This is a genomic window from uncultured Roseobacter sp., assembly GCF_947493125.1.
Classification (GTDB): Bacteria; Pseudomonadota; Alphaproteobacteria; order Rhodobacterales; family Rhodobacteraceae; genus Roseobacter.
Window position 1 is genome coordinate 57672 of the sequence record NZ_CANLQB010000012.1, and the last position, 57671, is coordinate 115342.

Below are 57671 nucleotides of genomic sequence, written 5' to 3' on the forward strand. Positions count from 1 at the left end.
GCCGCTGTTTCTACTTATTGCCTTCGCGCCAGGGCCGATAATGGTCGGGGCCGCGATGTTCTTGTTCTACCTCACTGGCATTGTCTGGAACACGGTCTCGATCTCCTACCGTCAGCGCGTTGTGCCGGATGAGATTCGCGGTCGAGTGAATAGCGTCTATCGACTGTTCGCATGGGGTATGATGCCGCTCGGCCTTGTCGCATCGGGCGCTATCGTAAATGTGGCGACGGATGTGCTCGGACGCCCCGCCGCCCTGACTACGCCGTTCTTCGTTGCTGCTGCCGGAATTTTCGTTGTGGCCGGTTTGTCGTGGCGACCACTGAGTAAAGGGTTTCAATAAGAAGCGTGGACCGGCAAAGCTGACTTTTTTGCATTGTAAAGCATCAAGCGAAATGGGCTCGCAGAGGATATCGTGGCAAGAGCAGAATCAGGCTTTACGACTGATCACGCATACATGAAGACGGCCCAAACCTGCCGGCGGCCTCCCCTAACGGTCGCTGCGAAGCGCCCTTTAGGGGAGGCATTCGCTGCAAGCGAAGTATTTGGTGTCATGCGAATCGCATAGCTTACAGATCGATTTCGCAGATTCCAGTCGCTTAGTTGCGATCAGACCATCTCGACGGGGACACCGGGGAGAAGGGTGCCAAAGGCTTCCGCCGCGGTGACGTCATACGGTAAGATGAACCCGCGTCGCGACTGTGGCGAGGTCGCAGCGTTCAGGTCGGCCAGCTGTTGCCAATGGGCCACCGCAGCGCGGTTGGGAGCGCAGAATTCCGGACCGGCATCCCGTGGCAGCCAGCAGCGCATCACCTGCGACCGGATCTTGGCGATCTCTTCGGCATCGGTGATCTCCACACCCAATTCCGTGTCCCACCGCATGCTGCGGCCGTTGATGTTGGCCGAGCTGATGATCGCCCGCCTGTTGTCGAAAACCGACACTTTGGAATGGATGAAGATGATCGGCGCGCCATGGAGAGCGGCGCGACTGTCGTCCTGCGTCTCTTCCAGTTTTGCGGGGGAGCCGATAAAAAGCCGTTCCGCAAAGGCCTTTTGCAATTCGTTCAGGCATTTGGCCTGCAGATATTCCCCATAACGATGATCCAGACCCTCGTCGCCGAGAAACGCCACCTCTTCCGGGGCAGCCGGCAACACGACCACCAGTCCCAGATCCGGCGCCTCCGAGGCCCGCTTGACCAGCGCGTCGCTGATGATCGGGTCCCGGAAAAACTGGCTTTCGAGATAGATCAGGTTCGTCGCCTTGGCGATGCATCTGAGGTGGCAGTCCAGAATGCCGGTCTCAGAGACGACGGGCGAAAGATAAATTCCCTCCGAGCTGCGCTTTACCGACAGTGTGCGCAATAGCTCAGGTGGTGGGCGCAGGCCTACCTCGCCCGCGCATTCTGCCTGGAAACGGTCCAGGTGCCGGCGCGCGGCGACGGCTCGGCGCGGGCAGCGCAGGAGCAAATGGACATCATGCCAGGTCTGCTCCGGACGTCCAGTGTGGCGGGTGCTGTCGATCCGACGCTCGTTCATATCGAGCCCGCCGATATAGAGGAATTGGTCATCGATCACCGCTACCTTCTGGTGATGCGTGACCGGGATCATCTGCGGGACGCCCGTCTTGTCGGGCAGCAGTCGCCCGTCATCCTCTTTCACCAGCTCGGCGAACCGCGGCATCGATCTGAGTTGATCGGCGCGCATCTCCGGGGGCAGCTCATTGAGCTTCTCGCAGGTCTCGCCCAACTGCGTCATGATCTTGGGCCATAGTACCATACGGGGCCCCCAGCCGACGCGCGCGGGATGGTCGGCGATCTGGATATCAATATGCGACGGGTTGTCCGACATCTCCGCGACCCCTGCGAGGACGCGAAAGGATTTCCAACTGAGATGATGCATGTCCGGTCGCACCACCGGGTCAAAATCGGTGATTGCGATCTTGACCCGCACGCCCTGGTTCAGTTTGTGCAGCAAAAGGTCGATCCACGTCTCGCCGATCTCTCGTGCAGCATCCGATATCAGGGGCGTCCGGGCATCGAATATCCGGAACCCCATATCGATGCGGTGCTTTGCCATCAAGACAGCGGTTTCAAACGCCGGGTAGGCCTGCTCTGCAGTGATCAGCAGCTCGAGCTTTTCCGAGGTTTTCAGCACAGTCTCTCAACCTTACGTCGTCTCAGGCCACGCGGGCCCGCACCTTTGAGCCACGCGACCCTGTCTCGCGCAGCGCTTTGACGGTTTCGTTGACCTGACCTAGCCAGACCAAAAGCGGGATTGCGATGATACCCCCCAGCGGACCCCAAAGCCAGATCCAGAAAATTAGCGATACGAAGACCAAAAGCGGATTGACGGACATATGCTTGCCCACAAGGCTGGGGGTGACGAACTGACCCTCTGTCATGTTCATCAGCATGTAGATCAGGGCAGGCGCAAAACTCATCGCACCGTCGAAGGCGACAAGCCCACCCATCAAAAGGCAGGCCGCGAAGCTGATCGGCCCCAGATAGAGAATGAAGTTGGCCAGAAATGCACCGAGACCCCAGTAAATTGCATTCGGCATTCCCAAGGTGGAGAGCATCAGGACGACGAGCAGGCCGAACACCGCATTGATCGCGGTGGTGGTCAGGAAATAGCGCGAGACATCCACTTCGGGGCGGCATAGAACCTCTTTGGAAAAGACGCTCGTGTTGCGGTCCATGAACGCATAAAGATCGCTCCGGGTGAGAAGAAAAAAATAGAGAACCCCGACGAAGACCATGATTTGCGCTGCAATCGACGGCAAATATCCCAGGACATCGGAAATCCCGGGAACGGGGACGCCCGCGCCGCCATCGGCGGCGGTCCCGGCCTGATCGCCGGCGCTCAGCGTCTCGATGACGCGCTGCTGCACTTCCTTGACGCTTTCCACCGTCAATTTGAGCCCGCTCAGGGCATATTGCAATTCGGCCCAAAGTAGGGGCACACGATGGATGAAATCGAATATGACCGGATAAAGCGAAAGGACGGCGAGGATGAGCGCCGCAACCACGATCACCATGACAAGCAGCGCGCTCGCAACGCGGGGTGCCCTGAGACGGTCGAGAAAATCGACCAGGGGCGCGAAGACCACACCGGCTACCAGTGCACATGTGAGCGGCAGAAAAACCGGCGTACCGGTTTCCAAAAGCCAGACCAGCGCGCATGCGCCCAGACATGCGACTGCGACGCGGAAAAGATAGAGCGTACGGCGACCCTCTATGAGGACGAAATCGGACATAACGAGCCCCCGCGCGAGAAGACGCACCGGCCCGACCACCTGCGGACCGGTGCAGAACTCTGTCACTGCACTCAGGCGTTGACGCTGCCGGTTCCTTTGGGGCCTGCGAAGAACCAGATGATGAAACCGATGACCGGCAGCACCAGAATAAGCAATGTCCAGAGCAGTTTCGCGCCGGTCGATACGTGGCTCTGCCAGGTCTTAACCAGCGCGTAGATGTTAGCGATCAGAACGATAAGTCCGAGAATTCCATATTCCATGTCGGTATCTCCTTTACATGTTTATTAGATGCCCAACGCTTGCCGCGCGCTGCAGTTCCGCGAAAAACCTTTTGATCTTTTTTGGAACAACCCGCGCATCTTGCGGTTCTGTCTGCAGACACAATAAAGGAGTAATGATATGAAAACGGGTACTATTATCGCTGCTGTGGCTGTCGTAGCGGCAGTTGCGTTCGGTGTTTACATGATTGATATCGACCAGACCGAAGAGGCCAGACTCCCGGATGTCGATGTTTCTGTCGAGGGCGGCAACCTGCCTGAGTTCGAAGCCGAGACCGGCGACGTGGACGTCGGCACCAAAGAGGTGACCGTGACCGTTCCCACGGTGGACGTCGAAAGCCCTGAGGAAGAAGATCGCGTGGCAGAAAGCAACTAAGCTTCCATCACATCGCGCGAGTGGATCAGACGCCGCGTCCCTGCAACAGGGGCGCGGTTTTTTCTGTCGCTCGATAAAATGCGCCGACCCGGGAACCAAATGCCGTGCTGGGCTGTTTGCCGTGAGTTGTCCGGTTCATTTTACCTCTTCCGGTGCAATTTTTGCGGCGGAGCTTTTCCTGAGGCTCCGCCGCATTTCATTAGATCAGGCGCGGGTCTGCGAGGCTAAACTGCGCCGCTTACCACTCTCACATGCGCCCACCATAGGTCATCGCCAACATCGGGATCTTAGGTGGGCCGTGACCCGGCCCAGGAGTGTATGTCGGGCAGCGTCGAAAGCTTTCCCAATCGCAAAAATGCGGCGAAGAGCGATGTCGCTTTCGAGCTTTCATGACCGTGGTGGCACCCGTTACACCCAAGTCTTTGTGGCAGAGGATGATTGCCGCCGGGCGCTTCCGCGATCAGATTGAGTCGCGTTGCCCACGACAGCTGGAACAAACGCGGGGATTGTGCACCCTGCCAAAAGCCGGCGCCGCTTGGCTAATCGACCGGAACTGTGCAGATGCATGCCTAAACCCGCCTTATGCATTGCCACCCACAACCGGCAGGTCGGTCAGTCGTCGACCGCAGACCCGTCGGACCCTGCGGCAGCCCCCTGCCCCTGATCAGCGGCATCGACGCGCGCCATTTCTCTTTTCAGAAGCGCGATATTGCGTCTGTGTGCCTTGAAGAACACGTCGAAGACATCTCCCAACACAGGCACTCCGCCGATGACGAAATCCACGGCGGCATTGGCCCCCATCTGCGCCAGCACACGACGGCGCGCACCCATCTTCGCCCCCTGATAGATCATATATCCGCTTGGTACGGCAGTCGCGAGGTCGCCCAGTCCCGGCACCAGACCGAGAACGCTATCCCAGCCAAACCGAATGCCCAGACCCGGTATGCGAAATCGGCTGTCGAGCATATCCGCCATCCTGTCCAGACGGTCCAGGCGCGCCGCATGCGGCGCCGGGCTAGCGTCGGATGACGATGTGGAGTGCATGCACGATCCCCGGAATATAGCCCAGAAGGGTGAGAATGATGTTGATCCAGAAATGCTTGGTCAGGCCGACCTCGAGCGCAATGCCCAGCGGCGGAAGCAGAATAGCAACAATGATGCGGATGATATCACCCATTTTGAAGGTCTCCTGTCTGATCGGACGACGTCCGGGCTGAATCGGCTGAAGGCGTCTCCCCTGACGTGGTGTGATCCGGGCCGTCGTCCTCGGCCGGCCTCTTGTCCCGGATCCTCAATCTGCCCACTTCGTCTTGAATCTCATAAGCGGGCGGTGTCACAATCGATTTCCCCGGCACTCCATCAAGACTGGTAGGTTTCGATCTTCGACGCATTGCCCCCTTCGATTTGTCATGGTCTCCGTTGGGCTTTGACGCTTGACTGGCCAAATGCCTCCCACAGTTCAGTTTCGGCTCAGATAGGCCGACACGCTCTCGACGCTGTCGTCCGCCGCTTTCGGCACGATTCGAAAGGCCGCGTTTACCGCACAGAAAACCGCGAAGGCCAGCAAGCCGACGCAAAGTGCCATCACCAGAATACGGCCGTAGACTTGATCTCGCAGCCAGTCGAAAGCAGCCCCTAGGCCACCCGCCTGGCTCGGATCGGCCAGCAATGCCGCATAAACGATCAAGAGCCCGACGATGGCCATCACAGCCGCCTGAGCCAGCACACCGATTTTCAGGATACTATTCCAGTTTCTGGTAAAGTGATTGGCCATCAGATTGTCACGATAGCTTTCGCTGATCGCCTTGTGGCCATAATAGCCCGCCGCGCCCAGCGTCAGGACCCCCGCGATACCGACCAGCCAGAGACCCAAAGGCTGCGACATCACCGAGGCCAGCATACCGCCCGAGGCACCCGAGCCGGCAGAAGTCAGGTCCAGAGCCGTCAGCGCCAGCACGCCGATACCCGCATGCACGGCCCCCGTAACCAGCATGCCGGCGCGGGCGATGAGCCCCTTTGCACTGGTGCCATAGGCTTCGAGATCCCAGACACAGTCAATCAGGCGCCAGATGGCATAGGCCAACATGCCCGCCGCGATCAGCACCACCACGAACATGCCCTTACCGCGCAGCGTCTCCATGACGGATTTGGTGCCTTCGGCCTGCCCGCCCGAGGCAATCGACCAGAGCGAAAACACCGCGACCACCAGATAGACCAGCGCCCGGCCGGCATAGCCTGCGCGCATGATCGGTATCGCCCATCGGAAATCACCAGGATCGACCTTTTCGAGGATCTTGGCCCGGGTGGAATTGCTGTCGATGGACAGACTGTCGGCGATGGACATGTATAGCCTCCCTGCAGAAAAAGAGTGGTAGCCCCGAATAAGGCCGCTTAGTCGATGATTGAAGCCGTGGATCAACGCGCGAAGGCAGGTTGAGTTCCCAGCATTACGGCCGGTCCGCGGACATTCAGCAGTGTGTCAGCCCCCAGTAGCTCCTGCGTCGCAATCAGCGCGGCCAGTCCAGCGCGTGCTGTGTGGGAAGCCGGAACGCCGCTCTGAGGACAGCAAGGCTCGAAAGACCATCGCCTGCTTTCAGTTCAGACAGTTCCTCGAAACGCTGGCGCGCCGACCGTCATCAAGGCCCGGCGCCAGAACTTGCAGGGTGATTTTATCGTGGTGCTCCAGCGAGGCATCGTAGTCATGGAAAGTTTCCGAAAAATGCTGATCGACTGCCGAAGATCCCGCGAGGGCGGCAGCTTGGCGGGGCGGATTAGCCGCCGGGGGCCGACCAATTCCGCAGTATTGCACCGTAACACCAGAAGAAAGGCGCGGGCGTCCTCTCTCACGCTATGCCGCCGCTTTTCGACAACCGTGATATTTGGCTTGCCCATCGCGTGATGCAGGTCCGTAACCTCGCCCTGACGCAGGCCTAAGCGATCCGGCAGTACGCTAGGAACATCTGTTCTTTCACCTGATCCAGGCGTTCCCATGAAAAAGGTTTGCGGAGTGGAATTCTTTCATGCGTGCTTCGAGGATTGTATCAGCGGCGATGGCGACCGCGCTGATTGGCCCGAGCATAGCACCCTTCGGCATGGCGCGCTTGACATCGGAAGCATCGTTCAAGATCCCGAGCAACGCCTTTCCATCTTGCGTGTCAGTCGTGACATCAACCCAGACATCTGCGCCATCGTCCGCGGGATCAGCTTGGCCTCCTCGTTGTTCTGCGCGTCCTGTATCTCGAACAGAGTGTCGACTTCGAGTGCAGAGGTTTGGGGGTCCGCTCTACCGTTCTTAAGACCGACGAAGGTACCGAAAAACGTGCCCAGCGTCTCGTTCCGCACTCCGCACTCCAGCCCGGATGCGGCGTGGCCCTGCTATCCGGAAGAGCATGATCCAAACGATACCAGAACACCTTCCAACTCGCCGGAAAGGTGCCGGCTGCCGTACCCGCCATCGACCGGCTGAACGTGTTGCCACCGTTTATGGCCGCCTTGGGGCCCGAACGACCGCCCATACTCTTGGAAGCTTCGAGACCCTAGCTCCCCGTGTTGGCCAGTGCCAGTTTGGTCACCACTCCCTTGAAAGACATCCACCTCCTCTAGCCCTACGTGTCGGTTTTGCCTCGAGGACACATCATCCCCCTTTGTATGTCTACACATAGCATCTCAATGCCCGTTGGTGGCCTACAGTTCGCTCGCGTGTCGCGCTATCGTTTGTGGCCCTGGTCCAGGGCACCTTAGCAGAGCCAGCACTTAGTCACCGACACCTTCCACGCGCCCCTCAACGACCTAAGCATGATGAGGCCTGTCCGGCCGAACCTGCCCTCTCAATATTTCCGCCGAGCATCCAACGGGGTGAGCTCGGACGGTCGGAGGTCATGCGGGTGGAACAGTGTATTGTGGAGGTCATGCAGCAGTTGGGTTTAGAAATCTGCCGGCATTTTCGGAACCAAAGACGCCGAAAGCTGTTTTGCGGATGTGTACAACAGGATTTTGACTTCTCTTGCGACAATTGCTGTCGCTCTTCTCCCAAAATTAGCCGCTGCTGCGGATTGCGATCACTCACGCATGGTGTGCGTGAGCGATCTGAACGCCGGGCTTGACGGTCCATCGCACGCGATCGACCGCGAAACGCCCCGTGCTACTATGGAGACGCTGGTCTATCTGGCCCGGCTCAACGACTGGGAGAGTGCGGCGCACCTCCTTGACCTGTCGGACTTTTCCGAAGCCGAACAGGGCGCGACCGGCGCTGAGCTGGCACAGAAACTCGAAACTGTGATCAGCCGCAAGGCCGTCATCGACTGGGACCGGCTGGTGGATCGGCCCGACGGTCTTGACGCGCGTGCCTCTTCGGATCAGGCGATGGCGGGCGAGCCGCGCAAATCGCTGCTGCTCTGGACGCTAGATCTCGCGGACCACCCCGCCGCCATTCGCCTCACTCGCATCAAACCCGACGGCGGCGCGCCAGTGTGGGTGTTTTCACAGCAGACCGCGGGGGACATTCCCGCGCTCTATCAACGATACGGACCCTCCCGGCTGGAGGAGATGATGCCGGTAGCGCTCACCCATCAGACCGGCTTCGGCCTGATGTGGTGGGAGGTCATCGGGCTGCCGATCCTGCTGGGGCTTGCGCTTCTCGCCGCGCGGCTCGTATGGAAAGCCGTCGACTTCGCCCGCCGCAAAAGCACCCATCCGCTCACATCTAGCATACTTAAAGCCATTCGCGGTCCGGCGGCGACGGCGGCCGCGACCGGGTTGTCATTGCTGGTGGGCGCCAGCCTCTTCGTCTTTTCGGGGCAGATCAGCACTGTTCTGACACCGCTTGCCTGGCTGGGGCTGCTTGCCTCGGCGCTCTGGCTCACCGTGAATGCAGTCGAAGTGGTGCTCGACCGACTGACCGACTTTGATGACACAGATCTCACACAATTTCAGGAAGAGCACATGCGCACAACGGCAACCCGCGTTGCCGCTGCCCGCCGTGCCTTTGTGGTCTCGGTGGTGCTGATCGGCGGCGGGCTCTTCTTGACGCAGACCAACATCTTCCAAAACCTCGGCTTCACCCTGCTCGGCACCGCCGGAGCCCTTACGCTGGTTTTAGGTTTCGCTGCGCGCCGGGTGCTGGGCAACATCATGGCATCCCTGCAGATCGCGCTCAACCAATCCGCCAAGATCGGCGACCGCATCGTCTACAATGACTATCTCTGTCACGTGGAGCGCATCAATTTTACCTATGTGCAATTGCGCGATTGGGATGGCACGCGGCTGGTCGTACCGGTCGAAGAATTCGTCTCCACGCCTTTCGAGAACTGGACAATGAAAGAGCCCGAGATGCTGCGCATCATCAAAATCAAATTCGCCCATGACGCGGATGTCGCGCGTTTGCGCCAGGTGTTTGACGATGTGGTGGCGGAATTGGATTCCGAGCAGCTGGGGGATCTCGACAAGGTCAAGGTCCATGTCGCCGACCAGGATGTTTTCGGCAAGGACGTGTGGTTCGCCCTGCCCTGCATCGACCCTAACACCTCCTGGGATATGGCGTGTCAGGCGCGCGAGAAGATCATAGCCCGCAGCGCGTGGATTGCTGCTGAGGAGGACATCGAGGTCTTTCCCCAAGTCAACCCCGCCGAAGCCGCTTGATCAGCTTTAGAAGCAGCCAAAACCAAGAACTGACGTTGAAGTCCAATTTCTGATGTATCGTTTGTTCCAACCAATTCTGTATTTTCATCAGATTTGTCTTGAAGGTTTCGGCAGGCGCGTGAGATGCCAGCACTTGCGCGGCGTGGTGTTTTGGGAGCCATTCGAAACTGGTGCTGCTCACCACTTTATGGTTCCCAAGGTTCAAAGAGAGCAACACTCCGATGCTGAAGATCTGAGAGCTCTTGTTTGAATGTCATTCGACCGGTTCCCTTCTCAGTTATGCATCACTTGCAAAAATGCATGCCAATCGCAGATCAACAGAAGCCAATTGGTTGGGAACTGCAATCCGGCACCGTTGTTATCTGCCGGAGCGCCCGTCCTTGCTCCCGTTCAATGAGGAAACAAAACGCTTGGGAGTAAGCGCGTGGGCCGAGTCGGAGTAATATGCTGTTCAACCTTTAGGCTACTCAATACCACGACTGCTATGACCCTCAATAAGGCGGCATCCATTGGGGTAATGGCTTGTACAGCAAGGCTTGCGAAGCCCGTGATCCAGCCGGTTGCAGGTTCAGCCAATAAGATTTTGGTCCGACGACGATCCGTGTTGAACACCGTCTGCGTGCCGAATCTCCTCCCCAGCAACACTGGCAACGCGACACGGTCCGAGACCGATGGAACTTACAAACAAAGATCAGATGATGTCAGGCCCACCGGACGATCTACCATATCAAATCGGCTGACCTTGCGGTTGGCGAAAATGACCCAATCGACCAGAACGAGGGAGAAGAAATCCAATGTCTGAACCCCTATCGACACCGTGGCCGAAGGCGCCGCTCATTTACCAGATCTACCCTCGTTCATTTCAGGATAGCGACGACGATGGCATCGGCGACATTTCAGGTGCGTTGTCACGCCTGCCTGCGCTCCGAGACCTCTCGCTGGATGGCATCTGGTTGTCGCCTTTCATGCCCTCGCCATGGATCGACGGCGGCTATGACGTATCCGATTTCACGTCCGTGCATCCAACACTCGGAACGTTTAAGGACCTCAAACGCTTCGTTGATGCCTGCCATGACGACAATATACGGGTCTTGGCAGATCTCGTGTTGAACCACACGAGCCACAAACACCCCTGGTTTGAGAGATCCGCGCAGCGTCTCGATGGGTACGACGACTACTATGTCTGGCGAGACGCCAAACCTGATGGCTCTGTTCCCACAAACTGGATTGGACGCTTCGGCAAGCCGGCATGGACCTGGCATCACCGACGTCAACAGTACTACCTGCACAATTACATGTCTGAACAACCTTCGCTCAACCTCCGCTGCCCGCAGGTCCAGGATGAGATTGAGGCCATCATCCACTTCTGGCGGGAGTTCGGTTTCGATGGTTTTCGATTAGATGCCGTCACAGCATATCTTTGCGACCCTGAGTTTCGCGACAATCCGCCGGCAACTGCCGAGGTCCGAAGGCGCATGGACGGTGAGCAGTTCCTCCCTTACGTCAGACAAGACCATTTGTATGACTTTCTACCAGGAGACGGTGCAGCCTACGCCGAGCATCTGCGTCGCTGGGCGGGGCCGAACACCTGGTTTCTTGGCGAAGTTGGAACGGGCAATCAGTCCGTTTCGGTCTGCAACGATCTTACATCGCCTGGACGGCTGGATGCGGGATATGTAGTCGATACCGCACAGTTCGGCCTGACAGCAGACACCGTGTCGTGCCTGCTGGCCGATCGGGCAGGCCCGGGGCGCCTGACCTGGTGGGTCGGGTCCCATGACCGTCCGAGGCAACCTAAAGATCCCGAAGATCCGATTGCAAAGCTTCATCTTTTCTTTCTGGCCTTCATGCCTGGCCCCGCGCTTGTTTATCAGGGCGAAGAACTCGGGCTGCCGCAACCTGAACTGCACGAAGAAGAGGTGACCGATCCATATGATCTCGCCTTTTGGCCAGACGGGCCTGGTCGCGAAGGAGCGCGGGTTCCTTTGCCGTGGTCGTCGGACCAGGATGGCTTTGGGTTCACACAAGGGAAACCTTGGCTTCCCATGCGGTGGTCGTCTAAGTGCGCCCGGTCTCATCAAGAAGCCAACGGAACTTCAACCTTAGCTCTTGCCAAAGCGGCTTTTCACTTACGCGCATTGCTTGGTCTACGTGACTTGCCGACCCATCGCTGGCGGCGAGACGGCGGCTGCATCACCATAGAATACTCAGCCGCCGTTATTAAACTGAACTTCTCGGAAAAGCCTGTCCCGAGTGATGAGGCGGGCGACCCGGAGCTCGCATCAAAGCCAGTCGTGGACGGTTTTATACCGCCAGAGGCAGGAGCAATCTGGCTGCGTGAGGCTGCTCGTCGATTTTGACGGGAACAAAAACCCCTCGAACGGAATTCACCTGCTGACAGCCGACAGCCGATACGAGGACTTAATAACAAGTGGGTGAGTGGCAATGGACCTTGGCATCGCTGGAAGAAGAGCATTAATCACTGGTGCGACTGGCGGATTGGGACGCGCAACCGCCAAGCTTCTAGCCGAAGAGGGGGTGTCGCTCATTCTTTCCGACGTTGACGGGGACGCTCTGGAAGATCTCGCAAAAACCTACGATGCCACGGTTTGCGCAGCGGATCTCTCTAAGGAAGATGGCGTCACCGCCCTCAAGCATACTGCCGAGGTTGAAGGGGGTACCGACATCGTCATCCACCTGGCCGGCATTACCGGAGCCAAAGGCGATCCTCTCAAGATGACCGATGAAGACTTCAACGTGTGCTGGCAGACGAATTTCATGTCGGCGGTTCGGCTCTCACGCGCATTTGTCCCGGACATGGTCTCGAACGGCTGGGGGCGGCTCGTCTTCACGACATCAGAAAATGCGGTGCAGCCCTACGTGGATGAGACAGTCTACAACACCTCCAAGGCAGCACTTCTCAGTTTTCTGAAAAGTCTATCACTGGCGTATGGGCCAACAGGCGTCCGGGTGAATGCAATCGCACCCGCATTTATCGAAACGCCAATGACCGACAAAATGATGCAGGACCGCGCCGACGAGCGCGACGAGACGTTCGAAGAGGCAGTCGACAGCTTCCTGGACGAAGAGCGCCCCTATCTCACCCTGAAACGACGTGGCAAGGCCGAGGAGGTTGCCGCCGTTGCAGCCTTCCTCGCGTCCAACCACGCTTCGTTTGTCAATGGTGCAGCATACCGCGTCGACGGCGGGGCTGTCGCAGCAATTAACACTTAATGAGGAGAAACCCATGAACGATATACCTAAAATTCCCCCGCAGTCGCAAGATAGCATGCCGGCTCACGAGCACGACATGACGCCCGCACCAGATTGGGAGCCGCGCTATCCAGGAGTTGGTAAACTCGACGGACAAGTCGCTTTCATCTCTGGTGGTGACAGTGGGATTGGACGGGCGATCAGCGCTCTCTTCGCGCGCGAAGGCGCAAAGATTGCGATCGCCTATCTTAATGAAGACGGCGATGCAGAGAAAACTGCGGAAATCGTTAGGAACGAAGGGTCCGAGGCCATCTTGATCAAAGGCGATCTTGCCGAGAAGGAGCACGCCGAAGCAGCGATCCAAAGAACCGTCGATACCTTCGGAAAACTCGATGTCCTGATCAACAATGCGGCACAACAGTGGCTCGACGAGGACTTTGTAAACCTTGATGCGGACAAGATAGACCGGATGATGAAATCTAACGTGACGGCCTATCTGTACTGTACGCAAGCTGCACTGCCGCATCTGAATGAGGGCGCGTCGATCATCAACACAAGTTCGGTAAATGCATTCGCCGGGTTGGGCAGTCTCGTGACCTACTCCACCACGCGCGGGGCCTCCCTCGCGTTTACGCGCTCGATGTCCGGTAACCTCGTGGAAAAGGGCATCCGCGTGAATGCGGTGGCGCCCGGTCCCATTTGGACGCCGTTCATCCCAGGCACTATGCCGGCCGAGCAAGTCGAAGACTTTGGCTCCGGGGTGCCTATGGGCCGCGCGGGACAGCCTTGGGAAGTGGCGACCGCTTATCTATTTCTCGCGTCATCAGATGGTAGCTATTACACGGGCCAGACCTTGCACCCGAATGGCGGCGCGATCGTAGGAGCGTAGTCTTGCCAAGGTTCGACGCGATCGTTGTCGGCGGCGGATCCGCCGGCATCGCCTTTGCCAAACAGGCCGCGGAGCATGGCGCAAAAGTGGCACTCATCGAACGGGACGCTTTGGGTGGCACCTGCGTCAATCGCGGTTGCGTGCCGAAGAAACTGATGTGGCAGACAGCGACTTGGCGCCGTCAAGGTCTGGACATGGCCGAGGTGGGGCTGACGAACGTCCCAGAAATTGATTTCAGCGTTCTGCACAAAAGGATCAAAGCGAAGATCGATGATATCCGGGGCTCGCACGCGCAGTCGCTAAAAGATTGCAACGTCACCCTCGTTAGGGCGAATGCCAAGGTATCCGAGGATGGAACAGTGACCGTCGAAGGGGAGCCCTACGCGGCGGACAAACTCATCCTCGCTACTGGAGCGAAACCTGCCGAGCTTGATATCGAAGGCGCTGAGCACACAGTGACCAGCGACGACCTCTTTAAATGGACTTCTCTACCCGACAGCCTTGCCGTTCTGGGCGGTGGCTACATCGGATGTGAGATGTCCTCCATACTGAGCGCTCTCGGTGTGAAAGTGACACTCATAGATCCTTCGGACCGGTTGTTGTCACCCTTTGATGAAAATCTGGCGCAATTGGCGGAAGCGAACCTTAAGCGGGGCGGCGTAAAAATTGCGTTCGAGATCGACCCCACAGCCATCAAGGAAACCAACGGCGGCTTCGAAGTGATCGCATCTGGACGTCCCATTGTCACCGCTGAGAGAGTATTGAACGCGACAGGCCGGACGCCAAACATCAGCGCCTTCGGCGCTTTTGCGGCTCGACTGGATGTCGCCGACAGCGGCGCGCTCTCGGTGGACGAGCGGCTGATGACCAGTATACCGGACGTCCACGCGGTGGGCGACCTGGCGGATCGATTGCCGCTCACGCCGGTCGCGACGCGAGATGGTAGCGATCTTGCCGACATGCTGTTTGGCGACGGTGGTACCTTGCTTGATCTCGACCGGATCGCCCGCGCAGCCTTCGTCATCCCGCCAATTGCAGAGGTGGGTGACGCGGTAGATGCCGGAGAGCGGGGCGCTAGACTGTCTGACGGTGTTCGCGGCGCTGAGGGAGCAGAAGCGACCTGGGTGGGCACAGGACACAACGATCAGAACATGTTGACAGGCTTCACCTTGGGCGGAGAGCATGCAGCCGAATTGGTCTCTCTTGCCGCGACGCTCATTGGCCGTAACGAAACTATTCTGCGCACAGCAGAAGGCATTCACCCCAGCTTCGCGGAAGAACTCATCGGACGCTGACCCGCTATCCGATCAGCAGACCAAGCACAAAAAGGAGTATTGCGCCGCCACCAAAAACTGCGAGTCGTGCATAATCCGCATCGACAATCCAACCTGTGTCGGTTGCGTCATCAGAGTAGCTGCCTTCTGGGCGCGCTGGATAGTCAACTGGGTCGTATAGATTGACGGGGTCGGGTCTGCTGGCAGGTTCATCTGACTTCTGCGCGTCTACGCCGCTGTCCGCCATCTTCTTGTCCATCCATGCAGGCAAAATGAATTGCGCAAACACCAATTGCAGAACCGAGCGACCAACAAAAACTTCTCTGGCGCCCGTGTCGATTGCTTTCATGACACCCTCTGCAGCGACCGACGGTGCAAAGATTGGCGGTGCTGGCTGGGGCTTTTTGGCCATACGGTTCAGCGCCCAATCGAATTGTGGTGTATTCACAGCTGGCAGTTGCACAAGTGAGATGTCCAAGTCCCGGTCATCTCGTTTCAGCTCGGACCTGACGGATGATGAAAACCCGTTGATGGCATGCTTCGCTGCACAGTAGGCGGCTTGGTTCGGGACACTGCGATAGGAAAGACCTGATCCAATGCAGATGATGCGGCCGGATGCCATGTGCTCTATGGCCAGTCGAGTGCCATTGACCTGTCCCATGAATGTCACATCCATGATGCGTTGAAATTCCGGCGGCCCGACCTTGGAGAAAGGCGAAAAACTCGTCGCCATTGCGCAGTTGACCCAGATCGCCGGTGCACCGAGGTCGCGGATCAAATTACCCACCGCTTGTCGAAGCGCTTGTGGGTCAGCCACGTCGGCTGACTGGCAAGCAACGCGATCCCCAAACTCCGCTGACATTTTTTCAAGGCGCTTTTTACCACGGGCGACCACGCCCACCACGTGCCCTCTGTCTAATAGTTTCAACACCACCGCGTGTCCGATCCCGGCGCTGCCGCCGAGTACAATTGCCGATGTCATGGAGCCACTCCTTACCTTTCGAGGGAAACGTGAAACCATGCATTCAGTTCCCCTCACAGTACCGTTCACTTTGGTCGGTGAGAACCTCACGAAGGACCGTTACGGAACTCATCTCTCGTATGAAGGTTGACCAATCAGGCGCTCGGGCAATCCCGAGCCTGTGCAAACGGCCTACGAGGGGATGTCGACAAAGACAGCTTCAGGTCGATGCAAAAACAGAATACCCATAAAAAATGGAGGATGAAGAGATGTCTGTGAAGAGAATGATCACGAAGCTCGCACTCGCATTCGCGGCCAAAAAGGGAATGGATGTGCTGAGATCCGCAGGTGGTATTCAAGGCTTGGCCAAGTCGCTGTCCAGCCCAGGCGCCGTACAAACGGCGGATAGCGGTATGCTTGGCCGGATCGGTGGTGCGAGAGAGGCCAGTGCCGGTGGTCTTGGGAATATTCTGGGGTCCTTAGGCATCGCCGGGGCCACAGATGGTCGGGAAGCGGGTGTGACCGGGCAGGCAAGTCCTCTAAACCAGAGTCTCGGTCAGATCTTTGGAAATTTGGCCGCAACCTTCGGCGGTAACTCAGTTGGCCGCGCTCACAAGCTGGATGAGGAATTTGACGGCCGTGATGTGGACGATACGGATGAGGTACGCCCGATCGTGATGGCAATGGTGCAGATGGCTCGGGCGGATGGTAACATCGACGATGCGGAACAACGCGCTTTGCTGGATTTCTTGGATGACGCAACAGAAGAGGAGCAGCGTATTCTGCGCGAGGCCTTGAACAATCAGATAACGGCGGAGCAGATTGCCGAGCAAACGCCGCACCACGCGCGTAAGGAGGTGTATGCGGCCGCGCTGCTCGTCGGTGATCCGGATAATCCCCAAGAACGCGCATTTCTGAACGAATTGGGGTCGCACCTTCAGCTCTCAGAGATGGAGACGAACCGACTTCAGGCCGCGCTGCAAGCCGATAAAACAGCGGCTTGACAGGCATGTAGATCCTTCCGGTTCGAGGCTAAGCGTTTCGAGCCGGTCAACTGGCATCATGGTATTCCTCACGGTAGTACTGGCTGGCGTGAAGAGAACCTGCATACCAACTATACCGCGCTGCGAAGCGAGGACCTGAGTCCTTTTCCGTCGTCGCATTCTTTCAAAAAGCGGCGTTAGATATCGCTTTTGACCCTAGCGTTTCCACAGGTTTCGCGAGGTCGCGACAATCATCGTGCACCCTCAGCCCAATCCCATTTCGTTTACACAGTGCCCAGCGGAGATGAAGATACTCGGCAAGCAGCGCGAGAGAAAGTGTGCTTCTTTGCGCCGGGTCGTCTCGCTGGCCAGTGCCTTTCAATTTTTTGCTTGGCGTCACGGAACGAAAACCTGACGTGCAACGTTTCGTCAACAATACCAAGATGGCTAACACGGCAAGAGAGGGGAGTGTAACTGCCCCTGCAAAACCGCTGTGTAGACCGCCACCCTGAACACGCCAAAGATACGACGTGAAAATACGGAGGATAGCGATATGACAACTGATCAGCCGCAAAAGCAGACAGACCGCAGCGAGGTCTCACGAGCGGCCCAATCGGCCAAGACCCATATCAAGGATCAAGTCGGCGAGTTGGCCGAGGGTGCGAAAGCCGAGGCAAGCCGCCGTGCTGATGCCGCTAAAGAGACCGCCGCCAGCGAAGTAGGCGATGTCGCCTCAGCCCTCCGTCGTGCAGCAGATGAATTCCGGGATGGCTCCCCTCAGGAGAGAACCTTTAGTCAGCTGGCTGATGGGATAGCCGATGTATCCGACACCATCAGAGGCAAGGATCTCGGCGAGATGGTGCGCGACGTATCAGACTTTGCACGGCGCAACCCAGCCCCGTTTTTAGCAGGTGCAGCGCTGATGGGTTTTGCGGCAGTTCGGTTCACTCGTGCGTCGCAGGCCGAGCAGGCGCAAAGCGCCGGCTATACTCCGGCCACACTGTCCGGTCGTCAACCAAGCACCTCGCACTAAGGAGAAGTCTCATGAATGCCGATCCTAACCGAAGCGCAAGCGGGCTGATGAATGATGCCATGACCCAAATGAGCGGGCTGGTGCGCAAGGAAGTCGATCTTGCCCGTGCCGAGGTAACCGAAAATCTCAAATCGGCGGCAGCGGCCATCGGCATGATCGTCGGAGCAGCAATCTTAGCCCTTACTTCGCTGAACGTGTTGAGCGCGGCACTGGTCGCTGCTCTGACAGATGCGGGCATCGCGGCCGGGTGGTCCGCTCTGATTGTTGGCGTCGCCTTTGGCGTACTGGCGTGGGCGATGCTCGCAAAGGGCACCCATGATCTTAAGCTGAGCAGCCTGATGCCATCTCGCACTGTCAAAAATGTCCGCCGGGACACCGAAACCGTAAAGGAGAGCCTTGATGCCCGACGACTATAAATCACCAGAACAGATCGAACGCGATATCGAACGCGAGCGCGCGGAACTCGGCGATACCCTCGACCAGTTGCAAGACAGGTTCTCGGTTGAGACCATCGCGCGGCAGACCTCTGATTACGTGCGCGAACACGGCGGCGAAGTCGGCCGCGCTGTGTCGGATGCCGTAAAGGCCAACCCCCTCGCCCTCACCTTGACGGGTGTCGGGATCGCTTGGCTAATATTTGGTAAGAAATCGACGTCTGATGGAGCGCGTTATGAGACCAGCGCGCCCCGGTCGGACCACAATGTCACTCACAAACGTGCCGTGCGACAGGCCGAAGGGTTTGTTTACCCCGACGACCGCCTGGACCAAGAAGGCTATGATGATAACCATTATCGCAGCTATCGCTCAGCACAGCGCGACCTGCCGAGTTGGATGGACACTGACGACGAGAACGATGGTCGGTCGTGGTCTGATAACGCCGAAGATACTGCCCGAAAGGTCAAAGATGCGGCCAAGTCGGTTAAAGATGGCTCAGCCCGTGCCGCGGCTTCCGCACGGGACAGCGCCGGTGATGCTGCCGACAACATGTCCAACCGGATCGCATCGTTGGGTCAGAAGCTACGGGATACTGCCACATCCGCTAAGGACCGGGCCCGCTACCAGTCCGAACTGGCGACGCTCAAAGCAGACCGCCTCCGGGCACGGGTTGCTGAAGGCACCGAAGACATGACCGAGAAAGCGCGGCAACGTGTGATCGCAGCACGATATCGGGCATTGGAAGCACGCAATCAGGCAGCGCGCCACGTTCGCAACGGTGCAGATCAAGCGGTTGACATGTACCAGCAGCAGCCGTTGATTGCCGGGGCTCTTGCGCTTGCCGTGGGTGCAGCCATCGCTGCTGCGGTACCACGCACGCGGACCGAGGATGCCTATCTCGGTGAGCACAGTGATGCCCTTGTAAGCGAGGCGGAACGTATCTTTGCGGAAGAGCGTGAGAAACTGAAGACTGTTGCAAAGGCCGCGAAGGATGAAGTCAAGTCAATTGCGGAGGAGACGAAGGACGCGGCAGACGACGCGGCGCCCGAAAGAAAAAATGCGGCGCAAGCTGCGGCTTCCTCTGCCAAGTCGGCTACCGCCCGCGTCGTGGGTGCTGTGAAGAGCGAAGCCGACGAGCAAGATCTCGGCAAGCCGAACACCTGATGCAAGACCGGCCTGCGCCCCTGTCGGTGCAGGCCCCTTTTTGAAGAAAGGTAACAGAATGGCGCGGGGTCGCAGGGCAAAAACTCCGACTGACATTCCAGCGACGGGCTGGAAAGACATCATTTTTCGGGTCAAGGACGAATTGTCCGCAGATCGAGTTGGGCTCATTGCTGCAGGCATCGCCTTTTACGCGCTCCTGTCGCTGTTTCCGGCCATCACCGCACTTATGGCCTTATCTGGTTTGCTTCTTGACCCGGCCGATGTGACATCACAGATTGAGGCCTTCGCTTCAGCCATGCCGGACGAGGCGGCGCAGATCATCCTTGATCAGGCAGTTGCCGTAGCCGGTTCCCATCAAGGCGGGCTCAGTCTGGCCCTGATTATCGGCGTGGGTCTCGCCCTTTACTCCGCCTCCAAGGGAATGAGCAGTTTGATGGACGGCCTTAACGCGGCTTACGATGAAGACGAGAGCCGAGGATTCGTCGTACGTACAGCTACGACCTTGGGGCTAACGCTATTTCTGGTTCTGGGCTTGGTCGTCGGTCTTGCGGCAGCCATGGCAGTTCCCGCCGTGCTCAATGTCACTACGATGCCATCTTGGCTGGAGACTGTAGTCGCTGCGCTGCGTTGGCTGCTGCTGGGCGCGCTGACAATCTTCGGTATTGCCGTACTCTATCGGTATGGGCCGAGCCGAGACAATGCGGAGTGGCAATGGCTGTCGCCGGGCGCAGTCGTTGCGTGTGTGCTTTGGCTCGTCGGATCCGTCGGGTTTTCGATCTATGTGGCAAATTTCGGGAGCTACAATGAGACCTTTGGCAGTATGGCCGGTGTCATCATCCTGCTTCTTTGGCTTTGGCTGTCCGCGTACATCATTCTGCTGGGAGCGGAATTGAACGCCGAGATGGAGGCGCAGACGCGATACGACACAACGGTGGGCGAGGACGAGCCCATGGGGCGCCGTGGGGCCCGAAAGGCTGACAGGCTGGGCAAGACCGCCTCGGCGAACTGAGCAATGACTGTCACCAAAGCATCCGCTCCGGGCCCAGCCACATGAAGAAGCTTCTGATCGCGATACTCGCTACTGTACTTGGCCTATGTATATTTGCAACGCTGGTTTTTCTATTGATCCCAGCCTCGCAGATACGCGCGGTTCTTGAATGGGCCATCGAAGAGACATTGGAACGAGACGTCTCCATCGGTACGCTTCAGCTAGACCGGGGGCTGTCGACGACAGTGATCATTCGGGATGTCCAGATCGCCAATGCGGAGTGGTCCGATACGGGACCGTTAGCGGAGATTGGCACGGCATCGGTTTCAGTAAACCTACCGGCAGTCCTGTTCGCCGGACCGGCGATCGAAGCGGTGAGCATTCGAGATGCCATCCTACGCGCTGAGATCGACATCTCGGGTCAGACTAACTGGGCTGTCGAAGCTGACACAGGTAGCGCGGACGATACGGTCGGCTTGTTACCGGCAATCGCAGATGTAACCCTTGAGAATATAAAAGCAAGCTACACTGTCCGCGCCGACAGCGGCGCAGAGCTGTTGCATGAGGCCGTCGTTCGCAGGGGGTCCGGATCGTTCGGCATCAACGACCAGGCAATATTCGATGCACAGGGCCGCTACTTTGACGCGCCGCTTTCGATCTCTTTCGAGGCAGACGCGGCAGATGACGCAAGCGATGACGGCCGAGCTTACAGGTTCAAGGCGGACATCAGCGGAGCGCTCGACGCTAGCATCACAGGGGTCAGTGAACTTGCGACCGAACTGCCCCCGCTCACTTTCGACGTCACCGGCCCGACCCTCGCGGTATTGAACCCGTTTATTCCGACGCCTCTGCCGGAGACACCGCCCTTCTCTGTGTCGGGCAACCTGTCGGTAGCTGAACAGATTTATGAGATCGTTGACCTTCGTGGCGCGATCGGAGACAGCGACATTGCAGGGAATCTGAAGATCGATCTCAGCAAGGCGCGACCCGCCATGGAGGGAGACCTGAAGTCCTCATCTCTGGATTTTGATGATCTGGCAGGACTGATAGGAGCAGAGCCTGATCCCACTGAGACGGCGAATACTCAACAAAAGGAGGCGGCGAAAGATCAACCACTGTTCCCGGATGAACCTCTCCCCGTAGCAGAGCTGCGAAGGGCCGACCTCAAGTTGTCGTTCAAGGCCTCAAGCGTGTCCTCACCCTTGGCGCAGGTTGAGAGTATCGAGGCAGTTCTGACGCTCGAGGAGGGACGCCTCTTGCTCAAACCGCTGGCACTTGGTGTCTCTAGCGGTCGCGTGTTCGGTGAAATCGCGGTCAACGCGCGCGAGGACACACCATCTGCCGATCTCGATCTGCTTATCGAAGATGTTTTGCTCCAAGAATTCTTTGCTCAAAGCGACTTTGCGCAGGAGATGGGAGGAACGATATCCGGCAAGATCTATCTCCTCGGAGTAGGAAGCAGCCTAGCCGACATGGCTGCGACGGCACGCGGCGACGGCCACCTGGTTTTGCGAAATGGGGAAGTGAGCGCCCTACTTCTCGAAGGCGCCGGTGTCGACATCGCTGAGGCCCTCGGTGTTCTAGTGGGCGGTGACACCTCCGTCCCGATGAGCTGCGCAGTTGCTGCCTTTGCGGCCGCAGAGGGGATAGTAGAGCTCAAGCGGGGCGTCGCATCCACTCGAGACAGTAATGTGATAGCTAAGGGTCGAGTGAATCTCCAAGCGCAGACGCTCGGATTACAATTAGAGGCGCGCGCGAAGGACTTTAGCCTCTTGGATCTCGATGTGCCTGTCTATGTCGAAGGACCATTGGTCGCTCCGGCCGTATCGGTAGGCGGCGGAGATCCATTGCCACTCTTCGAGAAGGGCGATACGTCGACCGGGACCTGCCCGGCACTTATTGAATCCGTACGGGAGCTGGCACCCGGCCAGCCGAGGTAGCACTCCATAGATCTCGTACTGAGCTGGATAAATCTTTAAATATTGGGCCGCGCCCGTTTGGGGAAAGCGACCAGTCACTATCAGTTCAGTTCTATCGATCAGCTTGGCGCCATGGTCAAACGCGGCGCTTCCATAGACCAGCCGATCCCATCGGGGCGGCTAATTTTAACGCTGAAATGCGCCCAAGATATCGATGTAAGTCAATGACGACTTTCACCCCCTAGGCTCAGGGCTTCGGTAACGGGGTCGCCTTAGTCAAGGCATTTTGCGCAGTCGAATTGATCCGCCAGAGCGGTTTTTGCGGTGCTCTTGTTGTCTATTCATCTTCCTGTCGCGGCTTTCGGTTGTACAGCGTCTCGTGCGGCCCATAGGCAGCAGGGGCACCGAGCCATCGTAAACCATTGCGATTGATGAAGATAATGCCGCTCAAGACGCGTCTGTCGTCAACACGAGGCTTGCTGTGAGATTTGGGAAAGAAGGGCTCCAGACGTGCCATCTGCGCATCCGTCAGCCAGAAGAGATCAGACATGTTAACCGCTCGTTTTTGAGCTGTGAATCATGCCGCCCGTCGGAAATCAATGGGTCCTGACCCTAGTGCCACATCTGTGATGATGATGTGGCGCACCTACAGTATCTCTGAGAACGGCAAAGAAAGTGCTCTGACGTTTGTGGGTCGGTGCAAATCCGACCCAGCAACGAACAGATCGTCCGCGATCAATCTGGTGCAACGCCAGAGAGGAACGATCGCCCCAGTCTGACCGTTGAGGGCATGCCCATACGGATGTGTCGCCGCATTCGCAGCGCGCCTCGATCTGGATGATGACAAGAACGCTGGACGCCTGCCTTGACGCCTGCTATCGCGGCGATCGTGAAATGACCGAGATTGCACGGTCGGAGGTCAACGAGGCCGCCGTTTAGGCATTGACCGCAACGCCGCCAGCGCGGCCTTGTTATCCGGGTTGCGCTGGCGACAGGGCTTGGACTGCCCGAGGTGGCTCAGTGACGTCAACGCGGCGATCGGCGCGCCCAACTTAGGATTTTGCAGGGTGGCCGATCTTGAATTGTCCCAACTCAACGCGCGCGACGGTCAAACTTCCGACTTCTGCGGATCCTGTGCCGCGCCGAGGAAGTTGCTGATCACGTTCAGACTTTCAATATTGTCGCAGACAACTTTGAAAACCAGCAGGAATGGGACAGCCACGAGCGCGCCCGCGATGCCCCACAGCCAGGCCCACAAAACGACCGTCAGGAAGACGGCGACAATGTTCAGCTCCAGCCGTTTTCCGATCAGATACGGCGTGACGAACTGTGCCTCGACGGTGGTAAGCACTTGATAGGCGATGGGGGCTACAAGGGCATAGGACACGCTGTCAAAATACGTGATCGCGTGTATACCTACGAGAACGGTTCCGACAATTCCACCAATAATGGGCAGGTAGTTCAGCAGGAACGCTGCGATACCCCAAATGTAGGCATGCTCGAGCCCGATCACCCAAAGGGTTGCAGCGACGACTGCCCCGAGCCCCGCGTTGATCAGCGTAATGGTCAACAGATACCCCGATACCCGTCGCTCGATATCGTAGACCATAGCAAGCGCTTGTTTCTTTCCGCTGAGCGTTCGGAAGGTCTGCATCAACTTGACGTAGAACAGATCGCCGGACGCAAGCAGAAACAGCGCGAGAATCAGTGCCACCGCGATGGATGTCAGACTGCTGGCGGCGACGGTCACCGCAGAATTCAGCAGGCCGGGCTGCTGCACAACAACCTGTTGTGGGCCCTCAGCCGGCGCTGCGGTCATTTTTTCGACCTCGGTCGATGCGTCCTTCACGGCATCGATGGTCTCCGTCACGCCACTGAGCTTGTACTTGAGCTCCCGCGCGATGTTTGGCGCGTCATCGGACCACGCCCGCACGGTGTCGCCGGCGAAAAACACTGCGGCTCCGATGCAGGTCGTGGCCGACAGGATCAGTAGGGTGGCAGCAAAGGCGGCGGGCAGGCCTTTGCGCTGCAAGAAGCGATTTATCGGGCTGAAGGTGAGCGCAAGGAGAAAGCCCAACATGATGGGAAGGATCAGATCGCGCGCGAAATAGGCCACAACGAAGATTGCGATGATCGCCAAAGTGCCTGCGCTGCGCCTGAGAGCGCGTATATCGTCTTGCATGTCGAGCGGTCCGTTTGGTTTGGAGGCGCGAGATACCGTTCATCACGTTCCTGATCGGAGGGTTTTCGGCCTCAGTTTTGGAAGAGCGGGACGGTCGAGATCGACATCTTGGCGGACCCGTTCTGCACCTCCCGCGCATGGGCAATGTAAATCAGCGTCTGGTTGTCCTCATCTAGGATGCGTTTGACATTCAAGGACTTCCAGACAATCGACCTGCGCTCGGAGAAGACACTTTCGCCTTCGTCCGACCGGTTGATATCGCCAACCGAGATGGGCCCGGTCTGGCGGCACGCGATGGAGGAGTTGGATGGATCTTCGAACCAGTTGCCATTCTGCAGGCGGTCAATCAAGCCACGCTCGAAATAGGCCACGTGGCAGGTAACCCCGTCTACCTGAGGGTCGGAGAAGGCCTCGATGATGATATCGTTCCCAAGCCAGTCCACATCGACGTTGCCAACTTGCTCGGCGACGACGGAATGTGACGATATGAAGAACGCTCCAAGGCAGCTCGCAACCATCCGGATGGGCTGATCCATCAGGTCTTTGGTCAGCGTCATCCCAACCCCAGAAAGGAGATAATCGCCAAGACAACGACAACTAAGCCGACGATATAGATAATGCGGTTCATGTTTGACCCCGGTTTATGTTTGCGCGCGCCTCGCTGGTCACATGGCGTTTGACGACACAGTAGCGAAACAAATCAGGAGGCATATGGTTCCGTCCAAGTTGGCTCGCCGCGTAGTGACGATACGTCATCGACGCGCTGGTAGACCGGATTTGACCGATCAAACGGTTGCGGCGACTTGACAAGTGCCGTTCCCGGCGTATTCCACTCTGGTCTGGTGTCTGATCCGATGGACTCTGGCAAACCGTGCCTCAGTGGGAGTGGATAGAACACTTCGAGGACTTCGTTGGCTCCCATCCTGGTGCGGGCCGTCTACGTTGTCGAGTTTCAGGTGATCGATCCTGATTGGGCCAATACGGTCAAATCGTAATGCGACGCGTGTGTAACGGGCCGTCTTCGCGGGCGGCCCTGAGCGGACCTTTAACGAGATGCTCGATTGCTGCAGTCGCATCAGCATAGCCGCCATTCGCTGCATCTGCGCGATTTTAAACCTGTGTGAGGTCTCAAGAGCGGGACAAAACCGACCTAGGGTTCTCGACCTTCGCTGGCGCAGCATCGCTTTGCAAATACGGCGGGCTTCTCGCTGCGTTACAGCCCATGTCGCAGAAACGGTCATTGCTTGCTGGTTTAGAAAGGCTGGCACAAACCGCGCTGTCGTTGCATGGCGTTTGGACACGAAAGACGCGGATTTCCAAACTTTTGCTGCCGCCGCTTTCGTTGATGTCAAAACTGCTGGTTTCCAATTCAATCCTCTGCTCCGACCAGCTTCGATAATGTAGACTTTGAAGCTGTATAGGCAGTACAGAGAGCATTGAGGTGCCTCGGGCTGCTGCGCCACACCGGTATCGTGCCCTCACAACTGTGTGTATTTAACCGCAACGGCCTATTCATATGATGTTTGATCGGCATAGAACTGTTGCACAAATTCTCGGGCGCAGGTGGTGTGGTATGGTTTTGGTATTTGACGGATGGCGGATTGACCTGCCTTCGCGGCGAGCGGAACGCGGCCGCCGGAGTGTGGTTCTCTCGCCCCGGGCCATCAGGCTGGTGCAGGTTTTTGCCGAAGCGCCGGGCGAGACCTTCAGCCGTGACACACTTCTGAATCGGGTCTGGCCCGAAGTCACGGTCAGTGATGAAAGCCTCACGCAGGTGGTTTCGGAGCTCCGGCGCAAGCTCGACAACAGGCAGTTGATCACAACGATTCCGCGGGGCGGCTACCGGTTGGCCGCGCCGCTGCTGCGCGAGGCCGGTGCGTCCGGCACGACGACACGTGCCGAAGGATCGGTTCCGTCGATCGACGCATATGCGCTCTGCCTCGAGGCGCGAAGCTGTCTCGGCCGCGCCTACGAAGGCGCATTGCGAGATTTCACCGCCCTGGCCTCACAGGCTGTGGCGCTCGCGCCAGACGATGGCGAAACCCGGGCGCTTTACGCCATGGCGCTGCTCAAGCGTCACATCTACTGGTCCGAGGGCACCGGTCTGATCGACAGCGCCTTGATCGAGGCGGAGGCGGCGATCCGGCGCGCGCCTGACCATGCTGAAGGCTATTTGGCGACCGGTGCCGCGCAGATCGCAGTGGGGCGGAAGGCCGCAGGACAGCGCGAGATCGCCACGGCATTATCGCTGGCGCGGGGCGACGCACAGTTGCATTTGGAAGCGGCGATCCACGTCATGGCCGCGGGCAACCGTCGCAGTGCGGCAGCTCTGGCGGTGCGGGCCGCCGATCTCGACTCCGCCGGCTTCACGGGCGATCTCCTGGCCGCACGCTACCTGGAGCGTCAGGACCCCGCCCTCGCCCGCATCCACGCAGAGCGGGCGCTGCGCAAGATCCGCGCAGAGCTGGAGGTTGACCCTACGGCCCTGCGCGCCCTTTACGGTCTCGGCCCGCTGCTGGCCCAGCTTGGCGACGCGCAGGGCGCTGGCGCCGTGCTGGACAGCCTGCCGCATCAAAACAGCCCGCTGGAGTATTACCGCGCCCTCGGCTTTGCGCGGCTCGGCGATGTCTCTTCGGCGCTGGAGCGGATCGACTTCCTGCTGTCGCGCGGCTGGCGCGGCTTTTTCAGCATCGACGCCGACGAAGGCTTCCGCCCGGTCCGGCAGAGCGCGCGCTTCCGGCGCCTGCAGCGCGGACTGATGTCCGCCTGAACGGATTCAGAACTTCTTCACAAGACATTCAGGATCGCCCGGATGACACGGTGTAGATCACTCCTATGCCGGGGTTCCCGGCACGTACGGAAACCTTAACGATAGGATTTGACATGCCATTGGCGATCAACAGCACCGCGCCCAATTTCACCGCGCATACCACGGAAGGCATGATCTGGTTTCACAATTGGATCGGCGATGCCTGGTGCGTTCTCTTTTCTCATCCCAAGGATTTTACCCCCGTCTGCACGACCGAAGCAGGCGTCATGGCGCGCATGAAGCCCGAGTTCGACCGCCGCGGTGTCAAGATCATCGGGCTGTCGCTCGACAAGGTCGAAGACCACAGCCGCTGGTCCGATGACATCCGAACGGCCACGGGACATGCGCCCAATTACCCACTGATCGGTGATGTCGATCTGAAGGTGGCAAAGCTTTATGACATGCTGCCTGTGGAGGCAGACGAAACGGTGGCGCGCACGGCGATGGACAACGCGACCGCGCGCACGCTTTTTGTGATCGGACCGGATAAGCAGATCAAGCTGACGCTGTCCTATCCGATGACAACGGGGCGAGATTTCAACGAGATCCTGCGCGCCATCGACAGCCTGCAGCTGACCGCCCGCCGGCAACTGGCGACACCGGCCAACTGGCAGCAGGGCGACAAGGTGGCGATCGCCTCGTCGGTCTCCGATGCCGAAGCGCGCGCCCGCTTTCCGGGCGGCTGGGAGGCCCCGCTCCCCTATCTGCGCCTCGTCGAGATGCCGGCTTGAACGAAGGGATTGATCAGATGACCACCACTCTCTCACGCCGTTCCATCCTGATGCTCGCGCTGGGTGTCTCGGCGACCTGCATCCCCGGTGTCAGCCTTGCCATGGCGGACGGATACCCGAATCCGCGATTCCTGAAAGAACCACAAAGCTTGCTGTCGGACATGGCGATGAAGGCCATGGGGGCAGTTGTGTATCGCAGTACCGTGATCGACCTGCGTCCCAAGAAAGATTTCGACGCCGGACATATCCCCGGTGCGCGGCATCTGCCTGCCGACGCTGTCGCCGCCGAATTCGGTGCGGTGGCGGGTGCCTTGCGGCCGGTGCCGGAGATCGAGAAGATGCTGGGCGCGCTCGGCATCGCCCAGGACCAGCGGGTCGTTTTCTACGACGAACGGGGCGGGTTCCATGCCGCGCGGATGTTCTGGTTGCTGGAGCATTTCGGCCACCGCAAAGTCTCGGTTCTGAACGGCGGATGGACAGGTTGGCTGAACGCCGGGGGTACCGTCACGCGCGATCAGGGCGGGGGTAAACCCGCTCGCTTCGAGGCCACGCTAACGCCGCGCCGCCACGCCAACGCGCAGGATGTGCTCGCCCACAGGGATCAGCCCGGCGCGGTTCTGATCGACGTGCGTCCGCCCAGGCTCTTCGCCGAAGGACACATTCCCTGGGCGATCAACGTGCCGTGGTCGCAGAACCTCGACGAGGATGGCCGCTTTCTGCCAGCAGACGCGTTGGCTGCGCATTTCGAAGGGTATGGCATTAGCCAGAACAGTGACGTCATCATGCATTGCCAGAACGGGCTTGCTTCGTCGCACAGCTATCTCGCGTTGCGCTTGCTCGATGTACCGCGTCTGCGCGTTTATCACCGCTCTTGGGCGGAATGGGGATCTGCAGGCGATCTACCGGTGGCAACGGGCTGAAGCAAAAACACGGTTGCGCGGGCGGGGGATTGCTGCCCTGTGCGCGCGATCGCCGCACCTCGCATCGGCATCTACGACCGGTCGTTGGCGGAATGGGGGTCGACGGACGATCACCCTGTGGCGACCGGTTCGGAAGGCTGACACCTAATGCCCCGCCTGACACCGGCGGGGCCTCCATCCCACAAGGATCTTCTTCATGACACTACTCGGCAATCCCAGGCGTTCAAGGGTCGCCGCAACCTACGACTCCGCCGCTGACCACTTCGACCTGGCCCCCGCTCAGTTTCTGGGAACGACACGGGCGCCGGGCCGTTCTCCATGCTAGTTTGCGACCGGGCGAGAGCGTTCTGGATGTCGTCTGCGGGACCGGCGCATCGGCTCTGCCCGCTGCCTCGATCGTTGGTCCGACCGGCTCGGTGATCGGGATCGACATTGCGGAGGCAATGCTCACGCGCGCCGGCATGAAAGCTCAAGCTCAAAGGTTGTCGAACATGCGCTTCGAGCGGATGGATATGACGTCGCTGAGTTTCCCGTCAGAGACCTTTGACGCTGTCATCTCGGTCTTCTCGGTCTTTTTCGTCGAGGAAGTCGAGGCGCAAATCACGGAGCTCTGGCGCGTTCTGCGACCCGGTGGCCGACTGGTGCTGACATTCTGGGGCAAGGACGCTTTCCAGCCTGGCGCCGCGATCTTTACGGAGGAACTCAGCACTCTGCGTCCGGACATCCCCGAGCCACTGGGCGCCTGGGAACGCCTCACGAGCAGGAACGCGATCGAAGATCTGATCGCTTCCGCCACAGATGTCGTGCCGGAAGTTCACTCTGCACCGGACCGACAGGCTCTTGCGAAACCTCGGGACTGGTGGACCATCGCGATGGGATCCGGTTATCGCTGGGAGATCGACCAACTGACGTCGGACGAACGCCAGCGCTTGGAGCAGCGCTGCTCAGCCAGGATCCGGGCCGAAGTCACCAAGGCGATCTCGGTGCCCGCGTTCCATGCCGTCGCCGGGAAACCGATCTGACGCAGCGCGTTACGCCTTAGGCGCGAAGACACCGGTACACCCGGCGATCACGGAAAGGCAGTTGAGATGAATGAATTGACGCAAAACATCGCGCACATGCGCGCTTCAAACGCGGCCAGGAGGCTCTCGCCGGTCGTGGCGCTGCATTGCTCTGGCGCGGACGGATCGCAATGGTCCAGCCTGGGTTTGGTTTTAGAGGGCAAGGCCACCCTAATCGCGCCCTACTTTCTGGGAACGAGAATCCGTGGGCATTTCGACGCATCGAAAGCCCTTCGCCTCAAGCACGAAGCCGCGCATGTCATTGAGCTGATCGAAGAAGTCGCCGAACCGGTTCATGTCGTCGGAATTTCCTGTGGCGGCGCGGTCGCGCTGCATGTCGCCTCTACGGTTCCGCAACTCGTGCGGTCGCTTAGCCTACCCTCGAAATCTTTGCCGCGTCGTGCCCCAATGACTGGTTTTCCCACCGCTGCGCAGCGCCATGAACCAAGCAGATGCAGCGATTTTCGCGCTGCGAGCACACGCAGCGAAAATCGAAGACTTCCGCGGTGGGCTCGCTACTGCCGTTGGTACCGACGCAGCATCAGCACTGACTAAACATGTGGGTCCTTCGAGGACGACCCAAAGCAGTCCCTGATCTCTCAGGCCATATACTGCATTGAAGCTTGACGAGACCCAAGTAGCTGCCGTTCCCTATGAATATGGAGATCAATGAGGACAGTGTTGACGACGCGGTGCTGGCGCTGCTCTGACTAACGCTCCACGACCGGCGACGCGCTTGGAAGGGCCATGACTGGAACGTGCTCGGTCGGCTGCACGAAAAGGGATTCATTCTGGATCCGCTCGGCAAAGCAAAGTCAGTGGTGCTTACAAACGACGGCTTACGCCGATCCGAAGAGCTGTTCAAAGCTTTTTTTACCAATGCGCCAAAGCCGTGACTTAAAGAATTACTGTTCCTGATAAAGCGGCCCCAAAAGCCACCGTCCGACGACTGACTCCGATGCCGCAGCCGCAGCCCGCATTGCTGACATTCGCCGCAGTAGCGAAATCTGATGGATGGTGAAGTTACAGATCGCGAGACAAACCGGTCGTCGGTATTCCTAAATCGAATGACAGCTGTATGCGCTTCGCGTTGGCAGCGAGAACCAGCAAGGACGCTCAGCGGACCTTCGCAGCAAGTGCGATACTCTCAGGTGTTTTGCGGAACACCCCCACTCAATGAAAGTGGTCAGATGTCACGATCAAGCCTCCCGCTTTCAGCAACAATCAACGACCAGTGGTATCATCTGAACCACCGACTGAAAGGCTGCAAATTAGCTTAGTTGGCCAAAGCCATGTTTCACTGTCGAAATGCGTAAGGATCTTGCGTGGTCCCACAGCTTGAACAGTAGGCTTGAGTAGCCCCTGTCGGCCTGCGATAATGACGCATGCCGACAGTCACCGCTCCAATCCCGCGACGAAAGCTCGCCGACGAAATCGAGGCGCGCATTTTGGCGCATATTCAGGATCATCGACTGAAACCGGGAGATACCCTGCCATCCGAGCGCGAATTGATGTCGCGTTTCATGGTCGGTCGGCCCGCCATTCGCGAAGCGATGCAGAACCTCCAGCGTAAAGGTTTGGCAGAGATCAAGCATGGCGAGCGACCGCGCGTTGCCGAACCGTCGTTCGAAGCGATGGCGGAGCAGATGTCCGAGACCATGCGGCACATGCTGTCGCACAACGCCGCGTCCATGGAGCATCTCAAAGAGGCGCGCGCCACCTTTGAGACTGAGATGGCACGTATCGCCGCCCGCCGCGCAACGCAGGAAGATGTCCGGGTCCTGCGCGCCATCGTCGCGCGGCAGGCGGGCTTGCGCACCGAACCTGGCGACTTTCTGAAATGTGACGGCGAACTGCATGCAGCGATCGCGCGGATCAGCGGGAACCCAATTTTCGCCTCGCTGAGTGCCGCGCTTTTCGACTGGCTGGCGAATTTCCATGTGGTTCTCGTTCGCAAACCGGGGTTCGAGCAACTTACGCTGGATGAGCATACCGCGATCATAGACGCCATCGCGGCAGGCGATCCGGAACTTGCCGGGCAGCAGATGGCCGATCACCTGTACCGCGCCAACAAGCTATACCACCAGGACAACCTTACCGACTGATCCGGGTGACGACGATCCGGTCACATCGGACTTGACTCACCTCAACTGGTATACTCAGTATGCCTCTAAGCGATCAATCGCCATCCGCTACGCGCGCGGCACAGCCAGGAGATGGAGTTGGACTCGGTAGAATTGCACCGACATGCGTCACCGGTCGAATGGAACGCGCGACACATCTCCGTCGGCGATATCGAAGCTCTGCTGGTCGATGGCGCGATGCGCCAATTGCGATACCGGAGGGTCGAGGTTGTTCGCGGTTTCGATTGTCCGATCCGCGATCGGAACTGGGCCACCGAGACGCCTGCCGTTGTCGAAGAGACGTTTTACGAAGCAAGCGACGGCGTCATTTATACGCGTCGGTTCACCGCTTTCAATGGCGCGCTGTTGGCCAACCTTGCGATCAACGTGCAGCCAGAGAGGGTGGTGGCCACCCTCGCCCTTGACGCACATCGCCGGGTCGAAACCAACCGCGCGGGTTTCACGCTTCTTCACCCAATCCAAGGCGTCGCGGGAACAGACCTGACCATTCAGCACTCGAATGGAACGGAGGAGCAGAGCAGGTTTCCGGAAACGATCTCGCCCGGTCAACCGGCGTGCGACATCGTTGGGCTCAAGCATGTGATTGACGGTGTTTCGGTCAGCGTCCGGTTCTCGGGCGAGGTCTTCGAGATGGAGGATCAACGGAACTGGACCGACGCATCCTACAAGACATACTGCCGCCCGCTGGGTCTAGGATTCCCTTATGTCATCGAGGCGGGTGAGACGGTCGAGCAATCGATTGAGATCACGCTTTCGGAAGTTGGCGCGCGCAGGCCGGCCAGCGTTGCCTCAAGCCACGCGGTCGCCATCTTGCCCGAAATTGCCATTGCGGTTGAACCGAACTGGTATTCCGATACCGCGCTTAAGGCACTGGCCGATCTGCCGGACGCCCGCCGTCTCCTGCGGCTCGACGCGACCAGTGAGAACGCACTTGCCGGACTGGCAGAGCTAACCGGTCCGGTCGAACTGGAACTGCTGATCGACGACACGAGGGACGGTGCCGGCAGTCTTCAGGCGCTGGCGAAAACGCTGAGGGATCACGGTATCGAGGTGCAAAGCGTCACCGCTCTGCCGCAGGCTTATCTGCACAGCTACCAACCGACGGCGGAGTGGCCCGACGGGCACAGCATAGCCGATGCCGCCAACTGGGCCAGATCGGCCTTTCCCAACGCGCAGATCGGCATTGGCATGTTGACGAACTTTACCGAGTTCAATCGTCATCCGCCGCCCGCCGGGATCGGGGATTTCACAACCTATTCGACCACCGCCATCGTGCATGCGGGGGATGATCTTTCGGTATTCGAGACACTGGAGGCGCTGCGCCATGTGCACAAAAGCGCGCGTGTGATCTCACGTGAACGGCCCCTCCGCCTCGGGCTGGCCACCATCGGCATGCGCTCGAACCCCTACGGCGCGGCGGTCGCAGACAATCCCGACATGGCACGGATCGCCATGGCGAAAGAGGACCCTCGCCAACAGACGGTTTTCGGCGCGGCCTTTGCCGTCGGGGCCTATGCTGCGGCAGCCGGAAGCGGCTGTGCACGGATTGCACTGGCCGGTGCGGGCGGTCCTTTTGCAACGGGGCGAATTCAAAACGGATCGTTCCGGGCATGGCCCGTTCACCATGTCCTCCGGGCCCTTGCGGGGCTGTCCGGTCAGACAGGCACCGTTATGCCGAACCTGCCAGGCGGCGTGATCGGGGTCAGCGGCGAAAAGGCGGGCAAGGTCAGCGCGGTGATCGCGAATTGCAGTGTCGCTCCAACAAGGATCACCTCGCCCGGACAGCGCGGCGCACTCATGGATGGCAAAACAGACGTGGCGGACCCCGACTGGCTCGACCACGCCGAGTGGCGAGCGCTTGACCATGTGCTGCTGCCCCCGGCCGCCGTGGTTTTTGTGAATGAAGGAGGCGCGCAGTGACGGATAAGATCAAACAGGGCGCGCTGGTGGGTTGCGGGTTCTTCGCACGCAACCACATGCATGGCTGGCAAGACGTGCCCGGCGCACAGATCGTCGCCGTGTGCGACCTGGACCAGAGCAAGGCCGAAGCTTTCTCGCGCGATTTCGGAGGCCGAAGGGTGTTCACCGATGTGCAGCGGATGCTGTCCGAGATGGATCTCGATTTTGTCGATGTCGCCACCACGCCGCCATCGCACCGCCCCCTTGTCGAGTGTGTCGCCGGATCGGGCGTCGCCGTCATTTGCCAAAAGCCCATTGCAGACACATACGCGGACGCAAAAGCCATGGTCGCGGCAGCCGAAACGGCCGAAGTCCCCTTCTTCATTCACGAGAATTTCCGTTGGCAAAAAGGCATCATGGCAGCCAAGGCCCTGATCGACCAAGGGCAGATCGGCACGCTGAGGTTCGCGCGGTTCAGCTTCCGCCACGGTTACGACAATTACGTGAACCAGCCGTATCTGGCCGAGATCCAGCGGTTCGCGCTGATGGATGTCGGCATTCATCTTTATGATGTCGCCCGGCATGTCATGGGCGAAGTCCAGCACGTGTCCTGCGAAACGCAGCGGCGAAACCCCATCGTGGCGGGGGAGGACGCCTTCACCTCGCTTCTGCGCCACACCAATGGCGGCGTCTCGATGGTCGATTGTTCGTTCCACTCAACGATCCGGCCCGAGCCGTTTCCCGAGTCTCTCCTCTGGATCGAAGGCGATACTGGGACGGTTGAACTCAGGACCGACTTCACGCTGACCCTGCATACCGAAGATGGAGCCGAGACACAGGACGTCGAAGCGGATGTGCCGCGCTGGGGCGGGCGCCCCTGGCACGTGGTTCAGGACAGCGTGATCAACTTTCAGGCCCATGTGGTGGACGTCTTGAACGGCAAGACCCACCCCCAACCCTCCGGTGCCGACAATCTCAAGACACTGGCTCTCGCCCTGGCCTCATATGACGCGATGCAATCGGCCTCGGTCATCGACATGAAGGCTTGGGAAGCGCGGCAGTCATGAGCGACCGGATCGAAGCCGACTATCTCATCGAAACCGCCTTCGACCCGCGTGTCGCAGCTGAGGTCATGGCAGGCGAGCAGTCATCCGGCACCTTCGTGAAGGTCCCCGGCGAAACGCCTGAACTGAAAGCCCGGTCCGCCGCGACGGTCGACAAAATCGATGTGGTTGAGACCACCGACAGCCCCAGCTTGCCCGGGGCGCGCCACCCCGATGGCGCGTCGATCCAGCGGGCGCATGTCACCTTGTCCTGGCCGCTTCACAACCTTGGGCCGTCGCTTCCCAATCTGATGGCGACCGTGGCCGGCAATCTCTTCGAACTCGCGCAGTTTTCAGGGTTGAGACTGCTGGACATCCGGCTGCCGTCGGCGTTCGCCGAGCGTTACGACGGGCCGCAATTCGGCGTTGAGGGGACGCGCCGCCTGACCGGGGTGGCAGATGGCCCGGTGATTGGCACCATCGTCAAACCAAGCGTCGGCTTTGATGCCGATCAGACAGCCGCACTTGTCAAAACCCTCGCCGAGGCTGGCATCGATTTCATCAAGGATGACGAGTTGCAGGCCGACGGCCCGGCCTGCCCTTTCGAAGACCGCGCCCGCGCCGTCATGGCCGTGGTGAATGCCCACGCGGATCGGACGGGCAAGAAGGTCATGGTCGCGTTCAACTTGACCGGCGAGATCGACGAGATGAAACGCCGGCACGATCTGGTACGCGACCTTGGCGGCACCTGTATAATGGCCAGTCTCAACTCGGTCGGGTTGACCGGGATGATCGAACTCGGTCGATTTTCCGAACTGCCAATCCACGCGCATCGCAACGGCTGGGGTTATCTCTCGCGCGAACCGCATCTGGGCTGGTCCTATATTGCCTGGCAGAAAATCTGGCGTCTTGCCGGTGCGGACCACATGCATGTCAACGGTTTGCAGAACAAATTCTGCGAGCCTGACGACAGCGTCGTGGCGTCGGCAAGGACATGCCTCACGCCGCTCTTCGAGACCAAGCCTTGTATCGCGATGCCGGTATTCTCGTCCGGTCAGTCAGCCATTCAACCGCCCGAGACGTATCGTCGCCTCGGGTCTGCCGATCTGATCTATGCGGCAGGCGGCGGGATCATGGGGCACCCGGATGGTCCGGCAGCAGGCATCGAGAGCTTGCGTGAAAGCTGGAACGCCGCCATCGCCGGAGAGCCGCTCGAGCACCGCGCAAATGCCGTTCCCAGCCTCGCCAAAGCGCTGGAGGCCTATGGATGACGCGGGCGCTTCCCTCCGGCCTGCTGGTCGCCTGGTATGGCGACGATTACACCGGCGCCGCGGCGGTCATGGAGGTTCTGACGTTTTCCGGCCTTCCCTCGGTGCTCTTTCTCGACATACCCACCCCTGAACAGATGGCGCGGTTTTCGGGGTATCGGGGGATCGGGATTGCCGGTTCGGCCCGGTCGCGTGCACCGACCTGGATGCACCAACACCTGCCGCCTGTTTTCGACTTCCTCGCTGCACTGGAGGCCCCGGTCACGCACTACAAGGTGTGTTCGACCTTCGATTCATCGCCAACGATCGGCTCGATCGGCCGCGCGATCGATATCGCGCTTTGCCATGTTCCGGCAGCGTGGGCCGCCTTGCTTGTCGCCGCACCTGCCATTGGCCGGTATCAGGCCTTTGGCACTCTTTTCGCAACGGCGGGCAACACCGTCCATCGCCTCGACCGGCATCCGGTCATGTCGCAGCACCCGGTCACGCCGATGGAAGAAGCCGACGTGACCCGCCACATCGCGCAGCAAACCGATCTGGGCATCGGATTGGTTCCGCTCTCCGCCCTGCAGTCCGACGACACAGCCGCCGCCACTCTGGAACGAGAGCGCGAAAAGGGCGCGCGCCTGATAGCCCTCGACACGGTCGACCCATCTACCCTGAGCCAGGCGGGTCGCCTCATCTGGGAGCATGGCGGGACGCCGACGCTCGCCATCGGATCGCAAGGAGTGGAATACGCGCTCGTTCGGCATTGGCAGGACACCGGTTTGGTGGCCGCCGACCCGCCCGAGCCCCGAGTCGGGCCGGTCGGGCAGATGGCGGTTGTCGCAGGTTCCGCGTCAGCCACGACCGACGCACAAATCGACTGGGCCGAGGCCAACGGCTTCAGCGGGCACCGCATTGACCCTGCAATGGCCCTTGAGACCGGGGATGCGCTGCAAAACTGGATTGCGTCCCAGGTCGACGCTGCGCTGAAAGCGGGCCCGAGCCCGATCGTCTACTCAGCGCGTGGTCCCGACGATCCGGGCATCGCTGCCTTTCGCAACACCGCTGCCACAGCAGGTCTGGCGATGGACGAGGCCAATGCCCGGCTTGGTGCGGCACTTGGCGGGATTTTGTCGGGGCTGATCGAACATGGCGGACATCGCCGTGCAGCCATCGCCGGTGGTGACACGTCCAGCCACGCGGTGAACAGCCTCGGCGTTCACGCGCTGACAGCCATCGCGGCAACAGTACCGGGTGCGGCGCTCTGCCAGGGGCACCGGGATGACAATGCACCGCTCGAAATCGCCCTAAAGGGCGGCCAGATGGGCACGCCGGATTTCTTCGGGCGCATCCGGGCAGGCGGTGGTCAGGCATAAGGGAGAAGAAGATGACCAAGATCGCATTAATGGGCGCGGGCGGGAAAATGGGTGTTCGCCTGTCCACAAATTTGAAAGGGTCGCGGTTCGATGTGGACCATGTCGAAGTATCCGAGGCCGGTCTCGCGCGCCTCAAGGCCGAGGTCGGGGTCGACGCCGTTGAGCAAGGTCAGGCCATCTCGGGGGCAGATGTGATTGTCATGGCGACGCCCGACCGTTTGATCGGCGAGATTTCCCATCAGATCATCGACCAGGTACGGCCCGGCGCCGCGATGGTCGTGCTCGACGCCGCAGCACCGCATGCGGGCGAAATGCCGAAACGGGACGACGTGACCTACTTCGTTACCCATCCCTGCCATCCGCCGATCTTCAACGATGAGATCGACATGGACGCGCGGCGGGACTTCTTTGGTGGCGTCAAGGCCAAGCAGCACATCGTTTGCGCGCTGATGCAAGGCCCCGACGAGGACTATGCCAAGTGCGAAGAGGTCGCCAAGACGATCTATGCGCCAGTCATGCGGTCGCACCGTTGCACCGTCGAACAGATCGCCATTCTTGAGCCCGCGCTTTCGGAAACGGTTGGCGCCACACTCGCCCTCGCCTTGCGCGAGGCGACGGATGAAGCCGTCAAACGCGGCGTGCCCGAGCAGGCGGCGCATGATTTCATGCTGGGTCACCTCAATATCGAGCTGGCCATCGCCTTCGGGGTATTTCCCGGTGGCCAGTTCTCGGACGGTGCCTTGCACGCCATCGATCAGGCGCGTCCGAAGATTTTCAAGGACGACTGGCTGGAGGCTGTCTTCGATCCAAAGGCGGTTCTGCAGTCGGTCAAGGACATCTGTCATCCCGATAAATCGACGTGAAACCTGACCGCAGGAAACGGGATCGGGATGGCGTGCATGCTGTCCGAAACACACCAAGCTTCATCAACAGAGAGGGAGAGAAGATGAGACATACCAAATCAATGATCGCTGCTGGAGCCATCGCCGTTGCGGGTGCTGCAGCGACACTGCCGGGCACGGCGAGTGCCGCTTCGATCTGTTTCGCGTTCCAGGACCTCGAGACCGAGTTCTGGGTCGCCGGACATACCGCGATCACCCGCACGCTGGAGGAGGCCGGCCACACGGTGATCGAGCGGAACGCAAACGAGGATGCAAACCGCCAGCTCGAACAGGTGCGAGACTGCATCGCGCAAGGTGTCGACGGGGTCATCATCATCCCGCAGGACGGGGAAAGTGCTGTAACCATCGTCAACGAAGCGCAGGACAACGACGTGCCGATTGCCGTTTTCAATCGCCCGCCGTCGGACCTGTCGAACGGGATCATCGTCGTTGCCGACAACGCGTCGATTGCAAGCCAGGCGGTCGACTTTCTGGCACAGGAGGCGATTGCCAACCGGCAGGGCGACGAAAAGCTCACGCCGCTGATCATCGTAGGCGATCTGGGTGATCCGAACGCGATCGGCCGCAAGGACGGCTTTTACGAGGCGATCAACCGCTATCCTGACGACTTCAACACACCTATCGAAGTGGCCTCGGAATGGGATGCCGCGACAGCCCTTGCCAATCTTGAAGCCGCGGTCACGGCCAACCCGGACATCGATCTTTTGTTCACCTCGTCGGACTTTCTGTTCCCGACGATCCGTTCCGTTTTCGAGCCGCGCGGCATGTGGAAGCAGCGCGGTGAGGATGGGCATGTTATTATGGGCGGTCTCGATGGCGATGCGACGGCCTGCCAGCTTCTGAAGGAAGGCTATATCGACGCGACCGGCGTGCAGGACCTCTACTTCGAAGCCGAAGCGGCGCTGAACGCCATCCTTTCCGCCATCGAGGCTGGTGAGGCGCAACCCAACGAGGTCATCGAGGATCCGGGCTTTGCACTGACATCCGCGAACCTCGCCGAGCGCGAGATGGACATGTGGGGCTGCGTGCTTCTGTCCGAGGGCTTTCTGGACAATTGATCCAGCAGTGAAACCGGCCGGCGCGGACCCTTTCGCGCCGGTACACCCCACTGGCGCGCAACACTCTCGAAAGCCATATGACCCATCCGAGTTCTCCAGAAACCGGTAGTGCCGAGCTTCAGACAAGCAGCCTGCGCCAACGCGCGATGCGGCTCTTCTTGTCCGATTACTTCGTGCTCTATCTGTCGCTTGCCTATTTCTTCGCACTCGTGCCGTTCCTGCCCACGCTTTCTAATCCGGCAAACCTGGCGAACGTCCTGTCGAACATGTGGCCCTTGCTTGTGGTTGCGATCGGGCAAACCTTTGTTCTGACCATTGCCGGGATCGATCTGTCGCAGGGGTCTGTCGTCGGCTTCACCAGCGTTGTCGCTGCAATGCTTCTGGCGACCACGGCGTCGCCTGACGTTCTGTCGAATGCCCCGATCTGGGGCATCATCCTGACCGAGGAGGGCGGGCCGCTTGGTCACACAAGCTTTGGCATACCTCTTGCCATACTGATCATGATCCTTGTTGGCGCTGCAATTGGCGCTTTTAACGGCTTTGCCATTGCGCAGTTCCAGATGCCACCTTTCATGGTCACCCTTGTCACCATGATCGTGATCTCGGCCTTTGCGATCTTTCTCACCCAGTCGGAAAACATCCGGAACCTGCCCGAACAGTACATATTACTTGGCAAAGGCGACATCGTGTCGATTTACCTCGGCGCGCAGGATGAATCCCGCATTCCCCGCCGCGAAATCTATTCCTTAATCACCTATCCGATGGTGATTGCCATCAGCGTGGCAATCGTCGCGCACCTTTTGCTGAACCGGACCGTTTTCGGAAAGCAGGTGTTCGCCGTCGGAACCAATCGAAAGGCGGCCGAAATATCTGGCGTGCCGGTCCGCCGGATCATCGTCCTGGTTTTCACAATCTCGGCGGTCTGCGCGACCATCGGCGCAATCCTCTACTCGACCCGTCTCGAGGCGGGGCGCCCGACGCTGGGAGAGGGCAATTTCCTCCTCGATGTGATCGGTGCAACGGTCATCGGTGGCACAAGTCTCTTCGGGGGCAAGGGCAAGATCATCTGGACCGTCTTCGGTGTCTTCTTCTTCGTCCTTTTGTCCAACACACTGAACCTGATGAACCTGTCGTCGTTTCATATCGACATGGTCAAAGGATCGGTCATCGTGGCCGCGGCTCTGCTGGATGTCTGGCGAACGCGACTGATGCGGGAGATGAACGCGTGAGCCGACAGACCCAGACGCTCCTTGGCTTCGACCGACTTCGTAAGGAGTATTTCGGCGTACCTGCTGTCACCGACCTTGTCCTCGATGTACCGGTCGGGCAGGTCGTCGGCGTGATCGGCGAAAACGGCGCAGGCAAGTCGACCTTGATGAACATGATCGGTGGCGTCGTGCCGCCAACCTCCGGCCAGATGTTCTGGAAGGGTCAGGCATACGCCCCACGCTCACCCGGCGATGCTACCATGCTCGGGATCGCGTTCATCCATCAGGAACTGAACCTGTTCACCAATCTGACCATCGCCGAGAACATTTTTGTCGATGGGTTCCCGACCCGGTTCGGGCTGATCGACAGGGCCGAGATGCGCGGCAAAACCCAGGCCCTTCTGGAACAGCTGAGCCTCGACGCGTCGCCAGACACCATGGTGGATCATCTGGCGCCGGGCGAACGGCAACTGGTCGAGATTGCAAAGGCGCTGCACCGGGATGCCGAGCTGATCATTTTCGACGAGCCGACAACGTCGCTCACGCCCCGAGAGACAGCGCGCTTGTTTGAGACAATCGAACGGCTCAAGGCCGATCACAAGACAATCCTCTACATCTCGCACATCCTGTCCGACGTCGAACGGCTGAGCGACCGTATCGTCGTCCTGCGCGATGGTGAGTTGGTTGCCGAAGGTCCGACTGACGAGTTTGACATACCCAGAATGATTACGGCGATGATTGGTCGCGAGTTAAGCGGTTTGTTCCCCAAGCGCAGCGCCAAACCGAGGGGCGAGACGCTGCTTTCCGTGCAAGGGTTGAGCCAACCGGGCGTGCTTGATAACGTTTCGTTCGACATTCGGGCCGGTGAAATCTTCGGCTTGTTCGGCCTGATGGGCTCTGGCCGGTCCGAGATGGCGCGCATTCTGTTCGGCCTTGATCCTTACGCGGCGGGCACCGTCACCCTGAACGGAGCAACGCTTGCGGGGTCTGTCCGTGATCGCATCCGGGCCGGGATGGCCTTCGTAACCGAAGATCGCCGGGCCGAAGGGCTGATGATGGATGCGAGCATCATGGACAATCTCAGCCTTGTTTCGATCGAGCGTTTTGGCCGCACGCCGGTCGCGCTCCTTGACGAAAAGGCGATTGCCGCCAAGACCGAGGCACTGAAATCCGACATCCAGATCAAGGCGGGCAGCATTGCAGTTCAGCCGGTGCGATCGCTCTCCGGCGGCAATCAGCAAAAGGTTGTCATCGGCAAATGGTTGATCAACGAACCGGCCCTGTTCATCCTCGATGAACCAACCCGCGGCGTCGATGTCGGGGCCAAGTATGAGATTTACGCCCTTGCCGACAGGTTGGCTGCGGCAGGCAACGGCATCCTCTTCATCTCGTCCGAGCTGGAGGAAATCGCGGGTGTGTGCGACCGCGTTATGGTGATGAACCGTGGCGAAGTCATGGGCACATTCGACGCGCCCCCCTTTGTCGACACCGAAATCCTCGCCCTAGCATTCGGCGAACAAGCCAAAACCAGGGAGGTTTCGGCATGACAGACACACCAAAAGACAGGCTCACCGGTTTCATTGCGAGACACGGCACAATTGTCATGTTCCTGCTGATCGTTCTGGTCTTCGGGACGCAAGCACCGAATTTTCTGGGCCCCGACAACCTGGCCAACATCATCAAACAGGCCTCGTTCATAGGCATTGCGGCGATTGGCATGGTGTTTGTGTTGCTGACTGCCGGTATCGATCTTTCGGTCGGGTCGGTGATGTATCTTGGCCCACTCATAGCAGGGTTCGCGATGCGGGACTTTGGCGTCGGCGTCGCCGGCGGCCTTCTGGTCGCTGTCGCTGCCGGGGCAATCATGGGGGCGATCAATGCCTTCCTGATCGTTTATCTTAGGATCATTCCGTTCATCGTGACCCTGTCCACGCTGTTCTTCTTTCGCGGTTTCGGGGCCTGGCTGACCAGTTCGCGCCAGTTTGACTTCCCGGACGAGATCCGCGCCTTCGGCCTGTCATCCGTCATGGGCATCCCGACCCCTATCCTGTTCTTCGTGGCGATTGCAGCCATTGCGCATGTGGTGCTGTCCCGGACAACATTCGGGCGGCAGGTTTACGCGATCGGCAACGATCCGGCGGCAGCCGAAAAGGCCGGGATTTCCACGTGGCGCGTCAAGGCGGGTGTCTATATCATTTGTTCCACCCTTGCCGCGCTCTCCGGCTTCATCCTCATCGCCCAGATCGGCCGCCTCGATACCGGCTTCGGCGAGGGGCGCGAGTTCGACGTGATTGCCGCCGCGGTTCTGGGCGGCGCGAGCCTGTTCGGCGGGATCGGCACGGCTTTTTCCGCGGTGATTGGCGCCACGATGATCCAGGCCGTCAAAACCGGTCTCGTTTTCACAGGCGTCAGTCTTTACCTGCAACCCATGCTGCAAGGCCTCATTATATTTGTCGCGGTGTTTCTCGACTCGTTCCGTGCCTCACAGTTGGAGATGCTGCAACGCAGGTTCATTCGACCGCTTTAGGACCGCGCGAGAAATCAAGTGTTTTCTGATATTTTAACTGGTATGATGAGTGCACCACTCGACGGAGATGGCACGTCGAAAAAATGGGAGGAAGAGATGGATAGACGCAGATTCTTTGGTCTCACGGCCACATCTGCCCTTGCCTACGGGGTTCTTGGGTCTTCAGGCGCATCGGCACAGGGCGCTGCGACCCAGGCGATCGAGGCTGCAAAACAATACGCGGGCACGACGTTGAACGTGCTTTATGAAGCGGGGCTACAACCGCTCGACCCGAAGAACTTTACCGGCCCGCTGTGGGAGGAGCTGACGGGCATCAAGATCAACGTGATCGAGTCGCCGGTCGACCAGATGTTCACCAAAACCATGCAGGCGCATATGGCAAACTCGGGGGCCTATGACGTGTTGAACGTCATACCGAACCAGCTTCCCGACCTTGCCCTCGCGGGCGCGCTGGAACCGCTGGATGGCTTCGTAGAGAAATATGCTTATGGCGACGAACTCGATGCGATTGCACCGGTCTATCGCGACAACCAGATGAAGGTGGAAGGCACGATCTATGGCCTGCCCGACGACGGCGATGTCCTGATCATGTACTACCGACGCGATCTGTTCGACGACCCCGAGAACAAGGCGGCCTTCATGGACCAGCACGGCTATGAACTTGCGCCGCCCACGACTTGGGAGCAGTTCTCGCAAATCGGCCAGTTCTTCACTGACAAGTACGCACCCGACATCTACGGCGCCGGCATGTTGCGTGCGCCAGGAAACGCGCAATACCTTTTTCAGGAACGGTTCCGCGTGGAAGGCGGCAAGTTCTTCGACGACGAAACCATGCGCGCGACCGTGAACTCTCAGATCGGCGTCGATATCTTCAATGCCATGATCGCCGAGAACGACTTCATGCCACCGGGGGTCGAGCAGTGGGGCTTTATCGAGGCGTTCAACGCATTCCTCGCCGGTGACATCGCGATGACGATCTCGTGGCCACCGGTCGGTCGATGGGCCGCCGGGTACGGCAAAGGCACCGAGGCGCTCAACTGGATCCCCGAGACAACGGTGGCCGACACCATCGGCTATGCGCTGCCACCCGGGGGTCATCCGGAGCTGGCGGTCGGGTTCTCGCTTGCCGTAGCATCGGGCTCGCAGAACAAGGAAGCGGCATATCTCTTCGCGCAATGGATGAACTCGGAAGAGATCAGCCTTCAGCGTGTGCAGCTTCCCTATGCGCTCCGCGATCCGTTCCGCACCAGCCATTTTGAAAGCGAGGAATACCGCAATCGCTGGCCGACAGCGGGCGAGTATCTCGACACATTGAAGGCAGGTGCCGAGACCGGGCTGATCGATCTGTCGCTGATCCAGACCGACCGTTACGAGGAAGGCATCCGACAAGCTTTGTCCCGCCTCTGGGGCGGCGACGATCCGCAAGCGATCCTCGACGATCTTGCGGCACAATGGGATGAACTGACAGACCGTATCGGGATGGAAAAGCAGAAGCGGGTCTATCTTGACTGGTCGTCGAAACCGAACGCCTATCCCACCTGACGATTTTGAGCGGGCCAGTATCGCTGGCCCGGTCGCCTACAAAGCATGCACGCGAAATCGTCCGCCCTTGCCGACAATGCGACCGTACTGCGCTATGCGCTGGTCGCCCCGGCTGTGTTCATCATCCTGATGATCGGGCTCTATCCGTTCGTCAAACTCGCCGCGACCAGCGTGCAGGATATCACGATGTTCGGGGCGGACCGGTCGTTTCAGGGCTTCAAACACTACGCCCGCCTGATGGAAGATGACCGGCTGTGGGAGGCGATCTGGCACACCACAGTGTTCACCGCAATTGCGCTACCGATCGAGCTGATCCTCGGCTACCTTTTGGCGCTTTTGTTCCTGCATCCCTTACCCTTCCGCCGCACCCTGATTGCCATCATCCTGCTGCCGACCGTGATTTCGCCCATCGTGGCCGGGGCAACATGGCGGCTGATGCTGGATCAGCGCTTTGGTCCGATCAACCAGATGATCGGCTGGATCGTCGGCGGCGAGGTGGAAATCCTCTGGACCATCAACCCCACATTCGTCTGGCCTGCCGTACTGGCCGCCGAGGTCTGGCAGTGGACGCCGTTCATGTTCCTCATCCTTCTGGCTGCCCTCTCCAATGTCGACACCGAACAGTTGGAGGCCGCCGAGATCGACGGCGCCGGGCCGTGGACCGTTTTCCGCAAGATCTTGCTTCCGGCCATTCTGCCGGTCGTCGTGATTGCGGTGCTCATCCGCGGCCTTGATCTTGTCCGTGTCTTCGACGTGATCTGGACCATGACGCAAGGCGGCCCGGGCACGCGGACCGAAACGATCTCGATCTATGCCTATCAGATGGCCTTTCGCGAGTTTGAGGTCAGCTATTCCTCCGCCATCGCGTTCTTCGTCATTGTCCTTTTGACCGTGATCGTCATTGCCGCACTCCGGCGCGTGGAGTTGGCGCGATGAAACCGTGGAGCACAGGGTGGCGGCTGGCACTGCGCTTTGGTCTCGCGGTCGTCATAGCGGTGATGTTCCTCTTTCCGATCTACTGGCTCGCGGCCATCTCGCTCAAGTCGCCCGAGGAGATCTTCGCCTACCCGCCTGTCTGGCTGCCGGAGAAACCGAACTTCTCGTCCTACATCACACTCTTTCGGGACGGCGATGCCTGGGCGGTCTGGAACAGCCTTGTCACCGCTGGCATTTCGACCGTGCTCGCCATGATCTTTGGGACGCTGGCGGCCTATGCCATCGTGCGCTATCGAACCGGCGGCGATCACCTGGCGATCTGGATCATCTCGCAGCGGATGATCCCACCTATCTGCGTCGCGTTTCCGATCTTCCTGCTCTATGTGTTGCTGGGCCTGATCGATACGTACACAGGTCTGATCGCCCTCTACACCGCGTTCAACCTGCCTTACGTCATCTGGATGATGCGCGGCTACATTCAGGACATCCCGGTCGATCTGGAACAAAGCGCGATGGTCGATGGCCTCTCGCGACTTGCCGTTATTCGCAAAGTCGTCTTGCCGATGGTCAAGGGCGGCTTCTTTGCGACGGCGGTCTTCACCTTCATCTTTGCGTGGAACGATTTTCTCTTCGCGCTGATCCTGACCCGTTCGGAAGTGGTGACTTACCCTGTGCAAGTCACAGGGTATTTCGGGTCGCAATCGACCTTCTGGTCAAAGATCGGCGCGATGAGCATGCTGGGGGTGCTGCCGATGATGATTGTCGTTGGAACAATGCAGCGCTTTATCGTGCGCGGCATGTCGATGGGGGCCGTGAAGGGGTAACACATGGCAGATCTCACTCTGGAGAATGTCGAAAAACACTATGGCGACGTGCAAGCAGTGCGTGGCGTTTCGCTTCATGTCGAAAGCGGGAACTTCGTCGTCCTTGTCGGGCCGTCGGGCTGCGGAAAGTCGACGCTTCTGCGCGCCATCGCGGGCCTTGAGGGGGTTTCTTCCGGCACGATCCGGATCGGCGATCGTGACGTGACCAATCTTGCGCCCCGACAGCGGGACATCGCCATGGTGTTTCAGTCCTACGCGCTCTATCCCTATCTGTCGGTCTACGAGAACATCGCGTTCGGCCTGCGCGCCCGCAAGGTCGCGGCCGCCGAGGTTGACGAGCGGGTGCATTGGGCGGCGGACATGTTGTCGATCGGCAGCTTTCTCGACCGACATCCGCGCGAGCTTTCCGGCGGGCAAAGACAGCGTGTGGCCATCGGGCGCGCGATTGTCCGGGAGGCCTCACTCTACCTCTTTGACGAGCCGCTCTCGAACCTTGACGCAAAGCTGCGGGACGGCATGCGCGAGGAGCTCAAGCGGCTGCACTCTGAGATCGGACGGACCTTTGTCTATGTCACCCACGACCAGATCGAGGCGATGACCCTGGCCGACCGCATCGTGCTGCTGAACAACGGCGTGATCGAGCAGGATGGCCCGCCTCTCGACCTTTTTGAACGGCCGAACAACCGGTTCGTCGCAGGGTTTCTCGGCTCACCCCCGATGAACATGCTGGACGTTGCCGTGCAGGGCGACGATCGGTCGATCCGACTTGCAGACGGCCAGCACCTGCGCGCCGACAACGCAAGCTTGCCCGCGCATGACGGCGCCTGCGTTTGGGGCATCCGGCCCGAGCATGTGACATTGTCAAACGGCGACGAACCTTCGGTCGAAGGCGTGGTCGATGTCGTGCAACCGACCGGAAGCCGTCTCTTCGCGAGTGTTACGGTTTCCGGGCAGCACCTGACAGCAGAACTTGATGCCCATGCCGACATCCGCGTTGGGCGCCCCATCACACTTTCGGTTGCCATTGATCGCACCGTGTTCTTCGACCTTGGTGGCCGAAGGCTCAATCAAGGCTGAGTTTGCGCGGTTCAAACAAGGGCGGCACCGATCGGTAAACTCACATGGTTTCACTGGTCTAATCGGGTAGATCGTACAGGCGGTTTGTCCTTGACATGTGTAGGTTGTCGCACCACTCGCTCCGAGTGTGAGCGCACACTTTCGATTGTCGACGCGGCCGCGGATGCGGTGCCTTTCCCATGTAGTGGGGAAGAAGTTGCACCTTCGGGATCAATTCCTGGGCGATCGTTTCTGGGCGACGTTGAAGCGACCACAGCATGTAGAGTGAACTTGCGCTGACCACATTCTTGCCCTTGCTGCGAGTGGCCGGTCTTCTGAAAGCCGCTCTGCGGCGACGATGCCAATCGGTCAATGACACGTTGGGGCCGTACCTTGACGCGCCAATGTCGGCTTTCTGCAGTTTGCCGCTGTTTATGCAGTTTGCAGCATCTGAAAGTATGGGCTCAATCCGGCCATCGGGGACAGTGCAGCAAGGCCTCCCTGCCCTCGGCCCGAACACCTTAAGGACGGCCCAATGCCGACATTCATCGACCCCCAGTCATTCTGCGGCGCAGCCCGTCGAAGGAGGCATTCGCTGCAGCGCCGCAAGCTTGGGGTTAGTGAAAAGATACTTCGAGGGCATAATGCGCGACCAATGCGGCTTATTCCGCGAAATGCTCAAACAGGTGCAGCACGCCGGTCTCGGACACGCTCTCGAACGCAGCAAACAAATGGCAGCCGGGCTCATCAAGGGTATCGATGATCAGGGCGTCGAGTGCCGCGCGTGCCTCTTCGAAGTGTTCCGGTTTTGGGCGGATCGTCGCGAAGAGGAAGAGGCCGCCGGGATCATCCATGTGTCGCTTCACCGCGATAGACCGGTTTCAGCATCTCGATCAACTTGGCCTGAATCGGGGCGACAGCTTCGTTGACCGCGCTCACTCCCATGTCATGTCCAACCTGAACGCGTATCGGCCGCGCGCCCGACATCTCGATCAACCGGCTGATTGATGCTGCCACGTTGTTAGCATCCGTTCCGCTCAGATCTGTTTCAAACAGATGCTCGAAGTGGACCGGACACAAGCTGAATCACGGCACATGCGCCAAGGAAAACTGCGAGTGTCGCCTGGCTTGCCCCCTGCGACACGCCCAGTTCGAGGGCCACGCTCGGCAGGGATGGCGTATAGATGTTGGACGCGAATTGCCCAACTGCGGCCATCGCTGCCAAAAGCAGAATGGTCGATGTCGTGGCCACAAGCTTGCGCTGGTGGAGTTGTCCGAAAGGATGGTCGAAGGACATCTGAGCCTCCTGCTTGTTCAACTTGAAGAATGTCAGCGGCTGGCAGGTGCCCGCGTTTGCGCGCACCTGCGTTTTCGGCCTGATGGCCCTGCCCGCCTCTGGTCAGGACACCTGCGAGGCCACAGTCATCCGTTCGGACCGCCGCTCCGCCCGGAGTTTGCTGATCGAAAGGAAGTGGAACCCAAGAAAGATCGGGACAAAGAACGCTGGGAACAGCGCCAGCGGATGGTCGTTGACGATATTCGGCGCATCATGGGACAGCAGATGGGCAAAGCCTTCCGAGGTCATGATCCCAAGCGCCACGGCAAAGACGAAGTCCAATATCCCGATGATATTGGCCCGCATCAGCAGTTTTCTGGCGTTCGGTGCGTCGTCCGCCAAGGCTTTGCTGGCCCGCCATCCCGCGATGCCGGCCCATATGTCGCCCAGCCCTGCAGGCAGCGCGAATTCTGCCGGGATGCTTCCCCCGAGCCACCCGATCAGAAAGACGCCGCCCATGATGCGGGGGATTTGAAAGGCGGCGATCGCGGCCATCGGCGTGGCCATCGTAATGCGTCGTCCCAGCGGTGTGATCCAGGCGAGCCCCCAGACAATCACAGCACCACCGAACAGGAACGCAAGCACGATTGGCGGGTCCTGGAGGGTCGGCGGTACGTTCAGCACGTTGGATTCAGAGGGCGGCACCACGATGGCGAACCAAAGCCCGAACAGGAACGCCGCCACCGTGACCGTCACACCGGTCTGCCCGGCCGTGAGGTTTGCCCGGCTTACGCCGATCATCATGATTGCAAATGCAATCAGCGGCAGTGCAACAGCAAAGGTGCGCACGTAGAAAATTAGAAAGTCTGTCATGTCTCTTCTCTCAGGTTGTGGTGGATGAATTCGAAGTTTTGACGTCGAAGTTGGAACCGCTGTTGAGGGGATGTTGGAATGCCCAGGAAACGCCCGACGCGTTTGCGTGGAACTGTCAGGACCCCTGACACCGCCCCCTACGGTGGTCCAAGGCCGCACGCTTTTTCTTGAAGATCGGCGCGCTGCGTCTCTGTCATCTCTTTCATCCTCATATTTTAGAGTATTATTGTACTCTTAATTTATAGATGTTATATAACCTCTATAATGTCAATCCCCGGGAGGCAGGTGCATGCCGAGAATGTCGGAAGCCGAAAAACAAAAGAGCCATGAACGGATCATAGATGCGGCAGCGCGGCTGTTTCGGGAGAACGGCATCAGCGCCACCAGCGTATCGGACGTGATGCAAGCAGCGGGACTCACGCAGGGCGGGTTCTATCGCCACTTCGCTTCGAAGGAAGACCTTGTCGCCACAGCGTTTGAGCGGTCTGCCGATGAGCTTTTGTACAAGGCGGAAGGGGGGACCGCAGGTGAAAAGCGCGCAGACTACATCGCAAAATATCTCTCAACCGGTCATGTGGCAGACCCCGGGCAAGGCTGCCCGTTCGCCGCGAACGGATCAGAGGTGACCCGGCTCGGAGATAGTGTTCGGTCGGAAGCATCAGATGCGATCAACCGGATCTCTGCCATGCTCAACAGTACAGAGGACAAGACCGCAGATGATGGCGTTGCAACTCTGGCGCTTTTGGTGGGGACGATAACACTTGCCCGGCTGGCTCAGTCCGACGCAGAAGCGACGCAGATTGTGGAGGCCGGCAAAGTCGCAATCAATCGACTGAACGAAGCCCCCCTAGGATAAAATCTTGCCGCCCGTCGTGGCAACACCACAAACAGCAGGAACCGGGTCGAACGAGACGCCCTTGAACTCTATTCCCGGCGAAAACCAGAGGACTTCGATGCGCTACCAGTTCGAAGCAATGCCATCGTCGGTGGCAGATTGGCACCGCCAAAACCGGCAAGATGAGATGGGAAACAGAATCCTGCATTTTCAGGATGGTGGTACGTATCCCTGCCGCCACTGCCTCAAGGAAGCGGGTAAAGAGGATGGTGCCTTGCTCTTTTCTTACCGGCTCCACCTGCCCGACAGTGTCTATGCCCAGCCGACGGCCGTATTCTTGTGCAAGGGAGCTTGCACGCGTCACATTGGCGGAACAAGCGTTCCCGAAATTGTAAGCAACAGGTTCGTAGCCCTGCGCGCGTTTCGCGAAAACGGGCTTATGGATTACGCAATGAACACTTTGTCTGAAGGAGAGGACGTCGGCGACGAAGTCGAGCGCATTCTGGCGAACGACGAGATTGCGTTCATCAATATCCATACGGCACTGGCCGGGTGCATGTTATGCGTGGTCCGCCGAAATTAATTCTCGAAGATGCGGGTCGCCAATTCAGCCAGAAGCAGGCCTTTGAAAGCAGGCTGATCATCCTTTGCCCAAAAAGGCGTGTGCGTCAAAAGAGGCTACGTGAGTAGCGCTTCGCAAGCAGATCACGGGCGTGCTACTATTGTAAGCCAATACCTCATATTTGCTTCAGAAATGCTCGTAGCCGTTTTCCCTTTTTTCAAGTGGCTGATGCTGGTTCAACCATTCCGCAAGCGTTTTTCACGGCCCATACCTGCCGTTGGCTAAATCTAAGAGTTGCTGCGTCTGCAACAGCTTAGCCGACATTCGCTGCCGGTGCGCGATCCCGATTTTTTCGAACTCTCGGTCCGCAGACAACCGTGACCTTGCAGAATTAGTCACGGCTTCCGGTATCACTCAGAAGCATCTTGAACAGTGCCTGCCGGGTCAGATTGAGGCCGCTGATAAATGCGCCTTGGCAGTCCTCCAAATTGCGCTTGCGCTTTGCGTCGGTTGCGCCATGCACGATCGCTGAGCGGACGTCATAGAACCGTTTGATTGCAGCTCGTATGTCGCCCTTATGTGTTTCGTTGGCACCCAGCAATTCTGACATCCCATCTTGGAGTTTTTGGCTGATCCGACCGCCTTTGGGCCTAAACATCAACTCCAACGATTGCGAAATGTCCAGAATTCGGTCGTTGGCACCAAAACGCCCCGAGCGAGCCAAAGCTTCTGAAAGGCGATGAATGACTGGCGCAAGACGTTCAAATTCCTCATCGCTCCGTTTGTTATAGGCTTGTTTAGCCAAATCGACCGAGCTGTTCTGAAGTTGCGGTGGGGCTCGAAAAGGATCGCGCCGACGTCCAACTTGACGGATCGGTTGGGAACCACCTTGGCTGTGAGTTAACCCTAACAAGCCATGTGCCGATCGATGCACACATCCGTGCATCAACATGAAAGGTATGATCGGAGTTTGGTTCGCGATGGACAGGATCTCCAAAAACGTGAGAGCGCCCTCCTCAAATCTTGGCGGCCAGCTGGGACGCTCCTCCCGATAGTCAGTCTTCCTCCGGAACGCAGGTCGCCATTTGAACGGTCGCACCACAGCGCCGATCTGCCGCCAATCACGTCGATCCATCTCCTCCGGCACAAAATCCCGGATCCATTCGCGATCCAGATAGTCGGAGAGGGCGGAAGCGGGTTTGACCACTAAACCCTTCTGAATCTCAAATTCGTTGCCAATTTCGGGACCATGGAATAGCAGCAAGTCGTAGCCCAAATCGAGCCCGTTTGGGACATCAACTTCTAATGTCGTCGAACTCAGATCAAGGATTGATCCAAGTTCGTTCGCGGCTTTCCTATACCCGCCATCTCCAAGGTCATGTGCGCGTTCCAGAAGTCCAGCCACGATCTGTGTTAGCCAAGTGAGCGAAGTCCCGTTCAAAATTTTGACATGAAACTCGTCGTTACCGATGCGCGTCCCAAGTGCCCTAGCGAGTGATGGGTGTGACCTCAGGATACCTCTTACCGGGTCAAGCACTTCGCGAAGCGTCTTGTAGTACTTCTTCTCAGCGGATCGTGAGGCCATGCGCGCGAGATCATAGAGGTGGGCCAAGTCATCTTTTGGAAACGGTGTTTCATCCACTCCGTTGAATGACACTTGTGTCGGATAAGAGTTCACCTGCCAATATGCTTCAAGAAAAGGCACTTGAACCTTCGCGAGTTGGCTCAGTGCTGTTCCCAAACGGTCGCACCATGTATCCAAAGAGTACGTCATTAGCTTCGATTAACTGAAAATGGCGGAGATTACCCGGCCCATTCCTGCCATTCACCGACCGGTCAAGGTTCTGCGGTCGCCGCACTTTTTGCGGCCATTCGCTGCAAGCGCGAAGTTCGGGTTTCGTCGAACTCACACATCGCGGGCTTTCGATGCGTCGGTATGCTCAAGCATCGGACCACCAGCAAGTTTCTAATCCCTCGCTGTTTTGCGCGCATTGAACAAGCGATTACACTTGTTTCGCTGATCTACGAGAAACTTACCGCAGCCTTCTCAATTCCTGCCCGTTCGTTACCAGCAGCAGAAGCCGCCATCGACCAGCAGGTCCACGCCGGTGCAATAGGACGCCGCGTCCGACAGCAGGAACACGGCAGGCCCCACCATCTCGTCAACGCTCGCCATCCGCTGCATCGGAGTCTGGCTTTCGAATTCCTTTGTCTGGTGGATCATCTCTGGGCGGGTGTTCATCGGCGTGGCGGTATAGCCGGGGCTGATCGAATTCACACGGATGCCGCGGTCCACCCATTCCATTGCCATCGATTTGGACATGTGGATCACGCCTGCCTTTGAGGCATTGTAGTGCACCTGGTTCAAACCCCGGTTTACGATCACACCGGACATGGAGGCGATATTGACGATTGAGCCACCCTGCCCATGTGCCAGCATCGCGCGCGCCTCGGCCTGACAGGACAGCCAGATACCCTTCATGTTGATGTCCATCAGGGTTTGGTACTGGTCTTCTTCCATTTCCTCGCAGGGGTTCGCGTTGGCAATGCCCGCCGCATTCAGGGCCAGCCGGAGCGGACCAAGTTCCGCTTCGGTCTGCTTGACCGCCTCGGCCAGCGCCGCGCCAGATGTCACATCCGAGGAGATCTGAATGGACTTGCGTCCGGCCTTTGCGATGAAGTCGGCGGTTTGCGAAAGACCGTCATCGGTGCGCCGGTCGAGCAGCGCCACATCTGCCCCACATTGGGCAAGCCCCAAGGCAATGCGCTGACCGATGCCACTGCCAGCACCGGTCACAAGCGCCACGCGCCCGGACAGATCAAACATCTTAGGTGCGTTCAGTGAGATATCTTCCACAGGTCTTCTCCAATTGTTGTCTTTGGGTTAGATGGGCCATTCCGGTCACGACATGATCAGGCCGCCATCGACGTTGATGGTTTGGCCGGTGATGTAGTCGGCGTCTTCGCTGGCCAGAAAGGCCACCAGCCCGGCCACGTCCTTGCCGCTGCCGGCACGTTTCATTGGGATCTTGTTTTCGACCCAATCCTTCATCAACTCGCCCGGGGCATAGTCGCCCAGCATCTCGCCCCAAATCCTGTCGTTGTAGTCCCACATGTCGCTGTGGATGATGCCGGGGCAGATCGCGTTGACGGTTATTTTTTCCAGCGCCACCTCTTTGGCGAGGCTCTGGGTTATTCCGACAACGCCCATCTTCGAAGCCGCGTAATGGGGCGTGAATATGAACCCATCGCGCGCCTGACCCGAGGCCGTGTTGATCAGCCGTCCGCCCTTGCCGGACTTGCGCATCCGCGCGATTGCTTCTTGGCAGCACAGGAACACGCCCTTGGTGTTCACCGCCATGGTGGCGTCCCAATCGTCTTCGCTCAGATCTTCGACGCGGCGGATGGTGATGATCCCCGCGTTCTGCATCGAGATATCGACGCTGCCGAATTCGTCCTCGGCTCTGTCATACAGCACGGTCACAGCCTCGCGGCTGGTCACGTCGCAGATCACCCCGATGGCCTTGGCCCCGGCTGCGCGCAGGGCGGCGGCGGCCTCTTCGACCTGTGGTTCGACCGAGGCAATCACGACATTGGCGCCTTCTTCGGCAAACCGTTCCGCAACAGCCAAGCCAATCCCACGGTTGCCTCCGGTGATCAAGGCGGTCTTGCCCACGAAACGCTTCATGTCCCAGCCTCCTTGCCTGCTCAGGCCGTTGCCAGTTCCATGACCGAGACATCATTGGCCTCGGAATGGTCCAGAATGCCGGTCTGACGACCTGCGGCCATGACCAGAATGCGGTTGGATACGCCCAGAACCTCTTCCAGATCCGAGCTGACCACGATCACGGCAACGCCTTCGACCGCCAGCCCGTGAATGATTTCATAGATCGACGAGCGCGCGCCCACATCGATCCCGCGCGTCGGTTCGTCCAGAAGCACGACCCGGGGATTGCGCGCCAGCCATTTGGCGATCACCACCTTTTGCTGATTGCCGCCGGACATCTCGCTCGCGTTCTGGCGGCCGCGACCCTTGACGCCGAACTTGCCGATATTCTCGTTGGCGAAATTGCGCACCCGCGAGGCGGTGATCCAGCCCGCCTTACCGACGGATTCGAAATTCGAATAGGCGATGTTCTCGGCGATAGAATGGCTCAGGATGATTCCCTGCTGTTTGCGGTCTTCGGGCACGAGGACGATGCCGTTATCAATCGCCGCGCGCGGCGAACGTGGGGTGATATCCTCGCCATTGAGCAGCACCGTGCCCTCCGCGATCGGATCGGCGCCGGCGATGGCACGCACAAGCTCGGTCCGGCCCGCGCCGACCAGTCCCCCGATCCCGAAAATCTCGCCCCGACGCACGTTAAAGTTCACGCCATGAAAGTGACCAAGGGCAGAGCCCAGATTGCGCACTTCCAGCGTGATGTCGTCTGAGGGGCTGGCCAGTGGCGGAAACATCTGATCCATGCTGCGGCCGACCATTGCCTCGACGATGGTGCGCACCGGTATGTCAGCGGTGTCGAATTCCTGCACCTTCTCGCCATCCCGCATCACGACGATACGATCTGCAATCTGTTTGATCTCTTCCAGACGGTGGGAAATATAGATGATCCCGACGCCTTCGGTTTTCAGACGTTCAATTTGCTCGAACAGCAGCTTGGTTTCTTCGCCCCCAAGCGCCGCGGTTGGCTCGTCGAGGATCAGAAGCTTGGCGTTCAGGGTGAGCGCTTTGGCTATCTCGATCAGTTGCTGGCTGGCAGTCGACAAGCCTTGCACGACGCGGCGCGGCGAAACTTCGAGGCCAAGACGTTGCAGACCGCTCTGCGCGCGCCGCTCCATCTCGCGACGGTCAACTCGACCGTGCTTCATCGGATAACGCCCGACAAATACATTCTCAGCGATAGACAGGTGCGGCAACAAGAGTAACTCCTGGTGGATCATGCCGACCCCAGCGTCAATCGCCTCACGTGGTGTGGCGGGCGCATAGGGCGCGCCCTGCCACGTCATTTCTCCGGATGAAGGGAGGATTGTGCCGGAAATGATATTGGACAGCGTCGATTTGCCGGCGCCGTTCTCGCCAAGCAGCGCAACAACCTCTCCCGGTCGCATCTCAAGGTCCACGCCGTGAAGAACTTCGATCGGTCCAAAGGACTTATAGATGTTCTTCAGCGTCAGGATCGGAGATGTGTCGGTCTTGGTCATTGCGCTGCCCTTCGCCCGAGCTCTTACGGGTGCTTTTCGACGAATTGAGCTGCGTTGTCGCAGTCGGTCAGCACGGCGTTCGGGATCTGGCGTGCAGGCACCGACGCGCCCTTGGACACCGCAATCGCCGAGTTCACGGCCAGAACGCCCATCGCCTGGGTGCTCTGCGTCGCCGTTACAACGAACGGCGTATCACAGCGGGCGAGCGATTCCAGAGCTGCCACGTCGCCGTCATAGCCGCCAACCACGATCTGATCAGCCAGACCGGCCGCTTCAACCGCCTTAGCCGCGCCCATCGCGATGCCGTCTGCCTGACCAAAGATCATCTTGATGTCAGGGTTGGCCTGCAGCATGTTCTGCCCGATTGAGAAACCCTCATCCGGTGACCACATCTGGGTCCACTGCTGAGCGACCAGCTCAACGCCGGGGTTCTCGTCGATGGCCATCTTGCAGCCTTCGAAGCGCTGAACTTCCGGAGTGGTCCCTTTCTGGCCATGGATGATGACCATCTTGCCGGAACCGCCAGCGCGTTCGATGATCGACGAGCAGACCTCGTAAGAGGACATCACGTTCTCGCCGTAGATCACGGTATCGCCAGGCTCGCCGTCAGGCTCGCGGTCAACGTTGATGACCGGGATACCTTCGGCACGTGCCAGACGCGTCGGAACAGCAGCCGCAGCCGCACCAGCTGGGATGTAGATGAAGGCGTCGATGCCTTGGGTCATCAGATCCTGCACTTGGCTAACCTGGGTGGCGGTGTCGCCCTTGGCGTCGACGGTGATCACCTCTATCCCCAGAGAGGCTGCGTAGTTTTCAACACCCAGCTTGATTTGGTTGAAGAAATCCGCCTGCAAGTTTGGCACAGCCAGGCCGATCTTCTCGATCCCGATGCCGGCGTGCCCATCTGCTGCAGCTGCGACAGGCAGCATACCGGCGAGTGCGGTTGCGGCCATCAGGGCCTTAAGTGTTTTCGTCATTGGTAGTCTCCTCCATTTGTCGTGTTGGCCCGAGCTTGCGGGACTTTGGAAACCCGATTTCCGTTCGGGCCT

The 57671-nt window shown here is 59.1% G+C and carries 52 protein-coding genes and 2 pseudogenes (1 of these 54 only partly in view); 35 read left to right on the plus strand and 19 right to left on the minus strand.

The window, feature by feature from the left end:
* Window positions 1-340 carry the 3' portion of an MFS transporter gene (locus tag Q1A71_RS21150; RefSeq protein ID WP_299681449.1) on the plus strand. The gene continues 947 nt to the left of window position 1, outside the view, so the window shows 340 of its 1287 coding nt (coding positions 948-1287); its start codon lies beyond the left edge, outside the window; it ends in the stop codon at window positions 338-340.
* Between the two features lie 266 nt (window positions 341-606).
* On the opposite strand, the gene Q1A71_RS21155 is transcribed toward Q1A71_RS21150, so the two are convergent.
* From Q1A71_RS21155 to Q1A71_RS21165, 3 genes are all read right to left on the minus strand, one after another.
* Window positions 607-2151 carry a phospholipase D family protein gene (locus Q1A71_RS21155; protein WP_299681451.1) on the minus strand — a complete coding sequence of 515 codons (1545 nt, stop codon included), beginning with the start codon at window positions 2149-2151 and terminating at the stop codon, window positions 607-609.
* A 22-nt stretch (window positions 2152-2173) separates the two neighbouring features.
* Window positions 2174-3253 carry an AI-2E family transporter gene (locus Q1A71_RS21160; protein ID WP_299681453.1) on the minus strand — a complete coding sequence of 360 codons (1080 nt, stop codon included), beginning with the start codon at window positions 3251-3253 and terminating at the stop codon, window positions 2174-2176.
* A gap of 71 nt (window positions 3254-3324) precedes the next feature.
* Entirely contained in the window at window positions 3325-3513 is a 189-nt protein-coding gene (locus tag Q1A71_RS21165) for a PLDc N-terminal domain-containing protein (RefSeq protein ID WP_299681455.1), read from the minus strand.
* A gap of 139 nt (window positions 3514-3652) precedes the next feature.
* Here Q1A71_RS21165 and Q1A71_RS21170 point away from each other — a divergent pair, with 139 nt between their 5' ends.
* Entirely contained in the window at window positions 3653-3907 is a 255-nt protein-coding gene (locus tag Q1A71_RS21170; protein WP_299681457.1) for a hypothetical protein, read from the plus strand.
* Between the two features lie 612 nt (window positions 3908-4519).
* Here Q1A71_RS21170 and Q1A71_RS21175 read toward each other — a convergent pair.
* From Q1A71_RS21175 to Q1A71_RS21185, 3 genes are all read right to left on the minus strand, one after another.
* Window positions 4520-4951 (minus strand): DUF4112 domain-containing protein, encoded by a 432-nt coding sequence (locus Q1A71_RS21175; RefSeq protein ID WP_299681459.1) that lies wholly within the window; start codon window positions 4949-4951, stop codon window positions 4520-4522.
* Window positions 4923-5084, minus strand: coding sequence for a YqaE/Pmp3 family membrane protein (locus Q1A71_RS21180; RefSeq protein WP_299681461.1), 162 nt, complete (start codon window positions 5082-5084; stop codon window positions 4923-4925). Before Q1A71_RS21180 ends, Q1A71_RS21175 begins: the two co-directional genes overlap by 29 nt.
* A 282-nt stretch (window positions 5085-5366) precedes the next feature.
* Complete coding sequence (locus tag Q1A71_RS21185) at window positions 5367-6251, minus strand: DUF1206 domain-containing protein (RefSeq protein WP_299681463.1); 885 nt, start codon at window positions 6249-6251, stop codon at window positions 5367-5369.
* Between the two features lie 1724 nt (window positions 6252-7975).
* On the opposite strand from Q1A71_RS21185, the gene Q1A71_RS21190 reads away from it, so the two are divergent.
* From Q1A71_RS21190 to Q1A71_RS21210, 5 genes are all read left to right on the plus strand, one after another.
* A complete protein-coding gene (locus Q1A71_RS21190; RefSeq protein WP_299681465.1) occupies window positions 7976-9544 on the plus strand; it encodes a mechanosensitive ion channel domain-containing protein in 1569 nt (522 codons plus the stop codon).
* 794 nt (window positions 9545-10338) lie between these two features.
* Entirely contained in the window at window positions 10339-11904 is a 1566-nt protein-coding gene (locus tag Q1A71_RS21195; protein WP_299681467.1) for an alpha-amylase family glycosyl hydrolase, read from the plus strand.
* Between the two features lie 85 nt (window positions 11905-11989).
* Window positions 11990-12778: an SDR family oxidoreductase gene (locus Q1A71_RS21200; protein ID WP_299681469.1), complete on the plus strand. Its 789-nt coding sequence runs from the start codon at window positions 11990-11992 to the stop codon at window positions 12776-12778.
* A 13-nt stretch (window positions 12779-12791) separates the two neighbouring features.
* On the plus strand, window positions 12792-13646 hold the full coding sequence (locus Q1A71_RS21205; protein ID WP_299681472.1) for an SDR family oxidoreductase: 855 nt from the start codon (window positions 12792-12794) through the stop codon (window positions 13644-13646).
* 2 nt (window positions 13647-13648) lie between these two features.
* On the plus strand, window positions 13649-14941 hold the full coding sequence (locus Q1A71_RS21210) for an NAD(P)/FAD-dependent oxidoreductase (protein ID WP_299681474.1): 1293 nt from the start codon (window positions 13649-13651) through the stop codon (window positions 14939-14941).
* Between the two features lie 4 nt (window positions 14942-14945).
* Here the strand turns inward: Q1A71_RS21210 and Q1A71_RS21215 are convergent, their stop codons facing one another.
* Complete coding sequence (locus Q1A71_RS21215; RefSeq protein WP_299681476.1) at window positions 14946-15902, minus strand: SDR family oxidoreductase; 957 nt, start codon at window positions 15900-15902, stop codon at window positions 14946-14948.
* A gap of 248 nt (window positions 15903-16150) precedes the next feature.
* Between Q1A71_RS21215 and Q1A71_RS21220 the strand changes: the two genes are divergently transcribed.
* The 6 genes from Q1A71_RS21220 (at window position 16151) to Q1A71_RS21245 (ending at window position 22424) form a co-directional block, all read left to right on the plus strand.
* The gene (locus Q1A71_RS21220) at window positions 16151-16885 is read left to right on the plus strand and encodes a tellurite resistance TerB family protein (protein ID WP_299681478.1); all 735 of its coding nucleotides are present in this window, start codon (window positions 16151-16153) and stop codon (window positions 16883-16885) included.
* Between the two features lie 532 nt (window positions 16886-17417).
* Window positions 17418-17897, plus strand: a complete 480-nt coding sequence (locus Q1A71_RS21225) for a hypothetical protein (protein WP_299681479.1) — start codon at window positions 17418-17420, stop codon at window positions 17895-17897.
* A gap of 47 nt (window positions 17898-17944) precedes the next feature.
* Window positions 17945-18313: a phage holin family protein gene (locus tag Q1A71_RS21230; RefSeq protein WP_366140323.1), complete on the plus strand. Its 369-nt coding sequence runs from the start codon at window positions 17945-17947 to the stop codon at window positions 18311-18313.
* A complete protein-coding gene (locus Q1A71_RS21235) occupies window positions 18297-19496 on the plus strand; it encodes a DUF3618 domain-containing protein (RefSeq protein WP_299681484.1) in 1200 nt (399 codons plus the stop codon). The genes Q1A71_RS21230 and Q1A71_RS21235 overlap by 17 nt, the downstream gene beginning before the upstream one ends.
* 142 nt (window positions 19497-19638) lie before the next feature.
* On the plus strand, window positions 19639-20505 hold the full coding sequence (locus tag Q1A71_RS21240; protein ID WP_366140324.1) for a YihY/virulence factor BrkB family protein: 867 nt from the start codon (window positions 19639-19641) through the stop codon (window positions 20503-20505).
* A gap of 41 nt (window positions 20506-20546) precedes the next feature.
* Window positions 20547-22424, plus strand: coding sequence for an AsmA family protein (locus tag Q1A71_RS21245; protein ID WP_299681489.1), 1878 nt, complete (start codon window positions 20547-20549; stop codon window positions 22422-22424).
* Window positions 22425-22764: 340 nt separating this feature from the next.
* Here Q1A71_RS21245 and Q1A71_RS21250 read toward each other — a convergent pair.
* From Q1A71_RS21250 to Q1A71_RS21260, 3 genes and pseudogenes are all read right to left on the minus strand, one after another.
* Window positions 22765-22953 (minus strand): annotated as a pseudogene (locus Q1A71_RS21250) (transposase); the annotation flags it as partial.
* Window positions 22954-23511: 558 nt separating this feature from the next.
* Window positions 23512-24585 (minus strand): AI-2E family transporter, encoded by a 1074-nt coding sequence (locus Q1A71_RS21255; protein ID WP_299681492.1) that lies wholly within the window; start codon window positions 24583-24585, stop codon window positions 23512-23514.
* 71 nt (window positions 24586-24656) lie between these two features.
* Entirely contained in the window at window positions 24657-25103 is a 447-nt protein-coding gene (locus Q1A71_RS21260) for a CreA family protein (RefSeq protein WP_299681631.1), read from the minus strand.
* Between the two features lie 1055 nt (window positions 25104-26158).
* On the opposite strand from Q1A71_RS21260, the gene Q1A71_RS21265 reads away from it, so the two are divergent.
* The 20 genes and pseudogenes from Q1A71_RS21265 (at window position 26159) to Q1A71_RS21355 (ending at window position 47895) form a co-directional block, all read left to right on the plus strand.
* A complete protein-coding gene (locus Q1A71_RS21265; protein ID WP_299681496.1) occupies window positions 26159-27355 on the plus strand; it encodes a winged helix-turn-helix domain-containing protein in 1197 nt (398 codons plus the stop codon).
* Window positions 27356-27468: 113 nt separating this feature from the next.
* Window positions 27469-28125 (plus strand): peroxiredoxin, encoded by a 657-nt coding sequence (locus Q1A71_RS21270; protein ID WP_299681501.1) that lies wholly within the window; start codon window positions 27469-27471, stop codon window positions 28123-28125.
* A gap of 17 nt (window positions 28126-28142) precedes the next feature.
* Window positions 28143-29045, plus strand: coding sequence for a sulfurtransferase (locus Q1A71_RS21275; protein ID WP_299681504.1), 903 nt, complete (start codon window positions 28143-28145; stop codon window positions 29043-29045).
* A gap of 326 nt (window positions 29046-29371) precedes the next feature.
* Window positions 29372-30067 carry a methyltransferase domain-containing protein gene (locus Q1A71_RS21280; RefSeq protein WP_299681509.1) on the plus strand — a complete coding sequence of 232 codons (696 nt, stop codon included), beginning with the start codon at window positions 29372-29374 and terminating at the stop codon, window positions 30065-30067.
* A 96-nt stretch (window positions 30068-30163) separates the two neighbouring features.
* On the plus strand, window positions 30164-30661 hold the full coding sequence (locus tag Q1A71_RS23720; protein ID WP_366140326.1) for an alpha/beta fold hydrolase: 498 nt from the start codon (window positions 30164-30166) through the stop codon (window positions 30659-30661).
* Between the two features lie 188 nt (window positions 30662-30849).
* Window positions 30850-31002 (plus strand): annotated as a pseudogene (locus Q1A71_RS23725) (DUF6429 family protein); the annotation flags it as partial.
* Between the two features lie 489 nt (window positions 31003-31491).
* Entirely contained in the window at window positions 31492-32211 is a 720-nt protein-coding gene (gene nanR / locus Q1A71_RS21290) for a transcriptional regulator NanR (protein ID WP_299681516.1), read from the plus strand.
* Between the two features lie 117 nt (window positions 32212-32328).
* Entirely contained in the window at window positions 32329-34170 is a 1842-nt protein-coding gene (locus Q1A71_RS21295) for a hypothetical protein (RefSeq protein WP_299681519.1), read from the plus strand.
* Window positions 34167-35216 (plus strand): Gfo/Idh/MocA family oxidoreductase, encoded by a 1050-nt coding sequence (locus Q1A71_RS21300; RefSeq protein WP_299681524.1) that lies wholly within the window; start codon window positions 34167-34169, stop codon window positions 35214-35216. Before Q1A71_RS21295 ends, Q1A71_RS21300 begins: the two co-directional genes overlap by 4 nt.
* A complete protein-coding gene (locus Q1A71_RS21305; protein ID WP_299681527.1) occupies window positions 35213-36463 on the plus strand; it encodes a ribulose-bisphosphate carboxylase large subunit family protein in 1251 nt (416 codons plus the stop codon). The genes Q1A71_RS21300 and Q1A71_RS21305 overlap by 4 nt, the downstream gene beginning before the upstream one ends.
* Entirely contained in the window at window positions 36460-37821 is a 1362-nt protein-coding gene (locus Q1A71_RS21310) for a four-carbon acid sugar kinase family protein (RefSeq protein WP_299681531.1), read from the plus strand. The genes Q1A71_RS21305 and Q1A71_RS21310 overlap by 4 nt, the downstream gene beginning before the upstream one ends.
* Before the next feature lie 11 nt (window positions 37822-37832).
* Window positions 37833-38684, plus strand: coding sequence for a phosphogluconate dehydrogenase C-terminal domain-containing protein (locus tag Q1A71_RS21315; RefSeq protein WP_299681536.1), 852 nt, complete (start codon window positions 37833-37835; stop codon window positions 38682-38684).
* Between the two features lie 83 nt (window positions 38685-38767).
* The gene (locus Q1A71_RS21320; RefSeq protein WP_299681539.1) at window positions 38768-39781 is read left to right on the plus strand and encodes a sugar ABC transporter substrate-binding protein; all 1014 of its coding nucleotides are present in this window, start codon (window positions 38768-38770) and stop codon (window positions 39779-39781) included.
* A gap of 77 nt (window positions 39782-39858) precedes the next feature.
* Window positions 39859-41010 carry an ABC transporter permease gene (locus Q1A71_RS21325; protein WP_299681542.1) on the plus strand — a complete coding sequence of 384 codons (1152 nt, stop codon included), beginning with the start codon at window positions 39859-39861 and terminating at the stop codon, window positions 41008-41010.
* Window positions 41007-42536, plus strand: a complete 1530-nt coding sequence (locus Q1A71_RS21330; RefSeq protein ID WP_299681545.1) for a sugar ABC transporter ATP-binding protein — start codon at window positions 41007-41009, stop codon at window positions 42534-42536. The genes Q1A71_RS21325 and Q1A71_RS21330 overlap by 4 nt, the downstream gene beginning before the upstream one ends.
* Window positions 42533-43516 (plus strand): ABC transporter permease, encoded by a 984-nt coding sequence (locus Q1A71_RS21335; protein WP_299681550.1) that lies wholly within the window; start codon window positions 42533-42535, stop codon window positions 43514-43516. Before Q1A71_RS21330 ends, Q1A71_RS21335 begins: the two co-directional genes overlap by 4 nt.
* A gap of 96 nt (window positions 43517-43612) precedes the next feature.
* Window positions 43613-45058, plus strand: a complete 1446-nt coding sequence (locus tag Q1A71_RS21340; RefSeq protein ID WP_299681555.1) for an extracellular solute-binding protein — start codon at window positions 43613-43615, stop codon at window positions 45056-45058.
* A gap of 45 nt (window positions 45059-45103) precedes the next feature.
* Complete coding sequence (locus Q1A71_RS21345; protein ID WP_299681558.1) at window positions 45104-45994, plus strand: sugar ABC transporter permease; 891 nt, start codon at window positions 45104-45106, stop codon at window positions 45992-45994.
* A complete protein-coding gene (locus Q1A71_RS21350) occupies window positions 45991-46818 on the plus strand; it encodes a carbohydrate ABC transporter permease (RefSeq protein ID WP_299681561.1) in 828 nt (275 codons plus the stop codon). Before Q1A71_RS21345 ends, Q1A71_RS21350 begins: the two co-directional genes overlap by 4 nt.
* A 3-nt stretch (window positions 46819-46821) precedes the next feature.
* The gene (locus Q1A71_RS21355; protein WP_299681564.1) at window positions 46822-47895 is read left to right on the plus strand and encodes an ABC transporter ATP-binding protein; all 1074 of its coding nucleotides are present in this window, start codon (window positions 46822-46824) and stop codon (window positions 47893-47895) included.
* 641 nt (window positions 47896-48536) lie between these two features.
* Here Q1A71_RS21355 and Q1A71_RS21360 read toward each other — a convergent pair.
* From Q1A71_RS21360 to Q1A71_RS21375, 4 genes are all read right to left on the minus strand, one after another.
* Window positions 48537-48728 (minus strand): antibiotic biosynthesis monooxygenase, encoded by a 192-nt coding sequence (locus Q1A71_RS21360; protein WP_299681567.1) that lies wholly within the window; start codon window positions 48726-48728, stop codon window positions 48537-48539.
* Window positions 48721-48891, minus strand: coding sequence for a hypothetical protein (locus Q1A71_RS21365; RefSeq protein ID WP_299681570.1), 171 nt, complete (start codon window positions 48889-48891; stop codon window positions 48721-48723). The genes Q1A71_RS21360 and Q1A71_RS21365 overlap by 8 nt, the downstream gene beginning before the upstream one ends.
* A 31-nt stretch (window positions 48892-48922) precedes the next feature.
* Entirely contained in the window at window positions 48923-49171 is a 249-nt protein-coding gene (locus tag Q1A71_RS21370; protein ID WP_299681573.1) for a hypothetical protein, read from the minus strand.
* Window positions 49172-49273: 102 nt separating this feature from the next.
* The gene (locus tag Q1A71_RS21375) at window positions 49274-50023 is read right to left on the minus strand and encodes a hypothetical protein (protein ID WP_299681576.1); all 750 of its coding nucleotides are present in this window, start codon (window positions 50021-50023) and stop codon (window positions 49274-49276) included.
* Between the two features lie 289 nt (window positions 50024-50312).
* Between Q1A71_RS21375 and Q1A71_RS21380 the strand changes: the two genes are divergently transcribed.
* Together Q1A71_RS21380 and Q1A71_RS21385 are read left to right on the plus strand one after the other, a co-directional pair.
* The gene (locus Q1A71_RS21380; protein ID WP_299681579.1) at window positions 50313-50879 is read left to right on the plus strand and encodes a TetR family transcriptional regulator; all 567 of its coding nucleotides are present in this window, start codon (window positions 50313-50315) and stop codon (window positions 50877-50879) included.
* Between the two features lie 61 nt (window positions 50880-50940).
* Entirely contained in the window at window positions 50941-51441 is a 501-nt protein-coding gene (locus tag Q1A71_RS21385; RefSeq protein ID WP_299681582.1) for a DUF1203 domain-containing protein, read from the plus strand.
* A gap of 370 nt (window positions 51442-51811) precedes the next feature.
* On the opposite strand, the gene Q1A71_RS21390 is transcribed toward Q1A71_RS21385, so the two are convergent.
* The 5 genes from Q1A71_RS21390 to Q1A71_RS21410 all read right to left on the minus strand — a co-directional run bounded on the left by Q1A71_RS21390 (window position 51812) and on the right by Q1A71_RS21410 (window position 57599).
* Window positions 51812-53161 carry a HEPN domain-containing protein gene (locus tag Q1A71_RS21390; RefSeq protein ID WP_299681585.1) on the minus strand — a complete coding sequence of 450 codons (1350 nt, stop codon included), beginning with the start codon at window positions 53159-53161 and terminating at the stop codon, window positions 51812-51814.
* A 324-nt stretch (window positions 53162-53485) separates the two neighbouring features.
* Entirely contained in the window at window positions 53486-54277 is a 792-nt protein-coding gene (locus tag Q1A71_RS21395; RefSeq protein ID WP_299681588.1) for an SDR family oxidoreductase, read from the minus strand.
* Window positions 54278-54322: 45 nt separating this feature from the next.
* Entirely contained in the window at window positions 54323-55108 is a 786-nt protein-coding gene (locus Q1A71_RS21400) for an SDR family oxidoreductase (protein WP_299681591.1), read from the minus strand.
* Window positions 55109-55128: 20 nt separating this feature from the next.
* The gene (locus tag Q1A71_RS21405) at window positions 55129-56622 is read right to left on the minus strand and encodes a sugar ABC transporter ATP-binding protein (RefSeq protein WP_299681594.1); all 1494 of its coding nucleotides are present in this window, start codon (window positions 56620-56622) and stop codon (window positions 55129-55131) included.
* Window positions 56623-56645: 23 nt separating this feature from the next.
* Window positions 56646-57599: a substrate-binding domain-containing protein gene (locus tag Q1A71_RS21410; RefSeq protein WP_299681597.1), complete on the minus strand. Its 954-nt coding sequence runs from the start codon at window positions 57597-57599 to the stop codon at window positions 56646-56648.
* Window positions 57600-57671 lie beyond the last annotated feature (72 nt).

Coding starts and splice junctions, on each gene's coding strand:
- Q1A71_RS21200 (WP_299681469.1), top strand. CDS start 11,990: ATGGACCTTGGCATCGCTGGAAGAAGAGCATTAATCACTGGTGCGACT.
- Q1A71_RS21265 (WP_299681496.1), top strand. CDS start 26,159: ATGGTTTTGGTATTTGACGGATGGCGGATTGACCTGCCTTCGCGGCGA.
- Q1A71_RS21170 (WP_299681457.1), top strand. CDS start 3,653: ATGAAAACGGGTACTATTATCGCTGCTGTGGCTGTCGTAGCGGCAGTT.
- Q1A71_RS21260 (WP_299681631.1), bottom strand. CDS start 25,103: ATGGTTGCGAGCTGCCTTGGAGCGTTCTTCATATCGTCACATTCCGTC.
- Q1A71_RS21355 (WP_299681564.1), top strand. CDS start 46,822: ATGGCAGATCTCACTCTGGAGAATGTCGAAAAACACTATGGCGACGTG.
- Q1A71_RS21315 (WP_299681536.1), top strand. CDS start 37,833: ATGACCAAGATCGCATTAATGGGCGCGGGCGGGAAAATGGGTGTTCGC.
- Q1A71_RS23720 (WP_366140326.1), top strand. CDS start 30,164: ATGCGCGCTTCAAACGCGGCCAGGAGGCTCTCGCCGGTCGTGGCGCTG.
- Q1A71_RS21350 (WP_299681561.1), top strand. CDS start 45,991: ATGAAACCGTGGAGCACAGGGTGGCGGCTGGCACTGCGCTTTGGTCTC.
- Q1A71_RS21335 (WP_299681550.1), top strand. CDS start 42,533: ATGACAGACACACCAAAAGACAGGCTCACCGGTTTCATTGCGAGACAC.
- Q1A71_RS21195 (WP_299681467.1), top strand. CDS start 10,339: ATGTCTGAACCCCTATCGACACCGTGGCCGAAGGCGCCGCTCATTTAC.
- Q1A71_RS21405 (WP_299681594.1), bottom strand. CDS start 56,622: ATGACCAAGACCGACACATCTCCGATCCTGACGCTGAAGAACATCTAT.
- Q1A71_RS21185 (WP_299681463.1), bottom strand. CDS start 6,251: ATGTCCATCGCCGACAGTCTGTCCATCGACAGCAATTCCACCCGGGCC.
- Q1A71_RS21370 (WP_299681573.1), bottom strand. CDS start 49,171: ATGTCCTTCGACCATCCTTTCGGACAACTCCACCAGCGCAAGCTTGTG.
- Q1A71_RS21270 (WP_299681501.1), top strand. CDS start 27,469: ATGCCATTGGCGATCAACAGCACCGCGCCCAATTTCACCGCGCATACC.
- Q1A71_RS21275 (WP_299681504.1), top strand. CDS start 28,143: ATGACCACCACTCTCTCACGCCGTTCCATCCTGATGCTCGCGCTGGGT.
- Q1A71_RS21345 (WP_299681558.1), top strand. CDS start 45,104: ATGCACGCGAAATCGTCCGCCCTTGCCGACAATGCGACCGTACTGCGC.
- Q1A71_RS21305 (WP_299681527.1), top strand. CDS start 35,213: ATGAGCGACCGGATCGAAGCCGACTATCTCATCGAAACCGCCTTCGAC.
- Q1A71_RS21325 (WP_299681542.1), top strand. CDS start 39,859: ATGACCCATCCGAGTTCTCCAGAAACCGGTAGTGCCGAGCTTCAGACA.
- Q1A71_RS21165 (WP_299681455.1), bottom strand. CDS start 3,513: ATGGAATATGGAATTCTCGGACTTATCGTTCTGATCGCTAACATCTAC.
- Q1A71_RS21320 (WP_299681539.1), top strand. CDS start 38,768: ATGAGACATACCAAATCAATGATCGCTGCTGGAGCCATCGCCGTTGCG.
- Q1A71_RS21245 (WP_299681489.1), top strand. CDS start 20,547: ATGAAGAAGCTTCTGATCGCGATACTCGCTACTGTACTTGGCCTATGT.
- Q1A71_RS21400 (WP_299681591.1), bottom strand. CDS start 55,108: ATGAAGCGTTTCGTGGGCAAGACCGCCTTGATCACCGGAGGCAACCGT.
- Q1A71_RS21360 (WP_299681567.1), bottom strand. CDS start 48,728: ATGGATGATCCCGGCGGCCTCTTCCTCTTCGCGACGATCCGCCCAAAA.
- Q1A71_RS21235 (WP_299681484.1), top strand. CDS start 18,297: ATGCCCGACGACTATAAATCACCAGAACAGATCGAACGCGATATCGAA.
- Q1A71_RS21205 (WP_299681472.1), top strand. CDS start 12,792: ATGAACGATATACCTAAAATTCCCCCGCAGTCGCAAGATAGCATGCCG.
- Q1A71_RS21255 (WP_299681492.1), bottom strand. CDS start 24,585: ATGCAAGACGATATACGCGCTCTCAGGCGCAGCGCAGGCACTTTGGCG.
- Q1A71_RS21215 (WP_299681476.1), bottom strand. CDS start 15,902: ATGACATCGGCAATTGTACTCGGCGGCAGCGCCGGGATCGGACACGCG.
- Q1A71_RS21340 (WP_299681555.1), top strand. CDS start 43,613: ATGGATAGACGCAGATTCTTTGGTCTCACGGCCACATCTGCCCTTGCC.
- Q1A71_RS21410 (WP_299681597.1), bottom strand. CDS start 57,599: ATGACGAAAACACTTAAGGCCCTGATGGCCGCAACCGCACTCGCCGGT.
- Q1A71_RS21220 (WP_299681478.1), top strand. CDS start 16,151: ATGTCTGTGAAGAGAATGATCACGAAGCTCGCACTCGCATTCGCGGCC.
- Q1A71_RS21180 (WP_299681461.1), bottom strand. CDS start 5,084: ATGGGTGATATCATCCGCATCATTGTTGCTATTCTGCTTCCGCCGCTG.
- nanR (WP_299681516.1), top strand. CDS start 31,492: ATGCCGACAGTCACCGCTCCAATCCCGCGACGAAAGCTCGCCGACGAA.
- Q1A71_RS21380 (WP_299681579.1), top strand. CDS start 50,313: ATGCCGAGAATGTCGGAAGCCGAAAAACAAAAGAGCCATGAACGGATC.
- Q1A71_RS21190 (WP_299681465.1), top strand. CDS start 7,976: ATGGTGTGCGTGAGCGATCTGAACGCCGGGCTTGACGGTCCATCGCAC.
- Q1A71_RS21230 (WP_366140323.1), top strand. CDS start 17,945: ATGAATGATGCCATGACCCAAATGAGCGGGCTGGTGCGCAAGGAAGTC.
- Q1A71_RS21175 (WP_299681459.1), bottom strand. CDS start 4,951: ATGCACTCCACATCGTCATCCGACGCTAGCCCGGCGCCGCATGCGGCG.
- Q1A71_RS21225 (WP_299681479.1), top strand. CDS start 17,418: ATGACAACTGATCAGCCGCAAAAGCAGACAGACCGCAGCGAGGTCTCA.
- Q1A71_RS21160 (WP_299681453.1), bottom strand. CDS start 3,253: ATGTCCGATTTCGTCCTCATAGAGGGTCGCCGTACGCTCTATCTTTTC.
- Q1A71_RS21310 (WP_299681531.1), top strand. CDS start 36,460: ATGACGCGGGCGCTTCCCTCCGGCCTGCTGGTCGCCTGGTATGGCGAC.
- Q1A71_RS21375 (WP_299681576.1), bottom strand. CDS start 50,023: ATGACAGACTTTCTAATTTTCTACGTGCGCACCTTTGCTGTTGCACTG.